Annotated in this window: 59 protein-coding genes, 1 tRNA gene and 1 pseudogene (1 of these 61 running past the window's edge); 28 read left to right on the top strand and 33 right to left on the bottom strand. The window is 61.9% G+C overall.

Annotated elements, in window-relative coordinates; genetic code table 11:
- The 3 genes from AC3WTO_RS25230 to AC3WTO_RS25220 all read left to right on the top strand — a co-directional run.
- Positions 1-385, top strand: the 3' portion of a protein-coding gene (locus tag AC3WTO_RS25230) for a hypothetical protein (protein WP_492463511.1). It extends 86 nt beyond the left edge of the window; 385 of the gene's 471 nt are visible here — the last part of the coding sequence; the start codon falls outside the window, past its left edge; the stop codon is at positions 383-385.
- A 517-nt stretch (positions 386-902) separates the two neighbouring features.
- Positions 903-1,271: a GFA family protein gene (locus AC3WTO_RS25225; RefSeq protein WP_492463709.1), complete on the top strand. Its 369-nt coding sequence runs from the start codon at positions 903-905 to the stop codon at positions 1,269-1,271.
- A gap of 126 nt (positions 1,272-1,397) precedes the next feature.
- Positions 1,398-1,892 (top strand): GNAT family N-acetyltransferase, encoded by a 495-nt coding sequence (locus AC3WTO_RS25220; RefSeq protein ID WP_492463512.1) that lies wholly within the window; start codon positions 1,398-1,400, stop codon positions 1,890-1,892.
- A 42-nt stretch (positions 1,893-1,934) separates the two neighbouring features.
- On the opposite strand, the gene AC3WTO_RS25215 is transcribed toward AC3WTO_RS25220, so the two are convergent.
- Positions 1,935-2,288, bottom strand: coding sequence for a hypothetical protein (locus AC3WTO_RS25215; RefSeq protein ID WP_492463513.1), 354 nt, complete (start codon positions 2,286-2,288; stop codon positions 1,935-1,937).
- Between the two features lie 338 nt (positions 2,289-2,626).
- Positions 2,627-2,953, bottom strand: coding sequence for a DUF982 domain-containing protein (locus AC3WTO_RS25210; RefSeq protein WP_492463514.1), 327 nt, complete (start codon positions 2,951-2,953; stop codon positions 2,627-2,629).
- A gap of 53 nt (positions 2,954-3,006) precedes the next feature.
- On the opposite strand from AC3WTO_RS25210, the gene AC3WTO_RS25205 reads away from it, so the two are divergent.
- Complete coding sequence (locus AC3WTO_RS25205; RefSeq protein WP_492463515.1) at positions 3,007-3,255, top strand: DUF982 domain-containing protein; 249 nt, start codon at positions 3,007-3,009, stop codon at positions 3,253-3,255.
- Between the two features lie 49 nt (positions 3,256-3,304).
- On the opposite strand, the gene AC3WTO_RS25200 is transcribed toward AC3WTO_RS25205, so the two are convergent.
- Positions 3,305-3,556, bottom strand: coding sequence for a hypothetical protein (locus AC3WTO_RS25200; protein WP_492463516.1), 252 nt, complete (start codon positions 3,554-3,556; stop codon positions 3,305-3,307).
- A 252-nt stretch (positions 3,557-3,808) separates the two neighbouring features.
- Here AC3WTO_RS25200 and AC3WTO_RS25195 point away from each other — a divergent pair, with 252 nt between their 5' ends.
- A complete protein-coding gene (locus AC3WTO_RS25195; protein WP_492463517.1) occupies positions 3,809-4,030 on the top strand; it encodes a hypothetical protein in 222 nt (73 codons plus the stop codon).
- A gap of 27 nt (positions 4,031-4,057) precedes the next feature.
- On the opposite strand, the gene AC3WTO_RS25190 is transcribed toward AC3WTO_RS25195, so the two are convergent.
- From AC3WTO_RS25190 to AC3WTO_RS25165, 6 genes are all read right to left on the bottom strand, one after another.
- On the bottom strand, positions 4,058-4,486 hold the full coding sequence (locus AC3WTO_RS25190; protein ID WP_492463518.1) for a hypothetical protein: 429 nt from the start codon (positions 4,484-4,486) through the stop codon (positions 4,058-4,060).
- Between the two features lie 345 nt (positions 4,487-4,831).
- On the bottom strand, positions 4,832-5,128 hold the full coding sequence (locus tag AC3WTO_RS25185) for a hypothetical protein (RefSeq protein ID WP_492463519.1): 297 nt from the start codon (positions 5,126-5,128) through the stop codon (positions 4,832-4,834).
- A 213-nt stretch (positions 5,129-5,341) separates the two neighbouring features.
- Complete coding sequence (locus AC3WTO_RS25180) at positions 5,342-5,617, bottom strand: DUF1488 family protein (protein ID WP_492463520.1); 276 nt, start codon at positions 5,615-5,617, stop codon at positions 5,342-5,344.
- Positions 5,618-5,656: 39 nt separating this feature from the next.
- Positions 5,657-6,175, bottom strand: coding sequence for a hypothetical protein (locus tag AC3WTO_RS25175; RefSeq protein ID WP_492463521.1), 519 nt, complete (start codon positions 6,173-6,175; stop codon positions 5,657-5,659).
- A 20-nt stretch (positions 6,176-6,195) separates the two neighbouring features.
- Positions 6,196-6,543, bottom strand: coding sequence for a hypothetical protein (locus AC3WTO_RS25170; protein WP_492463522.1), 348 nt, complete (start codon positions 6,541-6,543; stop codon positions 6,196-6,198).
- 231 nt (positions 6,544-6,774) lie between these two features.
- On the bottom strand, positions 6,775-7,560 hold the full coding sequence (locus tag AC3WTO_RS25165; RefSeq protein ID WP_492463523.1) for an alpha/beta fold hydrolase: 786 nt from the start codon (positions 7,558-7,560) through the stop codon (positions 6,775-6,777).
- Positions 7,561-7,902: 342 nt separating this feature from the next.
- Between AC3WTO_RS25165 and AC3WTO_RS25160 the strand changes: the two genes are divergently transcribed.
- The 7 genes from AC3WTO_RS25160 (at position 7,903) to AC3WTO_RS25130 (ending at position 14,673) form a co-directional block, all read left to right on the top strand.
- The gene (locus AC3WTO_RS25160) at positions 7,903-8,490 is read left to right on the top strand and encodes a TetR/AcrR family transcriptional regulator (protein ID WP_492463524.1); all 588 of its coding nucleotides are present in this window, start codon (positions 7,903-7,905) and stop codon (positions 8,488-8,490) included.
- A 602-nt stretch (positions 8,491-9,092) separates the two neighbouring features.
- Complete coding sequence (locus tag AC3WTO_RS25155) at positions 9,093-10,283, top strand: amino acid ABC transporter substrate-binding protein (protein ID WP_492463525.1); 1,191 nt, start codon at positions 9,093-9,095, stop codon at positions 10,281-10,283.
- A 7-nt stretch (positions 10,284-10,290) separates the two neighbouring features.
- Positions 10,291-11,169: a branched-chain amino acid ABC transporter permease gene (locus AC3WTO_RS25150; RefSeq protein ID WP_492463526.1), complete on the top strand. Its 879-nt coding sequence runs from the start codon at positions 10,291-10,293 to the stop codon at positions 11,167-11,169.
- The gene (locus AC3WTO_RS25145; protein ID WP_492463527.1) at positions 11,166-12,074 is read left to right on the top strand and encodes a branched-chain amino acid ABC transporter permease; all 909 of its coding nucleotides are present in this window, start codon (positions 11,166-11,168) and stop codon (positions 12,072-12,074) included. Before AC3WTO_RS25150 ends, AC3WTO_RS25145 begins: the two co-directional genes overlap by 4 nt.
- The gene (locus AC3WTO_RS25140) at positions 12,071-12,790 is read left to right on the top strand and encodes an ABC transporter ATP-binding protein (protein WP_492463528.1); all 720 of its coding nucleotides are present in this window, start codon (positions 12,071-12,073) and stop codon (positions 12,788-12,790) included. Before AC3WTO_RS25145 ends, AC3WTO_RS25140 begins: the two co-directional genes overlap by 4 nt.
- Positions 12,787-13,500 carry an ABC transporter ATP-binding protein gene (locus AC3WTO_RS25135; RefSeq protein WP_492463529.1) on the top strand — a complete coding sequence of 238 codons (714 nt, stop codon included), beginning with the start codon at positions 12,787-12,789 and terminating at the stop codon, positions 13,498-13,500. The genes AC3WTO_RS25140 and AC3WTO_RS25135 overlap by 4 nt, the downstream gene beginning before the upstream one ends.
- 39 nt (positions 13,501-13,539) lie before the next feature.
- Positions 13,540-14,673, top strand: coding sequence for an FAD-dependent oxidoreductase (locus tag AC3WTO_RS25130; protein ID WP_492463530.1), 1,134 nt, complete (start codon positions 13,540-13,542; stop codon positions 14,671-14,673).
- A 111-nt stretch (positions 14,674-14,784) separates the two neighbouring features.
- Here AC3WTO_RS25130 and AC3WTO_RS25125 read toward each other — a convergent pair whose 3' ends face one another.
- Complete coding sequence (locus AC3WTO_RS25125) at positions 14,785-15,381, bottom strand: IMPACT family protein (RefSeq protein ID WP_492463531.1); 597 nt, start codon at positions 15,379-15,381, stop codon at positions 14,785-14,787.
- 167 nt (positions 15,382-15,548) lie between these two features.
- Positions 15,549-15,683 (bottom strand): hypothetical protein, encoded by a 135-nt coding sequence (locus AC3WTO_RS25120; protein ID WP_492463532.1) that lies wholly within the window; start codon positions 15,681-15,683, stop codon positions 15,549-15,551.
- A 796-nt stretch (positions 15,684-16,479) separates the two neighbouring features.
- On the opposite strand from AC3WTO_RS25120, the gene AC3WTO_RS25115 reads away from it, so the two are divergent.
- Together AC3WTO_RS25115 and AC3WTO_RS25110 are read left to right on the top strand one after the other, a co-directional pair.
- Positions 16,480-16,986 carry a hypothetical protein gene (locus tag AC3WTO_RS25115; protein ID WP_492463533.1) on the top strand — a complete coding sequence of 169 codons (507 nt, stop codon included), beginning with the start codon at positions 16,480-16,482 and terminating at the stop codon, positions 16,984-16,986.
- A gap of 94 nt (positions 16,987-17,080) precedes the next feature.
- Positions 17,081-18,085: a helix-turn-helix domain-containing protein gene (locus AC3WTO_RS25110; RefSeq protein ID WP_492463534.1), complete on the top strand. Its 1,005-nt coding sequence runs from the start codon at positions 17,081-17,083 to the stop codon at positions 18,083-18,085.
- Positions 18,086-18,199: 114 nt separating this feature from the next.
- On the opposite strand, the gene AC3WTO_RS25105 is transcribed toward AC3WTO_RS25110, so the two are convergent.
- Positions 18,200-19,210, bottom strand: a complete 1,011-nt coding sequence (locus AC3WTO_RS25105) for an alpha/beta hydrolase family protein (protein ID WP_492463535.1) — start codon at positions 19,208-19,210, stop codon at positions 18,200-18,202.
- A gap of 157 nt (positions 19,211-19,367) precedes the next feature.
- Between AC3WTO_RS25105 and AC3WTO_RS25100 the strand changes: the two genes are divergently transcribed.
- Complete coding sequence (locus AC3WTO_RS25100; protein ID WP_492463536.1) at positions 19,368-19,784, top strand: nuclear transport factor 2 family protein; 417 nt, start codon at positions 19,368-19,370, stop codon at positions 19,782-19,784.
- Positions 19,785-20,023: 239 nt separating this feature from the next.
- Positions 20,024-20,506, top strand: coding sequence for a hypothetical protein (locus tag AC3WTO_RS25095; RefSeq protein WP_492463537.1), 483 nt, complete (start codon positions 20,024-20,026; stop codon positions 20,504-20,506).
- A gap of 18 nt (positions 20,507-20,524) precedes the next feature.
- Here the strand turns inward: AC3WTO_RS25095 and AC3WTO_RS25090 are convergent, their stop codons facing one another.
- Entirely contained in the window at positions 20,525-20,953 is a 429-nt protein-coding gene (locus AC3WTO_RS25090) for a group III truncated hemoglobin (protein ID WP_492463539.1), read from the bottom strand.
- A gap of 121 nt (positions 20,954-21,074) precedes the next feature.
- On the opposite strand from AC3WTO_RS25090, the gene AC3WTO_RS25085 reads away from it, so the two are divergent.
- Complete coding sequence (locus tag AC3WTO_RS25085; RefSeq protein ID WP_492463540.1) at positions 21,075-21,299, top strand: alkylphosphonate utilization protein; 225 nt, start codon at positions 21,075-21,077, stop codon at positions 21,297-21,299.
- A gap of 1,301 nt (positions 21,300-22,600) precedes the next feature.
- On the opposite strand, the gene AC3WTO_RS25080 is transcribed toward AC3WTO_RS25085, so the two are convergent.
- Together AC3WTO_RS25080 and AC3WTO_RS25075 are read right to left on the bottom strand one after the other, a co-directional pair.
- The gene (locus AC3WTO_RS25080; RefSeq protein WP_492463541.1) at positions 22,601-22,915 is read right to left on the bottom strand and encodes a hypothetical protein; all 315 of its coding nucleotides are present in this window, start codon (positions 22,913-22,915) and stop codon (positions 22,601-22,603) included.
- Between the two features lie 152 nt (positions 22,916-23,067).
- Positions 23,068-23,841, bottom strand: a complete 774-nt coding sequence (locus AC3WTO_RS25075; protein ID WP_492463542.1) for a hypothetical protein — start codon at positions 23,839-23,841, stop codon at positions 23,068-23,070.
- Between the two features lie 277 nt (positions 23,842-24,118).
- Between AC3WTO_RS25075 and AC3WTO_RS25070 the strand changes: the two genes are divergently transcribed.
- Entirely contained in the window at positions 24,119-24,211 is a 93-nt protein-coding gene (locus AC3WTO_RS25070) for a pyocin activator PrtN family protein (RefSeq protein WP_492463543.1), read from the top strand.
- A gap of 76 nt (positions 24,212-24,287) precedes the next feature.
- Here AC3WTO_RS25070 and AC3WTO_RS25065 read toward each other — a convergent pair.
- Positions 24,288-24,363, bottom strand: a tRNA-Thr gene (locus AC3WTO_RS25065).
- 221 nt (positions 24,364-24,584) lie between these two features.
- Positions 24,585-25,532, bottom strand: coding sequence for an NAD(P)H-dependent flavin oxidoreductase (locus AC3WTO_RS25060; RefSeq protein WP_492463544.1), 948 nt, complete (start codon positions 25,530-25,532; stop codon positions 24,585-24,587).
- A 269-nt stretch (positions 25,533-25,801) separates the two neighbouring features.
- Here AC3WTO_RS25060 and AC3WTO_RS25055 point away from each other — a divergent pair, with 269 nt between their 5' ends.
- Entirely contained in the window at positions 25,802-26,887 is a 1,086-nt protein-coding gene (locus AC3WTO_RS25055; protein ID WP_492463545.1) for a hypothetical protein, read from the top strand.
- A 49-nt stretch (positions 26,888-26,936) separates the two neighbouring features.
- On the opposite strand, the gene AC3WTO_RS25050 is transcribed toward AC3WTO_RS25055, so the two are convergent.
- Positions 26,937-28,532, bottom strand: coding sequence for a cisplatin damage response ATP-dependent DNA ligase (locus AC3WTO_RS25050; protein WP_492463546.1), 1,596 nt, complete (start codon positions 28,530-28,532; stop codon positions 26,937-26,939).
- Between the two features lie 415 nt (positions 28,533-28,947).
- Positions 28,948-29,958, bottom strand: a complete 1,011-nt coding sequence (locus AC3WTO_RS25045) for a ligase-associated DNA damage response exonuclease (protein WP_492463710.1) — start codon at positions 29,956-29,958, stop codon at positions 28,948-28,950.
- A gap of 471 nt (positions 29,959-30,429) precedes the next feature.
- Between AC3WTO_RS25045 and AC3WTO_RS25040 the strand changes: the two genes are divergently transcribed.
- From AC3WTO_RS25040 to AC3WTO_RS25015, 6 genes are all read left to right on the top strand, one after another.
- Positions 30,430-31,455 carry a methyltransferase domain-containing protein gene (locus AC3WTO_RS25040; RefSeq protein WP_492463547.1) on the top strand — a complete coding sequence of 342 codons (1,026 nt, stop codon included), beginning with the start codon at positions 30,430-30,432 and terminating at the stop codon, positions 31,453-31,455.
- A gap of 233 nt (positions 31,456-31,688) precedes the next feature.
- Positions 31,689-32,591, top strand: a complete 903-nt coding sequence (locus AC3WTO_RS25035; RefSeq protein ID WP_492463548.1) for a S66 peptidase family protein — start codon at positions 31,689-31,691, stop codon at positions 32,589-32,591.
- Between the two features lie 214 nt (positions 32,592-32,805).
- The gene (locus AC3WTO_RS25030; protein WP_492463549.1) at positions 32,806-33,294 is read left to right on the top strand and encodes an ABZJ_00895 family protein; all 489 of its coding nucleotides are present in this window, start codon (positions 32,806-32,808) and stop codon (positions 33,292-33,294) included.
- Between the two features lie 408 nt (positions 33,295-33,702).
- A complete protein-coding gene (locus tag AC3WTO_RS25025) occupies positions 33,703-36,276 on the top strand; it encodes a ligase-associated DNA damage response DEXH box helicase (RefSeq protein ID WP_492463550.1) in 2,574 nt (857 codons plus the stop codon).
- The gene (gene pdeM, locus AC3WTO_RS25020) at positions 36,273-36,989 is read left to right on the top strand and encodes a ligase-associated DNA damage response endonuclease PdeM (RefSeq protein WP_492463551.1); all 717 of its coding nucleotides are present in this window, start codon (positions 36,273-36,275) and stop codon (positions 36,987-36,989) included. Before AC3WTO_RS25025 ends, pdeM begins: the two co-directional genes overlap by 4 nt.
- Positions 36,990-37,060: 71 nt before the next feature.
- Positions 37,061-38,848: a hypothetical protein gene (locus tag AC3WTO_RS25015; RefSeq protein ID WP_492463552.1), complete on the top strand. Its 1,788-nt coding sequence runs from the start codon at positions 37,061-37,063 to the stop codon at positions 38,846-38,848.
- Positions 38,849-39,089: 241 nt separating this feature from the next.
- On the opposite strand, the gene AC3WTO_RS25010 is transcribed toward AC3WTO_RS25015, so the two are convergent.
- From AC3WTO_RS25010 to AC3WTO_RS24985, 6 genes and pseudogenes are all read right to left on the bottom strand, one after another.
- A complete protein-coding gene (locus AC3WTO_RS25010) occupies positions 39,090-40,046 on the bottom strand; it encodes an AbiTii domain-containing protein (protein WP_492463553.1) in 957 nt (318 codons plus the stop codon).
- A 230-nt stretch (positions 40,047-40,276) separates the two neighbouring features.
- A complete protein-coding gene (locus AC3WTO_RS25005; RefSeq protein WP_492463554.1) occupies positions 40,277-41,323 on the bottom strand; it encodes a hypothetical protein in 1,047 nt (348 codons plus the stop codon).
- A gap of 145 nt (positions 41,324-41,468) precedes the next feature.
- Positions 41,469-41,681, bottom strand: a pseudogene (locus AC3WTO_RS25000) (SRPBCC family protein); the annotation flags it as partial.
- Between the two features lie 52 nt (positions 41,682-41,733).
- Positions 41,734-42,648 (bottom strand): pPIWI-associating nuclease domain-containing protein, encoded by a 915-nt coding sequence (locus AC3WTO_RS24995; protein WP_492463555.1) that lies wholly within the window; start codon positions 42,646-42,648, stop codon positions 41,734-41,736.
- A 121-nt stretch (positions 42,649-42,769) separates the two neighbouring features.
- Positions 42,770-43,258, bottom strand: a complete 489-nt coding sequence (locus tag AC3WTO_RS24990; RefSeq protein ID WP_326893785.1) for an SRPBCC family protein — start codon at positions 43,256-43,258, stop codon at positions 42,770-42,772.
- Positions 43,255-43,584: an ArsR/SmtB family transcription factor gene (locus AC3WTO_RS24985; RefSeq protein ID WP_492463556.1), complete on the bottom strand. Its 330-nt coding sequence runs from the start codon at positions 43,582-43,584 to the stop codon at positions 43,255-43,257. The genes AC3WTO_RS24990 and AC3WTO_RS24985 overlap by 4 nt, the downstream gene beginning before the upstream one ends.
- A gap of 119 nt (positions 43,585-43,703) precedes the next feature.
- Between AC3WTO_RS24985 and AC3WTO_RS24980 the strand changes: the two genes are divergently transcribed.
- On the top strand, positions 43,704-44,345 hold the full coding sequence (locus AC3WTO_RS24980; RefSeq protein ID WP_492463557.1) for a dihydrofolate reductase family protein: 642 nt from the start codon (positions 43,704-43,706) through the stop codon (positions 44,343-44,345).
- Between the two features lie 396 nt (positions 44,346-44,741).
- Here AC3WTO_RS24980 and AC3WTO_RS24975 read toward each other — a convergent pair whose 3' ends face one another.
- The 3 genes from AC3WTO_RS24975 to AC3WTO_RS24965 all read right to left on the bottom strand — a co-directional run bounded on the left by AC3WTO_RS24975 (position 44,742) and on the right by AC3WTO_RS24965 (position 46,336).
- Positions 44,742-44,897: a hypothetical protein gene (locus tag AC3WTO_RS24975; RefSeq protein WP_492463558.1), complete on the bottom strand. Its 156-nt coding sequence runs from the start codon at positions 44,895-44,897 to the stop codon at positions 44,742-44,744.
- 291 nt (positions 44,898-45,188) lie between these two features.
- Positions 45,189-45,827: a LysE family translocator gene (locus tag AC3WTO_RS24970; RefSeq protein ID WP_492463559.1), complete on the bottom strand. Its 639-nt coding sequence runs from the start codon at positions 45,825-45,827 to the stop codon at positions 45,189-45,191.
- A gap of 158 nt (positions 45,828-45,985) precedes the next feature.
- The gene (locus tag AC3WTO_RS24965; RefSeq protein WP_492463711.1) at positions 45,986-46,336 is read right to left on the bottom strand and encodes a winged helix-turn-helix transcriptional regulator; all 351 of its coding nucleotides are present in this window, start codon (positions 46,334-46,336) and stop codon (positions 45,986-45,988) included.
- A 115-nt stretch (positions 46,337-46,451) separates the two neighbouring features.
- Between AC3WTO_RS24965 and AC3WTO_RS24960 the strand changes: the two genes are divergently transcribed.
- Positions 46,452-47,144, top strand: a complete 693-nt coding sequence (locus AC3WTO_RS24960; protein ID WP_492463560.1) for a glutathione S-transferase family protein — start codon at positions 46,452-46,454, stop codon at positions 47,142-47,144.
- A gap of 596 nt (positions 47,145-47,740) precedes the next feature.
- Here AC3WTO_RS24960 and AC3WTO_RS24955 read toward each other — a convergent pair.
- On the bottom strand, positions 47,741-48,466 hold the full coding sequence (locus AC3WTO_RS24955) for a phosphotransferase enzyme family protein (protein ID WP_492463561.1): 726 nt from the start codon (positions 48,464-48,466) through the stop codon (positions 47,741-47,743).
- Positions 48,467-48,711: 245 nt separating this feature from the next.
- Here AC3WTO_RS24955 and AC3WTO_RS24950 point away from each other — a divergent pair, with 245 nt between their 5' ends.
- Entirely contained in the window at positions 48,712-49,155 is a 444-nt protein-coding gene (locus AC3WTO_RS24950; RefSeq protein ID WP_492463562.1) for a hypothetical protein, read from the top strand.
- Between the two features lie 25 nt (positions 49,156-49,180).
- Here AC3WTO_RS24950 and AC3WTO_RS24945 read toward each other — a convergent pair whose 3' ends face one another.
- From AC3WTO_RS24945 to AC3WTO_RS24930, 4 genes are all read right to left on the bottom strand, one after another.
- Positions 49,181-49,753, bottom strand: coding sequence for a dihydrofolate reductase family protein (locus AC3WTO_RS24945; protein WP_492463563.1), 573 nt, complete (start codon positions 49,751-49,753; stop codon positions 49,181-49,183).
- A gap of 557 nt (positions 49,754-50,310) precedes the next feature.
- Positions 50,311-50,634 carry a GIY-YIG nuclease family protein gene (locus AC3WTO_RS24940; protein WP_492463564.1) on the bottom strand — a complete coding sequence of 108 codons (324 nt, stop codon included), beginning with the start codon at positions 50,632-50,634 and terminating at the stop codon, positions 50,311-50,313.
- A gap of 466 nt (positions 50,635-51,100) precedes the next feature.
- Positions 51,101-52,132, bottom strand: a complete 1,032-nt coding sequence (locus AC3WTO_RS24935) for an RNA polymerase subunit sigma-70 (protein ID WP_492463565.1) — start codon at positions 52,130-52,132, stop codon at positions 51,101-51,103.
- A 322-nt stretch (positions 52,133-52,454) separates the two neighbouring features.
- The gene (locus AC3WTO_RS24930) at positions 52,455-53,513 is read right to left on the bottom strand and encodes an aminopeptidase (RefSeq protein ID WP_492463566.1); all 1,059 of its coding nucleotides are present in this window, start codon (positions 53,511-53,513) and stop codon (positions 52,455-52,457) included.
- Positions 53,514-53,676 lie beyond the last annotated feature (163 nt).

The raw sequence follows: 53,676 nt of genomic DNA, 5'->3' as shown, positions 1-53,676 counted from the left end.
TGGACGTGTCATGCTGTCGTTGCGGCTGAAGCGCGATAATGAGGGTGGTCACCATATCGTGCTCGCGGGCATCGCGCAGGCAAACTACCAATATTTTCCGATGGAACTGTCGGATTTTTCCGCTTTCGCTGGCGCGGTGGACAGCATGAAAGCTTCGATTGCGGACGTGCCCGCGCCCGTCGGGGATTACCTGCCTGCAGGCAGCAGGCGCAATCCGAGGTGGTTGAGGGGCCTTTCCCTTGTCCTGTTTTGCGCGGCGTGCCTGGCATGGGTTTCCGGGATACTCACGGGAGAGCTTCGGGGTATGATGGCGGTTGCAGCCTTCACGCTGCCACTGGGTGTCTTTGGTTTCCTGCGGGCCTTTGGCGGGCCGTTTGAACGTTGAAAGCCTCGCAAGGCAAGGACATCAGGAGGGCCATTGCGACCTCCTACTTTCGTACCGGCGGGCAATTTTCCGGCTGACAACAGCTGAAAGTTGCATTATTGCGCGCGCCATCACGCAAAACTGGGAGGTTAGGACAGCGAGGCTTCGATGGGCCGCCCCCGGTATGAATGCATTCAAGAGCCTGCGGGCACTTGGAAGGTTTGGGACAACGCCCTCAACCGGGCAGCAGAGCTCGATGGGCAGCAACTGGTCAACCGGTCCCTGTTTCGCGCCGAGGCCGCCTGCTCGATCCTGAACCGGATCCATCTCGGCTCCCGCTACTGACGCCTTCCCGGTCGCTTCCTCCTACCGTTCCACCTTTCTCTGGGAACATCCGTTCCGCTCAGCCGTTCGATCCCGAAAGGGAGATCGAGCCATGGCCAAGGTCCGGAACCTGGAGAAGGACAGCGCGATCAACGAGACCGATGCCGCCGGAACGCCGGCGCTGCGCAAGCGTGCGACGCCCGACGAAAGGTCGATGACCACCGGCTCCTGTCTGTGCGGAGCGGTGAGCTTCACGCTCGAAGGCGACCCGATCCGCGTTGGTCTTTGCCATTGCCATGATTGTCGCCGCGCTAGCGGTAGCGCATTCTCGATGTTCCTCGTCTGGGACCGCTCGGCTTTTGCCTGTGCCGGCGCGACGACGGTCTATGAAGGCCGCAGCTTCTGCCCGTCCTGCGGGTCGCGCGTGTTTTCGTTGCGGGCGGAAGAGGCGGAAATCATGGCCGGCGCGCTTGACCGGGCACCGACGGGAATGACGCCGGGTTATGAACTCTGGACCAAGCGCCGCGAACATTGGCTGCGTCCTGTGCGCGCGGCGGAACAGTTCGAGGAAGATCGCGGCTGATAGGGCGGGTCACATGCCGGCGTGACTTCCCGGTATGCCTCGTCGGTGATAGCCATGTCTGGCGGTTGCCCGGCGCGGCCGTCTTCCATCCCCGCTTCGCGCGAAGCATGCCGATAGCAAGTCGAAATGAACGAACCCCGCATTGTCCCCTATGATGACAGCTATAGGGATGCGCTGCTTTCCCTGACCGTCGCAGCGTGGGCTCCTGTCCTGAGCAGGGCGGGTTTGGATCAGCTTCCTGGCTTCGCCTATGATGCCTTCTATCCCGAGGGCTGGCAGGCCAGGCAATTGGCGGATGTGGCCGAACTGCTTGCCAGCGAACCGGAGAGCATCAGTCTGGCCCTTCTGGACGGAAAACTGGCCGGCTTTGTCGGCGTCAGGATCCTGCCGAAGGACAGCATGGGTGAAATCTTCATCATTGCCGTATCGCCCGATCGGCAACGGCAGGGCATCGGCAGGATGCTGCTGGCGCATGCCGAAAGCCTGATCAGGGACGCCGGGATGAAAATGGTGATGCTGGAAACCACCGGGGACGCGGGCCATGCGGCCGCACGCCGAACCTACGAGGCTGCGCGCTATGCGCATTGGCCGATCTCCAGATATTTCAAGAAACTCGAATGATGGCGATGCTGCCGGCCCGGCGGTAGCCAGAACGGTTCGCCGTCACTCCTGGGGCCGCAGCAACAGCGATACCAGGCAGGCCAGCGGTGCCGGCCCGACGACAAACAGCAACTGAAACACCGGATAGTAGAAGTAGCGATCCTGGCTGGCAGCCAGCAGGCCGGCAGCCAGCAGGCCGGCAGCCAGCAGGCCGGCAGCCAGCAGGCCGCCGATCAGTGCCAGGAACACCACGCTCGACCACCAGGCGAAACGCGCCAGCGCATGAGCCGGAGGCGAGCTGCTGAATCTTGCCAGCAGCAACACCAATGTCGCCAGCGGAAACAGCAGCCACAGGCCGTAGCGGACGGCATTCAGTGCGCCGGCGACGGCGAAGAAGAATGCGGTGAAAATCTCCATTGGACCGCTCTGGTTGCCCGGGATTTGTCGGCCTTCCAGGCGACGAAAATCAAGCGACGTCGGCTAGTCCATTTCAGCTATCCGTCGGGTCAACGGATAGCATGCGCAAACTCTGCGCCATCCAGGCCTTGAATAAACCGCAATCGGTCTCCATATAGCGATGGTGCGTCCCCGTCAGAGGTTGATGCGCTTTCCCTTCTGCCTTCGTCCGACCACGGATGTACTGGCGAGTTGATCGTGGAAGGGTATTCTCGAACAGAGACAGCAGAGCCGTTGGGAGATATCCCCAGCGGCTTTTTTGTTTTGTGCGCCAGTCCTTCAGGCGCGCCTCTGTGCGCTCAGTAGAGGGCAATCGAGGGATCGATCCTCATGCCCGCCGTCTTCACCGCAACCAGGAAAGCGGACCGCGCGGCTTCCACGCTTGCCTTGCCGACGCTTGCCCACGCGCATCGGTTCATGGCGTCGGTCCATTGCAGGCTGTCGTTTTCCGCCCAATTGTCAAAAAGAAAATCTGATGCGTCCGAAACATTCGAGACGAGATGGAATTTCGTCGGCAGCCCGGCGTAAATGACAACTGGCGTCTGAAAGGATAGATTTTCCATAAAATACTGTACGCTCGACCCATGAAAACAGAAAGCCGCGATCAGAATTATTTTCCGGGTCATAGGCGTTTGAAAATAATCCTCGCTACTTTCCTTGCAAAATCATAAGAGCGGGAATGGAAAATCCGAAATTCGAAAATGCGGTCACCGTCCGCACCGATCCGGCGGGCGGCAGCATCACGCTTGCCGATGTTGCGGCTTGCACCAGCTTCCTGCTCAGGGAGTGGCCCGGCAAGCGGGGCGACAAACATCGGGCAGCCCTCCAGGCTTGTTCGGACGCAAGCGCCGGCAAAAAATCCGCCGACGCTGCCCGGCGTGCTTTCGTCCAGGCGACGCGGGAAGCCGGGATTCTGATCAATCAGTAGAACGGCCGGTTCGGCGTCCTTCCGGGCGCGTTGCCGTGTCCGGCACGCGCTATCCTGCAAGCCTTACGGTGTCATACAAGGCCGGGATATCGTTCCAGCGGTAGATGCTTCCCGACTGCGTTGTGATCATGCAGTTGGGCCGGTGGCTGTCATGCATGGTCCTGACGGCGAAAATCAGTGCCGTGGAAAGGTGCTCGAAGTGGATGATGTCGGTAAGGCTGAGAGCGACCTTTCCTTTCTTTCCCGGGAATGAAAGTTCGGCCGGCTCGTCCATGTCCAAAGGCCTGACGCTCTCGCCCACGCTCAACTCCCGCGTTGAAACCGGCCTGACCAGATCACCAATCGCACCTGTTCACAAGGCGGGGGCCGGCTTGACTGGATAAGCGCTGGTCACTTCCAAGGCCCCGATCGTCTTCATAAGTGATCGTCCGGCAATCCGAATTGTGCGGACGCGCTGTCTTCATGAGCGCATGGTGTCCCGCTGGCGGCCTTGACCGGGGGCAGCGTCGACTGTGAGCGTCCGTCATGCTTCCGCTTGAGAAAGGAGGGAGCCATGCCTGTGCACACTCCCGCGATTGCCTACCCCGAAGATATGGATCTCCTCAGGAACTTCTACCAAGATATCTGTCGCGAACGTTGCATTCACGAAGGCAGCCGTGCATCGACCGAGGTGGCGAGAGCCTTGATGTATCTGTTTTCGCAAGGTGTGCTGGACGATGCTGGTATGCGCGAAACCATGCGGATCTACTTCGATCGAAAAAGGGTGCTGCACTAGTCGCGTGTCGGACATGCGCATGTCAGCTTACTGCACACGGCTGGATACCGCGGCCTGGCCGCGTGGCGGAATGCCTTCCTCTTCGATCTGGCGCGCCCGGAGTGTGGCCAGGACAAGGGCGATCGCTGCGAAGGTATGGTCCGCGACGACAGGCACGAGGCGAAGCGGGCTATCCTCGACGACATAGGCCCGCCGGCGACCTGCGAAGGGGTGATTGCCCCAATGCCATCCCGGAAGCACCTGTTCCGTCAGTGTGACGGCTGCGTCGAGCGAGGCGGTGTAGGCTGGTGCCGTGCGATATTGCGTGCGAACGACCTCGCCGGTTTTCCGGTGTCTGGAGTAGCAGGCCCACAGCTCTTCCCAGTCGGAAAAATACTTTTCGATCGCGTGGTCCAGCTCCGGGCTGGGACCTTTCAGTTGCTGGCAATTCGCGATCAGGTCCGGCAGATCACTCATGCGGAGCCTCATTGGTTGCCGTGGCGCCCTCATGACTTTCGGCTGCCGGCAATCGCCATCCTGCGCGCAGCGTCGGACTGCATGCGTTCGGCGGCATTCGGGCCTACCAATTTATGCTGCCGAAGAAGATGTAGCCCAGATACCCACCCACGCCGGCCACCAGGATCACCGCGATGCCGGCGAGTATATGGTCGCCTGTTCGTGCTGTTTTTGCTGTCACTTGTGCATCCATCTCGGGTCGGGGGACATGGCAGATTGCCGTGGCGGGCGGATCGTCAGGTCTTGGGAAGCCCGCCTGTCTCGAAAATCGGACTGATGCCGCCCGCGATGAGGCCGTGCCGCCACTCAGTCGTCGTTTCGGGTCTCTTGTGGAACGCGGAAGTTGCTGCTTTCGATATCAACGATACTGCCGCAGTTTCTGCATTCCATCTGCGTGTGTGTTTTCACCCAGCCAATTCTCTTTTTTGTCTCGTGTGTACAGTCAGGGCAGAGAACGCCGATCTCGTTGTCATCAAGGTCAATCATGGCCTTTGCCTTGTCAGCGTTTGCTGGGCTTGCAGTCTCCTGGCCGGACGGTGAAGTCCAGACCATTGCGCGCAGCTGAAAAGCTGCGCTGTTCCTGGTCAGGTAGGTGAATAACATCGATGGTCAGGCGCCTCGCCACCTTCCCTTCATGGGAAGATTTATCATGCGCTTGTTCAAGAAATGAGTCTATGTGTCAAAAATGTTTATTTTTGGCCGTGATTTCCATTTTGGAATTTTGTGAATTCGAAGCAGAATTATTAGCTCCGATGTATAATTATTTTTATAAAAAGTTCACATAGTACATAATCAGATATCCCGAGGTATTATGATTCAGGAAAAATCTTTCTCCGTAAGAACATAGATAGGTTGGCGGCTACGAGAATAAACAAAGCGAGCGACATCCTGAATCGAAGCGCGTGCCGCATCGAATGCTGCGAGGCACGCGGCTTCCGAATTGGTTGTTGCGTTAGCTGCCCGGTTCGATTTGGCCAGAGCTTTAGCCTCGATCAGAAACCGCACTTGCTGCATGCCATCATAGCCGGAAAACCGCACCGAGAACCGGGCTTCATCGAAGCTGCGGCTTTGGTTTGGAAAATCGAGCGCCATTGCGGAATCCTTTGGTGGTGGAGGGCCGGAAATTTTTGCTCAGGCCTGGCCCTTGCGGCGCTTCTCGTTGCGGACGTTGAGAAACGTCATGATCTCGGTGGCGCCCGGGCGGCTCAGGCCTGCCATGGAATGTCCGCAAATGCGGGCAGGGGTGCCTGTGAAGACGTGGTAGATCGTCCACGAACCGTCGGTTTCGATACGCCGTCCATACTGATGATGCACGGATCCTGGGGCGAGGGCCTCGCATTCGTCCTCGACATCGGCGGAGCGTTTCCGCCGATCACCGTGGCGCAGGCTGCAGCCGGCCGCTTCGCCTGCGCTCACGAGCCTTGCATCCGGGAGCATGGGAGACATGCCCTTGATTGCGCCCTCGGTCCCGGCAAACGGCCGGGCTTTTTTCCGGCACTCGCTCAGCAGCGCATCGATCGCTGCCCGCGCGTCGTCCGAAATCTGATTGGTATCGTCCACAAGGGTTCCAGTTTCGTGTCGAGTGACGAGCCAGCGCCGCCAGTGAGGAGGCGCGTCGAAAAGGCCTTGGAAGGCGGCGCGGGCTGCCAAGCCGCGCCTCCTTGTCGAACTCAGTTCAGGGCGATGGCGGAGTTGCATGAGACGGCCAATGCCGAGTTGGGCGCGTTGCCGCCAAGCGGCGTAGCCCAGCCGGCCTTCTCGATGATCGATCGACGGTCATAGCTGTTGGCCGCTTTGAGGGCCGCCAGGACCTCGACCGAATTCGGCGCACTCTTGGACTGGGCGACACAATAAGGTGTCATGGCAGCGACGACAGCATTGGTGGCGGAGTTTTCCGCCATTTTCGTAGCAGTACCGCCAGTGACCCATCCACCTGCGGTGAAGCCGATGATTGCCAGCGCCAAAGCTCCTCCGGCCGCGCCGTAGCCGGCCGGCTTAATCCATTCCCGGGATTGCATGATAGTGTCCGATCTTTGTCAGACGGGTACGCATGATTGCGCACGAGCAAGAGCACTCTATCACACCCGTTGCTGCGACGGGCGATTAATCGGCGCACCGGCTTCGATTGCCGGGTGCTGTCAGCCCTTCTCTCTCGCCCGCCGCGCACGCCCGTCGCCGGGAGCTGCGGCGGCAGGTGCATTCCGGCGCAAGCGACGGCTTCGAATTTTCCCGCCAAGCCTGAAGACGGGCTACCTCAGCCGGAACGCCGCGATCGCCTTCGCCACCGCTTCCGGGTTCTCCAGCGTCGGGAAATGCGTCTGGCCGGGGATGTGGACCGGCTGGAACCAGGGATGGCCGGCGGAATAGTCTTCCTGGAATTTGCGGTATTCGGCCGACAGCGGCTGCGAGTAGATGTGGATGAGTTCGGGCTGCTTCTTCAGCCCCTCCATGCGCTGCAGCGGTGAGCCGTATTGGGTGTAGGCCCTGAGGATCTCGCGGCAGGCGCGCATCCACATCGGGCCGGAAAACCAGGCCATTTCCTTCTTCATGTGGTTGATGACGTCGACATTGTCGGTCGTCGCTTCCCATTCATTGAAGAAGCTGTCGCGGCCTTGTTTGTAGCGCTCGGGATCCTGCCCGTCCTCGAGCTGCTTGATGAAGCCCGGATGCGGCTGCATCAGCCAGTCGATGAGGATGGTGCGTTCCAGGCCCAGTCGCTCGCACAGGCCGATATTGACCCAGCAGCCATGCGACGTCGAAACCAGCATCGGGTTCTTCGGTGCCTTGATTGCGATGAAGGCGGCGATATCGTCGACCAACTCCTCGGTACCGAAATCGCCATGCACGGTCTCGTTGGCGTCATGGCCACGATAGTCGGGCACCAGCACGTGGAACGTCTCGGCCAGCAGCGGCGACAGGTTCTTGAACAGGCGGTTGTCCTGTGCCCAGCCCGACAGCAGGATGATGGTGTCTTTGTCCGGGTCGCCGAATTCCAGATAGGCGATCGGATGGTTGTTGATCTGCACGGTCGGCATCAGGCTTCTCCCATTCCTGCCCGCACATCCTGCGTGCCGGGCTCCAGGCCATCCGCGTTTCTTGTTTTATAACGAATGGCGTTCTTTTATGAAAAGAGTCGAAGCCGGCTTGTGTCAATAGAGAATATCATTCTTTTTTGAGGCAGAGATCCGTCGACCGCGCTGGCCTGTCGATTTGTCGGCTGGCCGTTTGACCGCCGTGGATTCCGCGCTTAAGCGTAGAGCAATTCCAGGAAAAGTGTGTAACGGTTTTCCGTCCGGAATTGCGTAAAAACAAAGAGCTGGAGCGTTTCCGTGAAAACGGAAACGCTCCAGTGCGCAAATCTGTTGAGAGGGGTGCCCTTGGCCCGCGTCAAGAATGAATCGGTTCGGCAGGCGATCCTCACATCGGCGGCGTCGCAGATCGCCATGACCAGCTACATGGACACCACGGTCGCCAAAATCGCCAAGGGCGCCGGCATCGCGCCGTCCAACGTCTATGTCTATTTCGAATCCAAGCTGCAGATCTATTTCACCATCTACACGCCCTGGTTCGAAGCGCAGATGCTGGCGCTGGAGCGCGCCGTGGCGCGGCTGAAGACGCCGGAGCGCAAGATCCAGCGCCTCGTCAGCGGCCTGCTCAACGACATCGCCGACGACAAGACCGGCTACACCTCGGCCCTGATGGAGGGCTTGGCCATCGTCATGCCCAAGGACAAATACAAGCCGGACCTGCTGCATTGGGCCGAGAACAAGATCGTGCAGATCGTCTGCGATGCGCTGGACGGCTACACGCCGCAGGACCCGCGGCTACGCGCCTTCGCCCATCTGCTCATGCTGACCTTCGACGGCGTCGCCATGCGCGTGAAATCGCAGCGCGCCGCCAATGAAAGCACCGCCAACACGGCCGATGTCGAGGACGCGCTGGTGGGGATGCTGGTTGGCAGCTAGACATCGGGCCGCCGGAGCCGGGCTGTTCTCGACCGCTGTGCCTGCGCCGAGGTTCCGGAATGGATCCCCGACACTCTCCGGTTGCTTCGCTCCCTCCGAGGTCGAGGATGACGAGGGTGGGGGGCGTCTAGGCTAATCTGCAACGCTGGTGACGACGCCGACGTTCCTGACTGCATTGGCCTCAGCGTCCTCAGCTGGTGTGATTGCCGGCACAAGCGTCCGCGATCTGGGCGCGGCAATGGAAGCCCGTCATCCTCGACCTCGCAGGGAGCGAAGCGACTGGAGAGTGTCGGGGATCCATTCCGGAACGCCGACGAAAGCGCAGCGGTCCAGAACAGCCCCGCCATCACATGCCTGCACTGATTCCGGTGGTCCGCGCCCGCTTCGTCCCCTCGCGCCGACACGTCCATCCGGCCACCTCAGCGTCGCGAAACACCCCTCTATAAAAGAACGTAATTCGCTATTGACACGTCTGGCGATATCATCCTTCATAAAAGAACGTCATTCGTTCAAGAGTGTGAACACGCACCGGGCAATGACTGGGAACAGCCTCATTGAGGGGCATGGGAAGGCAGCGCACAAGACGCGCCGGAGGAGGACATATGACTTTCACGATAAGCCGCAGGACGTTCCTGGCCGCTGCCGCACTGGCCCCGGTGACGACACGCCTCGCGCTGGCCGCGGACGCCCCGCTGCGCATCGGCTATTCCATGTGCCTGACCGGGCTGTTCGCGCAGGCCGCACCCTCGCAGGTCAACGCCTATGAACTCTGGAAGGATCAGGTCAACGCCGCCGGTGGGCTCGACATCGGCGGTGGCCAGCGCCGCCCTGTCGAGTTCGTCAGCTATGACGATCAGTCCAACCCGGCCAATGCGGTGCGCATCTACGAGAAGCTGATCACGCAGGACAAGGTCGACCTGCTGGCCGCGCCCTGGAGCACGCCGATCCACCTTGCGATCGCGCCGGTGCTGGCCAGGCACAAATTCCCGATGGTTGGCAACACCGCCGCTTCCGTGAAACTGCGCGAAGTGAAGCCCGGCTATATCTGGTTCCCCACAGCCGTCATACCCGACAAGGTCGGCGAGGAGCTCGCCGCTTTCATGGCCAGGGAGAACGTCAAGACGGCGGCCGTTTTCGCCAACGTTCTGCCGCTGGCACAGGAGATCAAGACCTACCTTTTGCCGGCGCTTGAGAAGAACGGCATCAAGCTGGTCGCCAACGAGGACTTCCCGCCAGACATCAAGGACATGACGACGCTGATCAGCGGCGCCAGCCAGTCCAATCCCGATGCCTTCATCGTGCTGAGCTATCCGTCGGACACCTTCCTGTTCGCCACCCAGGCCAAGCAGCTCAACGTCAAGGCGCCGTTCGTGCTGTCGCTGATCGGTCCGACGATCCAGGCCTATCAGCAGGCTTTCGGCACCGGCGCCAACAACATGGTGACGGTCGGCCACTGGTCGCCCAACCAGAGCAAATGGCCGAAGGCCAGACCGTTCTTTGACGCCTATCTCGCCAAATACAAGGAAGCGCCCGACGCACTCGACAGCGTGCTGTCCTTCATGTCGATGGAGATCCTGCAGCAGGCGGTGGCCACGGCCGGCCTCGACAGGGAGAAGCTGCGCGAGACGATCGCATCAGTGACCTTCGACACCATCAATGGGCCGGTCAAGTTCGACGGCGTCCAGAACACCACGACGCCGACCTCCTTCCTGCAGATCCAGGACGGCAGCCTCGAACTGGTCTGGCCGGAGCAGATCAAGACCAGAGACTTCAGGCCGAAGACGGGCTGGTGAGAGGCCCATGTTCCAGCAACTGTTGTTCGCGGCGGTCGTTTCCGGCGCGCTCTATGCGCTTGTCGCGCTTGGCCTGAACCTCGTCTATGGGTCGCTGCGGCTGCTCAACATCGCGCATGGCGACCTGGTCATGATCGGCGCCTACACGGCGTTCTGGTCGTTCACGCTGCTCGGCATCTCGCCGGTCGTGTCGCTGGCCACCACCACGGTGCTGTGCGCGGCGTTCGGCTTCCTGGTCTATGTCGTGCTCCTGAAACGCCAGCTCGGTTCGCCGGCGCTGGCGCAGCGGCTGGAAGCCAATTCGCTGATCATCTTCTATGGCCTGTCGGTGATCCTGCAGAACGGCGCCTCGCTGGCCTTCAGCGCGACGTCGCGCGGCTACCAGTTCCTCGACGGGGTCCATACGTTCGCCGGTGTGTCGGCAACCGGCAGCATGCTGTTGCTGCTCGGCGTCGCCGCTGCCATCACGCTCGGCGCGCTCGCCTTCCTGCGCTTCCACGTCGCCGGCTGGAGCCTGCTTGCCGTCATCGAACGCAAGGATGCCGCCGCCGTGGTCGGCGTCAATGTCGAGCATGTGCAAATGATCTCGATCTGCGCCGGCTTCGCCATTGCCGGCGTTGCCGGCGTGCTGGTCTCGATGACGCAGCAGATCACGCCCTTCATGGGCTTTCCTTTCACCATCGCCGCCTTCGTCGTCGTCATCATGGGCGGGCTCGGCAACATCGCCGCCGGCATTGCTGCGGGCTTCGTGCTCGGTTTCATCGAGACCTTCGGCGTCGCGCTGACCTCGGCTACCTACAGGTCGATCCTCATTTACGGCATCTTCGTCGGCGTGCTTCTGCTGCGCCCGCAGGGCCTGTTCGGCAAGGCGGTGCAGGCACGATGACCGGCAAGTCATTCCTGATCGCCGCCTTCGCCGTGGTGGCCGCCCTGATGGCGCTGGTGCCGCAGCTCGGCTCCGAATACTGGCTGGGCGTGGCCTTCATCGTCGCCATGTGGATCGCTCTCATCCAGAGCTGGTCGCTGCTGTCGGCGACGACGGGCTACATCTCGCTCGGCCATGCCGTGTTCTACGGCATGGGTGCCTATGTGCTGGTCGTCTGCCTGGACTGGATGCCGGTGCCTTATGCGCTGGCGCTGTCGGGCGCGGCCGCCGGCCTGCTGGCACTGGTGGTCGGGTTGCCGGTGCTGCGCGTCAAGGGGCCGTATTTCGTCATCCTGACCTTCGGTTTCGCCGAGCTGGTCAAGAACGTCGTCATGCTCGTCGAAACCCGGCTCGGCCAGTTCAGCCGCATGATCTTCGACGCGCCGTCGCTGGAAGAGCTGTACTACGCCATGCTGGCGCTCGCGGTGATCGCCACAGCGCTCGCCGCCTGGACCGCACAGTCCCGCTTCGGCCGCGGGCTCGCCGCCATCCGCGAAAACGAGGTTGCGGCGGAAGCCATCGGCGTGCCGGTGACGCGGCTGAAGCTGTTCGCCTTCATCGCCTCCGCGATCATTCCTGGCATCGTCGGCGGGCTTCTGGTGTTGCGCACCAGCTATTTTGCCGCCGACCAGGCCTTCGATCCGGCAGTGTCCTTCACCATCGTCACCACAGCCATCGTTGGCGGGCTCGGCCGGGTGTCGGGGCCGCTGCTCGGAACCCTGTTCCTTGTCATCCTGTCGGAGCTTCTGTGGGCGCGTTTCCCGCAGGCCTACATGATGATCCTGGGGGCCTTGCTCATCGTCTTCATCCTGTTCGTTCCGCAGGGTCTTGCCGGCCTTGTGAACAAGGGGCTGAAACGCCGATGACCATCCTCGATGTCAAGAACGTCTGCAAGCAGTTCGGCGGGCTGAAGGCGCTGCAGGATGTCTGCTTCACGGTCGACGAAGGCACCATCTTCGGCCTGATGGGCGCCAACGGCGCCGGCAAGACGACCCTGTTCGGTGTCATCGCCGGCCAGATCCGGCCGAACGGCGGCTCGATCAGTTTCGCCGGCAAGCCTCTGGCCGGGCAGCGGCCCGACCAGATCTGCCGCCTCGGCCTTGGCCGCACGTTCCAGATCGTGCGCCCTTTCGGCAATCTCAGCGTGCTCGACAACGTCATCGTCTCGGCCATGTACGGCGCGGCGCGCACGCACCGGCTGGCGGATGCAACGCTGGCCGGACGGCGGGCGCTGGAGGATGTCGGCCTCGCGCCGCTTGCAGACCAGCTCGCGGCAAGCCTGACCCTGTCCAACCAGAAACGGCTGGAGATCGCGCGTGCGCTGGCGACCGGCGCCAGGCTGGTGCTGCTCGACGAGGTCATGGCCGGCCTGACCGCGACGGAGGTCGCCGAAATGACTGCGACGCTGTTTCGGCTGCGGCAGGAGCGCGGCCTCACCATCCTCATCATCGAGCATGTCATGGGCGCGCTGATGAACCTGTCCGATCGCATTCTGGTGCTCGACCACGGCGTGCCCATCGCCATGGGGCCGCCGCAGCAGATCGTCACCGATGAGAACGTCGTGAAGGTGTATTTCGGATGACGGCGCTGCTCGACATCAAGGGCCTGTCCGCCGGCTACGGTCCGGTGGTGATCCTGCGTGACATCAGCCTCGGCGTCGAGCCGGGTTCGATCACCGCGCTGGTCGGTCCCAACGGCGCCGGCAAGACCACGCTGATGAAGACGATCCTCGGCTTGATCCGGGCCAGCAGCGGCGCGATCGTTTATGACGGCGCCGATATCTCCAGGAGCCCATCGCACAGCCGTGTCGACGGCGGCATTGCCCTGGTGCCGGAGGGGCGAATGGTGTTCGCCGCGCTGACGGTCGAGCAGAATCTCAGGCTCGGTGCGGTCGTGCCGCGTGCCCATGGCGGCGCGCTCGGGCGGCTGGAGGAAATCTACCATCAGTTCCCGAGATTGAAGGAGCGGCGCCGGCAGCTGGCTGGCTCGATGTCCGGCGGCGAACAGCAGATGCTCGCCATCGGCCGCAGTCTGATGGCGAAGCCGCGGCTGATCCTGCTCGACGAGCCGACGCTGGGGCTCGCCCCGATCATGGTCAAGAAGGTGTTCGAGATCATCGGCCAGCTGCGCGCCGACGGCTACACGGTTCTGTTGTCGGAGCAGAATTCGAAGCTCGCGCTCGAGACCGCCGACCATGGCTACATCATCGAAAACGGCATCGTGACGCTGTCGGGACCGGCGCACCAGCTGGTCGACGATCCGGAAGTAAAGCGCCGCTATTTCGGCATGTGACGAGGCACGGCCGCAGGCGTGCGGCAGGAGGAGGAAAAGATGGCAGGCAAACCAACGGCGCTCATCGCCGGCGCGGGCTTCGCGGGACTGACGGCGGCAACCGCGCTGGCGCAGCGCGGCTGGAACGTCACCGTCTTCGAACGGCAGGCCGAGCTCAGGGCATCCGGTGCCGGCATTTATATCTGGGAGAACGGCCTGCGCATCCTCGAGGCGCTGGGTTTGGGCGCGCTGTCGAAGAACGCCTATCGTGGCCACGCCATGGAGCAGCGCGGCCACGACAACGCAGTCCTCGACGATGGCGGCCTGCCGCCGCAGGTGCGGCTGGTCACCCTGCACCGACGCGATCTGCTCGAGGGTCTGAAAGGTGCTGCCGAAAAGGCAGGCGTCGAGATCCGCACCGGCCAGGAGGTGATCGGCGCCGGCGCGCAGGGCGAACTGCTCTTCGCCAACAGGCGCTCGGTACAGGGCGATCTCGTCATCGGCGCCGATGGCGTGTGGTCGCCGATCCGCAAGGCGCTCGGCCTGGAGCTCGGCCACCAGCAGACGACGGAGGGTGCGATCCGCACCATCATCGAAGGCGGCATCGAAGATCTCGGCGCCGGCGGCGCCGACAAATACATCGAATGCTGGTCCGGCATGCGGCGCTTCCTGATCACCCCGCTGGCCGGAGGCCGGATCTATCTGGCGCTGACCTGCCAGGACACGGACGAGAAGGGCAGGGCTTACCCGCTCGACAAGGCGACCTGGCGCGCCTCCTTCCCCGCCTGGTCGCATCTCATCGACCGCATCGGCGATGTGCTGGCCTGGAGCCCCTACAGCATCGTCACCGTGAAATCCTGGTCGGCCGGCCACGCCGCGATCCTGGGCGACGCTGCGCACGCCCAGCCGCCAAATCTCGGCCAGGGCGGCGGCATGGCCATGCAGAGCGCGCTGGCGCTGGCCGCCCACATGCAAGGCCTCACCGACTCACGCGACATTCCCGCCCGACTGGCGGCATGGGAACGCACCGAGCGCCCGCTCGCCGAACACTGCCAGCGCTGGTCCTGCCTCTATGGCGAAGTCTCGACCTTGCCGGACGACGTCCGCGCCCGCGCCGTTCCAAGCGCCATGGCCGACCCCTGGGTGCGCTCCGAACTGCTGCGCGCGGCGCGGAGCCAGCCGACCGGAGCCTAGGGCAGCAGTCCCTGGCAAGACCCGCGACGCCAATCCCGGCTGGCGGAAAGCCGAGGCGCCGGCGCATGTTGTTGCAACCAGTCGGGTAACCTGTCTTGCGCAACAGCGCAGCTAGTCATCAAGTCTGAACGCTGCCCGGCCGCTCGTCAGATCCGCGACCATGCGCGCCATGTCCTCAGCCTCGCCCTTCGGGACCAGGACGGACAGTTCCGCCCCGGTCTCGATGAATGCCTGGCTGCGGATCTGCACGCCAGGTACCGCCTCCAGCCGCGCCCGCAGATGGGCCAGGTCGCCGAACCCGCACCGAACCGACGCCTTGATCGTATCGACGAGCGGCATCTTTTCGGCCTCTCGCAGGCACATGGCCGCGGTGCCGCCATATGCCCTAATCAGGCCGCCGCTGCCGAGCAGCACGCCACCGAACCACCGCGTGACGACGACGGCGACGCGGTCGAGTGCTTGACCGTCGATCGCCTGCAGCATCGGCTTGCCCGCCGTGCCGCTGGGTTCCCCGTCATCGCTGAACCGATAGGCCTGTCCGATCCGCCACGCCCAGCAATTGTGGTTCGCGGTCTGGTCGGAATGCGCCGCGATGAAGTCCTTTGCCGTGGCCTCATCCGGCACAGGGCCGGCGACGGCAATGAAACGGCTCTTCTTGATCTCCTGCCGTGACGTGACGGTCGCGACCAAAGTGCTGAGGTTGCTCATGCCGCCATGTAGCGGCGCTTGCTGCTGCGCTTCAAGGCCGATGGCCGTGCAGGCCTAGACGGCACTTTCGGATTGTCTGCTTGCTGCTCAATCCGAAGACTGAGTTTCACACTTGGCGTGGAAGTCACGCCGACCATACTGAGGAAAAGTTCAATTGGGCGTCGCAGTCAATCGCTATCGTGAATGAAGTAGACGATCTGCTCTTCGAACCGGTCAATCGTGATCTCATGATTGACCAGTTTGACGAACTCCTCGGCCACAGCTTCATGATCCCAGTTTAGGACGTAGCCGTTGAGCGCCATGAACATCATTCCGCACGTCCATGCTGTACGCTTGTTCCCTTGCTCGAAGGCATGCGCCGGGCAATGCCGAGCATCAGGATTACGGCAAGACGCAGAACATCATTGTCACCGTATACACGAAGTGATTTTTCGGCCGACCAAATGCCGATTCCAGTTTTCCCATGTCCAGAATGGCATGGGATTCGCCGGTTTCAGCTACTTCATCTTGGTTTACGAGAATGGCCTGCTCAACTGGGAACCAATAAGGCTCACTTGGCAAGTTCGGCTCGGATCTTCGGGTAGCGCCCCATTGTTTCTTTGCGCAACGCATCCAAGTCCGCAGGCCCCTTTGGAGGACGCGGAGGGAATTGGACGTTAGCGTCCTTTACGGCAGGTGCAGCGAAACGCATCTTATAGGTCCGAGTTAGCCCATCCGAAGGATCATGGGCTCGCTTAATCATGGTATAGTCTCAAAGGTGTTACAAGAGCCTTCACACCAAACGCGGGTGTCAAGCCGTTGTTCCTTCCGTCTGCTCTTGGTGCTTCGGCATATCGAAACGACACGCTCCGCCCCGAGATCAGCAATGACCGAGCGGGCTTGGCTTCGGCATCTGGAAGTTCTTCAAACGAGTTCTGTCTCCGACGACTCGATCGCTGTCCTGACGGCCAAGATCGAGCGGATCCGCTTGAGCGGCCTGCCGCAGGAGCGCGACAGCGACCCTGAGCGATCCTGGCGACAAGCTGTTCGAAGCGTTCGCGGGGTGATAGGCGTTTGAGCCATACAACAGGATCGGTTTCGGGCCAGCGGAGGAAGCAAATGCTGAATGACATCGCGAAACGTTCGGCCGGCAACTTCGCCATCTTTGCCGCGTGCGCCTTCGTTCTGTGGTTCTGGGCAGCATTGATCAACTGGATAGCGAAGTCGTTGCGGCTTTCCGCGCCGGATCATCTGCTGAACGTGGCGACGTCCATTGCGCAATCTTCCACACTCCAGGCCATAATCAGCATCTGGCTGCTGACGGCAGCGATTGTCATCGCGTTTCCCGGCCTTTGGCGCCCGTTCTCGGCAACGACCGTGCTCATGCTCGATGTTGGCTATGGTGTGCTCGGCGCTCTCACCGGATTCGGACTGGCTATCGGCTTGTTTGGCGGTGGCTGGCGGGTTTTTATGTGGTCCGTTGTCTACAGCGCCATCATTGCCGCCGGTTACTTTGTTGTTCGCCAATGGCTACCGCTGTCGGAGGTTCAAAGCTACGGCCGCGGCAGGTGGATGTTGGCATTGGTCCTGTTCCTCGCCTCGCCAATCGTTTTGTTGTGGGGCTAAGCCGCACGGAACGCATTCCAGATTTCGTCGGGGTTTGCATCCCGGAAAGCTCCAACACCCGCGCCGCTTTTGCGTTGCGCTTTCGGATCAAGCGATGCCGGCAATTCCATTGCCTTTCGTAACCGCCTTGCTGCTGGTCGTGCTGCTTGCGCGCATGTCCGGGCAAGGTGCGCGCGCGCCGCTGACGCTGTTCGTCGCGCTGTGTGCGGTGCAGGCGGTCGTGCTCGGCCTGCGCTGGAACTACGATTGGCCGGCGGCGCATCTGGTCCAGCCCATCCTCGCGGCCGCCTTGCCGCCGCTGGCCTGGCTGGGGTTTGCCGAACTGCGCCGGCCTGACATCCGGCGCTGGCCGCATGCCATCCCGGTGGTGGTCGTCGCTGCGCTGGTTGCGGCCTGGTCCGACCCGATCGATCTCGTCTTGATCGTCGCCTTTTGCGGCTATGGCGCAGCGCTTCTATGGACGGCGCGGCAGGGGGCGGACGGCTTGCACAGCGCCCGTTTCGGTGATGCAGCGGCGGCCAGCCGCGCCATGCTGGCGGTGGGTGCCCTGTTCATCTTCGGCGCGCTGGTCGAGGTCGCCATCGCCCTCGACAGCGATGCCGGCGCGGCGCGCATCGTCGGCTTCGCCAACATCGTCCTGCTGGTCGTCATCGGCTATGCGGCGGCCGTCGCCGGTCGCAGCCGCGTGCCGGCCGAATCCGTGGCGGACGATCAGCCCCGGCGTGCCGCCGATGGCGCGCCGCAAGACGATGCCCAGGTGCTGGCCACCATCGACAGGCTGATGCGCGAGCGCAAGCTCTACCGCGATCCCAACCTCACGCTCGACCGGCTGTCGCGCCGCGCCGGCATTCCCGCCCGGCACATCTCGGCGGCGGTCAACCGCGTGCATGGCCGCAACGTCTCGCAGGTCGTCAACGAATACCGGGTCGAGGAAGCGCGGCGGCTGCTTGCCGAAACCGCCGCGCCGGTGACCGAGATCATGTTCGAAGCCGGTTTCCAGACCAAGTCCAACTTCAACCGCGAGTTCCTGCGCGTCACCGGCCAGAACCCGAGCGACTACCGCCGCTCGCTCCGGCAGGGGCAGACCAACGGTCATTGAACGACCGTTGGAGCGCGCGCCAATCGACTGTGTTCTTGGGCGCCGCGCCCGTTGGCGCGAAGCCAAGCGGCCCGGATGGGCCGCGCCGGCGATTGAGGCGTTCCAAGAATGACATCAGTCTCTCGCCTGAAACACCTTGGCCAGGAAGTCCCGGATTTCGGCGCTCGCCTTGCGGTGGACGGTTTCGCGGTCGCCATGGTCGTCGCAGATGGTGGCGTTGGGTCCGCTCAGGTGTCGGGCAGCACCCGCGACGCAGACCGGCAGGAAGCTGTAGTGCACAGCATCGGCGATCTCGACATAACGCGTCGTCGCCGCCGGCAGCAGGCCGGCCATGTGGTGCGATTCCAGTGCCGCCGGCAGGTCGCGAACCGGCGTCCCGGCCGCGATCACCAGCATCGGGATCCGCACGCCGGCCAGGCTTTCCGGAGAGAAGCCGCGCGTGGCGGCGGCATCGAGCGTCACGGAGGCCCTGATGCGCGGATCCCGCAGCGACTGCCGCAGTGCCTGCCGCGACGTCTCGTCCTGGCCGACGCCGAGTTCGGCATAACCCGTGCAGGCGGCGAGTTCCTGGTGCGCGCGGCAATCCGTCTCGAAAGCCTCGGGGTTGAAACGGCCGCCGGCCAGTTCGGTGATCGTCCAGCCGCCGAGCGAATGGCCGATGGCGGCAATGCGGCCAGCGTCGATGGCGCCCGCCCAGACCGGATCGGTGGTCATCCTGTCGAGCAGCGCCGAGACGTCGCGCGGCCGTTCCCACAAGCGTGCGCCGATGGCGGGGTCCATGTTGGACGAAGTCGTGCCGGGATGGTTGGCGGCGACCACGACATAACCTTGCCGCACCAGGTCGGCCGCCAGCCAGTCCTGGTTCGTCCAGTTGCCGCCATAGCCATGCGAGAGCACCACCAGCGGGTGGCGTCCCGGCGCGATGGCGGCATCGGGCAGGGCCGGCTGCAGGATGAAACTGTCATCCTCGCCCTGGACGACCGGCGTGCCGGTTGCATCGGACGGGTACCAGACGGCGACGTCGAGGGTGCGCTCCTGCGACACTTCGAAATGCCGGAAGCCGATGGAAGCCTGCGCCGGAAAGGCGGTCAGGCAGGCCAGGAATGCGATTTTCAGACAGTGCATTGGGAAAGCTCCATGATTGAACGCGACGGTTCTGCGGTCATGGAGCGCCGCGCTGCGACCTGGATCGCGATCAAGGTCCTCAGCGGGAAACGGGTGGCGACAAGCTGGCCCGGCCGTCACACATCCTGCGCAAAACGATGATGGAGCCCGCCTGAAAATGAGCTGTGATTGCACCGATGCCATGCCGCTGCTCGAGCGCATGTTCGAAGTCGAGCTGGGATTTGTGAACTCGGACACCAGGGATATTGCCAGCCTCGCCAGGGCTTTCCACGCCGATGTCGTCGTCCATGAACCCGCCTCCCTGCCTTATGCCGGCGACTGGAAGGGCCTGGAAGGCATAGCCGGCCTGCTCGCTCGTATGAGCGAAGTCTGGAGCGACATGGCGGTCGCGGACATGACGGCTGCCCGTGTCGAGGACACCGTCTTCATGTCCTGCACGCTGAAACTCACCGCGCGCGCCACCGGCGCCGTCATCCAGCAGCCTTTCGCCGAAGTGCTGCGTTTCAGGGACGGACTGCTGCTCGACGGCACGCCCTTCTACCATGACACGGCAGCCATCGCCGCGGCCGTCTGACCGGTACCGGCGGGTTATCGCGCAGCGCGCTTCACCGCCGCGGATCCCTGTTCCTGTTCCGAGCGCGTCTTTTGGGTTCGGTCGGTCGCAATCGAGCCGTCAACAGTCGCGGCGACGGGCAGTTTGGCAGCTGCTGTCGCCAGACTTGGCCATCGCCGGAATCGCCGATTGCCGCTCCCGGAGCCCGCCGATATGGTCCGCGCGGGCGGTTTGATTGTCGATCATGGAGCGTGGATCGAATGTCTTTCTGCAGCAGAATTCTTGCCGTATTGGCCGCTGTCTCCGTGATGGCTGTCGTGCCGATGGTCGGGTCCATGGCGCAGTCCAATGACGGCGTCAGCGCCCGGATCGGCGACAAGGACTGGTCGGCATCGGAAGCCGGCCTGATCGGCATGGAGCTCGGCAAGGTGTTCCTGGTTCAGACGACGCCTTCGGTGCAGCCCGGCGATACCCACCTCTCTTTCCTGAAGCTGCAGTTCGATGCCAAGTCGCTGCAGGAACAGGCGCTGACACGCGACTGCGGCTTTGACAGCCCCTGCATCGAGTTTCTCCGCGGCGATGACCAGTTCCGCATCGACGGCGCGTCCAACCAGCCGGCGGTGCTGAAGATCACCAGGGCCGATGACGGCGCCGTCGAGGGCACTTTCTCCGCCGACCTGGAATCGAAGGGCGGCAAGACAACGATCCGCGACGGCCGGTTCAAGGTGACGCTGAAACCCTGAGGCCGATGGTCTGCCGGGTCACATGCGCGAATGACGCGGGCGGCGGATTTCGCCGCGCTGCGTGCCGATCGCCATTTCGAAACTGTCGGCGATCCGGCGTGCCCGGATGATGAAGGCGTTTGCCGCACCCGGCGAGCAAAGCTCCTGCGCGGTGGCTTCGAACAGCGCCAGCCAGCGGTCGAAATGTTCGTTTTCGAGCGGCAGCGTCAGATGCGGCCGCATCGGGCGGCCATTGTATCGGCCGCTGCGCAAGGTCACCGACGACCAGAAGGCAGTGATGTTGGCGATATGCTCGTCCCAGTCATGCACCGCTTCGGCAAAGATCGGGCCGATCAGCGCATCCGCCCGGGCGCGCTCGTAGAAGGTGCGCACAAGACGGGCGATCAGCGCCTCGTCTATATCCGGGTGCGCGATGCCGGGGTCGGTCAGGGGATTGTCGCTGCTCATGCCCTGCAGTCTAGCCCCGCGGGCGTTTGCCCGCATTTTGCATATTGTCACAGCGGGTTGGAGCAGCTTGGCTTGCCCTGTCTGACTGTGTAGTGCGGGGGCGCAATCTGGAGATGGCGGTATGAGCGACGATGTGGTGGTGCGCGACAGCAATGGCGCTCAGCTGAATGACGGCGATTCCGTCACGCTGATCAAGGACCTGAATGTCAAGGGGACGTCCGAAACCATCAAGCGCGGCACGCTGGTCAAGAACATCCGCCTGAACGGCAATCCCGGCGAGATCGAAGCCAACACCAAACAGGTCAAGGGCCTGGTGCTGAGGACCGAGTTCGTCAAGAAGGCCTAGGCTGCGAAAGTGGCGGCCGCATCACGCTCTTTTACGAAAACAGATGCAAGATCAGCCCGGCGACGAGCGCCAGGAGCAACCCAAGAGCCATCCCACCTGCAACTATCAGCACGATCGCAAGCAGAAGCTTGAAGCGCACCTACTAGTATTTCTGGTACGTCCTTCGATCGGGTTCCCCTACCCAGGCTTCGGCGTCGAATTCACGCACGGGGCGTTTGTCAGGTGGCGACACAGGATTTTTGTGACCCATCAAAGTTGCCTGGGAGCGCGAACTTGTAGACTGCAATGCTCTGTGACGCGCTCAACGCGTCTCAGCTGTTTTGTTGGCTCGTATTCGCCCGCTTCATGAATGGGCCGGTGAGAACGTTCGATAGGAGTTGAGCGGAAATTCTAGATGGACTGTGTGCGCCACATAGAGCCCCGTACGGCGCTTTTGGTCAGAATAGCGCCTCCCCACAGTCCCGCCTTTATCAGCCGCCAGAGGCCATTCCCGGGCGAAACAGGCTCATCCTCTAGTTGTTGCACTTGATCGCTCGCCGATTCACCATTATTCAGGAGTCTGGGAATCGCTCTGCGTGTCCTTCCGTGTTGTTCGGCCCGTCATTGATGGAGGGGTAACGAGCTTCGGCGGACGAGCCGTCGGAGGGGTGGCAAACCCTCGTTGCCTGAAAAGGAAGGAGGAGGCCATGCGCATTGCATGCCCAATCCACCGACCGGTATCAGTCATTGAATACTGGCGGTTCCGACTGGGGCAGTGGGAACACGTTGTTTCCCACTGTAGAAAATGGCCTGGCACGGCCATCTAACCCCGAGTCGTTAGCACTACTTAGCCCCGCATTTGCGGGGCTCTTTTTTTGTGGAATTCATCCCACTTGAGTTTCGTAAGCCAATTTTTAGGGGTTGGTCAAGGGAGTGTCGTGTGTCGACTCCACGGAAAATGCGAAATTCGCATTTCTTGCACTCCATAAACTATTGATTTAAAAGCATATTTGCCGAGTCAGAATCGCATATATCAATTATTTGATGAGAGTCAACGACAGAAATCGAATCTTTTGGGCATAACACAACCGGTTTTCCACAGCCCTGTGGATTGTCTGTGCACGAATCACGTGTTGGCGCCGCGCAACTCCTCCCCCCTTTCTATTTCCCCTCCTGTCGCGCCATGCGTGCGGCCTTGAGGGCCACTTGCGCGCGGTCCAGACTTCCAATCGACGGGTAATGTGTCAGTGAAGCAATGTAACCGCGCCAGAGCGTCTCACCTTCTGCTGGTAACAACGCTGCGCTTCCGCCACGGGCTGATGTCAGTTCGCAGCCTTCTGATTGAATCGCTCAACGGTCTCATTGAATTGCTCGACCGCCTGTCTTTGCTCGCTTGCAAGACAGTCACCATAGCCATTTATCTTGCGGCGATATTCCTCCATCTCGCTCCGGCAGGAGGAGAAATCATGATCGCCCGCAAATTCGAACCCGCTTGATGCGCATGCGGGTGGCTCGGGTCGCCTCACTTCATCGTTTGCGAGCAAGGGCCTATAGTCGCTGCATTCAAAATCAAGTCTAGAAGCTGTCGCCGACTGCACGCAGCCCAACAGGAACAACCCAGTCAGCAATTTGATCATCTATCGCCCCCCATCCCGAGGGAATGTAACCACATTCCGGTAGCGCTGTAGTGAGGCTGTAGCGCGTCGCGCAGTTTTGAATTTTTGATGCCCGGTTTTAGAGCAACGACGCCTGTCGCAAACAAAACGTTCAAGGCGCTCTCAAAGGCTGTTCAAGACCTGATTGACAGATCCTCAAGGAGGTCGCTTTCCGATAGGTGCGTGGCAAGGTGCTTCATGAACGACGCCGCACTATCAAAGATGGCAACACACCGCTCTTCATCATAACTCTGCTTTGGATGCATCGCGTGGTTGCGCCACGCGTTCTTAACCCCGCGAAGATACGTCGCCGCCTCAGCAGCCCATTGCTCTGCATCGGCTCCGTGAGTTCGTCTACCAATTTCACGGGTCTTCGTCTCAATCTGATTGAGCGTCTGGTTCCAGTTTGCGTCCGCTGGAATGCCGTAGTGCTGAGCCAAAACAGCAAGACCAGCCTCCAACACCCTCATGAGGTGCATCACACTGGCCGTCCACCGCCCAACGGCCCTACATTTGGCGGCCTCCCCGATGTCAAAGGATGCGGAGGGGAAGGCATCTTCCACCGCCTGACCAAAATGCGCCTCGTCCGAAAAGTACAAAGCATGCTTCGGCGGCAGGGTGAACAAGCTCAAACCTTGCATTTCATCACCGAACACCTGAAGGAGCTGCGTGACTAAGCTGACGACTTGATCCAGTCGATGTGCGTCGTGCCCGATCGGTGCGGCCAAAAGCTGTAGGCCTTCCTTGAAAGCTCTTTCAGCAGCTGCCTTTGAAGCACCAAAACCGAGCTCGGACGCCGCTTGCTCAAGAATCTGGCAGCTTCTCAGGAATTGTGCCCTAGAATCCAGCGATAGATCGGGAGGGGCGATCCCAAGGCGATCTGCGTTCCGCAGCAACTGAACCCACATCTTCCACTCCGACCTACAGCCAGAAATGAGACTTAAGGCGTTTATAGTGTTCGAGGAAAGTCGCAGCATATCCCAAGGCCCGCAGTCTGAAACGGTCACATATGGGCATGATCTTTGATCGATTCGCTAGCGATGTTTGTCCTAGTCCAATCTGCGCTGCTACGGCCTGTTGGCGGCGTTAATCTGGGCGGATCTGGTTGCGCTGGGCGCTGAGCTTCATGTCCGGTATATTGCGGATGGGAAATATTGGGATCGATATGGCACGCGAGGGTACTGAATGAACACCGCGTTCCTACTCATGGCGCAATACGGCGCAACGGCGGTGATCCCGATCGAGACGGTTTGCCGTGACCATCCAGCGGAACAATGAAGGTGGACTAAAGGGTGGACCGGTGATTATCGAAAATCAGTAATATTTTGAATTTACTGTGCTTCTGATTGGGAAGTGGTGCCGCTTGCGTGACTCGAACACGCGACCCCATCATTACGAATGATGTGCTCTACCGACTGAGCTAAAGCGGCCCGACGGGCTGGAAACCCGCGAAGATGGCTGCGTGATAGCCGCAAGCCTCGGCAAATTCAAGATGGGTCGTCGCTGAATTTATGGGAAAGGCTTCGCCGGTGCGATAGCGCGGTGACTGTTTCCTTCTCTCCTTGTCGGCTGGCATGCGCACACATCTTTTTGACGCGAGGGCGGCGCCGACGATCGGTATCCGGACTAAATGTGCGCGCTTTGTGTCGCCCTATGCCGCCAGCCTTGTCTTCGCCACCTCGTATTCGCGCACCAGCCGCTCGACCAGTTCGGCCGCCGGCATGATCCTGTCGACGGCGCCGATGCCCTGGCCGCAGCCCCAGATCTCCTTCCACGCCTTGGCGCTGCCGAAATCCATCTTGGTCGGATCGGAGACCGGCAGGTTGTCGGGGTCGAGGCCCTGGGCGCGGATCGAGCCTTTCAGGTAGTTGCCGTGCACGCCGGTGAACAGGTTGGAATAGACGATGTCGGCCGCCTTGGACTCGACGATCATCTCCTTGTAGCCGTCGGAGGCGCGCGCCTCTTCGGTGGCGATGAAGGGGGAGCCGATATAGGCCATGTCGGCGCCCATCGCCTGCGCCGCCAGCACCGCGCCGCCATGGGCGATGGCGCCCGACAGAAGCAGCGGCCCGTCGAACCATTGCCGGATTTCCTGCACCAGCGCGAAGGGCGACAGCGTCCCGGCATGGCCACCGGCGCCGGCTGCCACGGCGATCAGCCCGTCGGCGCCCTTTTCGATCGCCTTCCTGGCATGGCGGTCATGGATGATGTCGTGCAGCACGATGCCGCCGTAGGAATGCACGGCATGGTTCACTTCCTCGACCGCACCCAGCGAGGTGATCACCACCGGCACCTTGTATTTCACGCAGAGCTTGAGATCGTGCTCGAGCCGGCCGTTGCTCTTGTGCACGATCTGGTTGACCGCGAAGGGCGCCGAAGGCCGTTCGGGATTGGCGGCGTCGTGGCGGGCGAGTTCCTCGGTGATCTCGGCCAGCCAGTCGTCGAGCTGCGCTTCGGGTCGTGCATTCAGCGCCGGAAACGCACCGACGATGCCGGCCTTGCACTGCGCCAGCACCAGCGGCGGATGCGAGATGATGAACAGCGGCGAGCCGACCACCGGGATGCGGACATTCTTGGTGAGGATCTCTGGCAGCGCCACGTTGCGCCTCCCTTGGCATTGACGTTTCCGTAAACGTCAATTTCATAGCGCAAGGCTGACGCCTCTGCAATCGCTCGAAAACTGGCGCCGATTTTTTGTCGGGATGGTGTTCACCCCAGAAATGTTGCTTCCCTAAAGCCACGGTCGGCGGCAAAAATGCGAATAATAGGCACCGCTTAGAGGCAAATGGCAGCAGCCGACCGTTGATTGATCGTGTTCCGACGGCTAACCATCAGCAAAATGTGACCGCCGCCCGGAAGGAAATCGATTTGGACCCGATCGAAAAGGCGATCCGCAACGCCTTCGAAAAAGGCAACCCCGACGATCGCGCATTCCGCGAGCGGGTCTACCGTTCGGCTTTTGCCGCGCTCGACCGCGCCTTGCTGGCCAATCCCAACGTTACCGTCGAGGTGGCGATGAAGCGCCGCAAGTCGATGCAGGCCAAGATCGCCGAGATCGAATCGGAATTCCTGCCGGCGGTGCCGGGCGTGGCGCCCGAGGTCGATATCGGCGCGCCGTCGGCCGCAGCACCGAACCAGACCGGCGGTCGTGTCGAGCCGTCGCTTGGAACGGCACCCGGAGCGGATGCACCGCGCTCGCGTGTGCTGCCGGTGGTGCCCGACATCATTCCCGAAGGCGCCTTGCCGCCCTCGGCGGCGGAGATCGCCCTTGCCGGCAGCCCGCAGGTGACGCCGGAGCGCGACAAGCGTCGCATCGGCCGCCGCCTGCCGCTGACGGCGATGTTCTTCGGCGTGACGTTGCTGGCGCTCGCCGGCATTGGCGTTTGGTGGGCGATGCAGTCCAACGCCTTCAAGACCAGCGAGCAGCTCGGCCAGCCGCCCGCGCCGACGCCGACCGTGTCTGACGAGGACTATGAGCCAGAGGGTAAGCCGAAGCTTTCCAGCGAGACCCAGAACCGCAACTGGATCAGCGTGTTCTCGCCGGCCAACCCGGCGCAGGTCGCCACCCCTTCGGATGCGAAGGCCGAAGTGATGAAGGACGATTCCGGCGCCTTCATCCGCGTCACCTCGGGTGCCTCGGGTTCTGCGGTTTCCTTCGATGTCGGCCAGGGCGTGCTGGAACAGATCGCCGGCAAGCATGCCGTGTTCGACATCATCGCCCGCGCCCAGGACGGCAAGGAAACGCAGATGTCGGTCGACTGCAATTTCGGCGAACTGGGCGACTGCGGCCGCAAGCGCTACGCCGTCGGCAACCAGCGCAACGAATATCTGTTCGACGTGCAGATGCCCGCCAAGCGCCCCGGCTCCGCCGGCACCATCGCCATCAACTCCGACTTCGACAAGCAGGGCAAGTCTGTCGACATCTACGAGATCCGGGTGTCGGTGACGGAGTAGGGGGGCTTATCTCCCCCCTTGCGGGGGAGATAGAAGTCGCGCCGTCCCCTCAATCCAGCAATGCCTGCAGCGTCTCGATCCGATCCGCTTCGGCCGACGGCTTGTCCCAGCGCAGGCGGGAGATGCGGGGGAAGCGCATGGCGACGCCGGATTTGTGTCGGGTCGAGCGGTTGAGGCCTTCGAAGGCGACTTCCAGCACCAGGCCGGCGCTGCGGTCGGCGCGCACCGAGCGCACCGGGCCGAAGCGTTCGATGGTGTTGTCGCGCACATATTTGTCGATCTGCTTCAGCTCCTCGTCGGTGAAACCGAAATAGGCCTTGCCGACCGGCACCAGCTCTTCGGCTCCTTCAGGGCCCGACCAGACCCCGAAAGTGTAATCGGAATAGAAGGAGGAGCGCTTGCCGTGGCCGCGCTGGGCATACATCAGCACCGCGTCCACCGTGTGCGGGTCGCGTTTCCACTTGAACCACGGGCCTTTCGGCCGGCCGGCGACGTAAGCCGAATCCCAGCGCTTCAGCATGACGCCTTCGATGATCGGATGCGGCGGGTTGCTGCGGCTGGTCTCCAGTTCCGCCCAGCTCTCGAACGCCACGAAGGGCGACAGGTCGAAACGGGAAGGGTCGAGCGTCTTGAGGAAGTCTTCCAGCCGGGCGCGCCGTTCGCGGAACGGCAAGGCGCGCAGGTCTTCGCCGCCCAACTGCAACAGGTCGTAGCAGCGCATGAAGGCGGGGTACTGCGCCTGGATCTTCGGCGACACGCTCTTGCGGTTCAGCCGCTGCTGCAGGTCGGAGAAGCTGCCGGTGGCGCCAGGCGAACCAACCAGCAGTTCGCCGTCCAGCACGGCATCGAAGTCGATGGCGTCGGTGAGGTCGGGGAAGGCGCCGGCGACGTCCTCGCCAGTGCGCGAATAGAGCCGGCGGATGCCGCCTTCCGATGCCGCCTGCACGCGGATGCCGTCCCACTTCCATTCGGCGGCGTAGTCGGCAGGCTCCAGCTTCTCGAAATCCTTGTCCTCGACCGGATGCGCCAGCATGACCGGCCGAAACAGCGCCTTGGCGGCGCGCTCGGGCTTGGCTGCCTTGCCTTCCAGCCAGGCGAACAGCTCGCTGTAGGGCGGCGTCAGCCCATGCCACAGCTCCTCGATCTCGCTGACGTCGACCGGGCCGAGATCGGCCACCGCCTGCTTGGCGAGCCTCGCCGACACGCCGATGCGCAGGCCGCCGGTGACCAGCTTGATGATGGCAAAGCGCGCCGAGATGCCGGCGCTGTCGAGCAGGCGCGCCAGCACGTGTCGCGCATCGGAGCGGCTGGCCGCCTGCAGCCTTGCGACCACCTCGCCCAGCGTCGGCACATGGTTGGCGCGCATAGCCGGGTCGGCCGGCCAGACCAGCGAGACGGTCTCGGCAAGGTCGCCGACATAGTCGTAGGAATAGCCGAACAGCACCGGATCCATGCGCTCGGTGACCAGCGCGCGCAGCATGGCCGGTTTCACCGCCGCGATGGAAAGATCGCCGGTGATCGCCGCCAGCGCATAGCCGCGGTCGGGGTCCTCGACGCTGCGGAAATAGTCGGTCAGCAGTTTCAGCTTGCCGTTGCGCGAAGGCGTCAGCACCAGCCGGTCGAGCAGTTCGGCGAAGCGGTTCATGGGTGGAGGTCCTGCCTATGGCCGCATCCTCGATTGGCCAGGGATGTCGCATGCGATGTTCTGCACCGCCTTGGCGACATCACCGTTCCGGAATGGATACCCGACACTCTTCGGTCGCTCCGCTCCCTCACGCGGTCGAGGATGACGGTTGGTATGGGGCGTCTGCGCCGATCTCCAACGTTGACGATGACACCGGGTCCGGCGCTGACCAGGGCGCTAACGATTGCGGTTTGGACGAGGCATGGAAAGCTCGTCATCCTCGACCTCGCAAGCGACCGCAGGGAGCGGCGAGTGTCGGGGATCCATTCCGGAACGGTGAACAAGGCCAGGCTGACCGCTCTTGAACCATTGCCGATGGAGCTGCGGGGCTGCCGTTGGCTGGATGAAAAAAGGGCACCCGCGGTCATGCCGCCCATCATTGCCCCTCATCCTCGTAACCGATGAGATGCAGCGGCTTGGCGGCGAGGCCTTCGAGCTCGCACCAGCGCACCAGCGCTTCCTCGCGGCCATGCGTGACCCAGACCTCGTTTGCGCCGGTCTCCTTGATGGTCGCCGCCAGTTCGTCCCAGTCGCCATGGTCGGAGATGATCAGCGGCAGTTCGACGCCGCCCTGTTTGGCGCGCTGGCGGATGCGCATCCAGCCCGAGGCGAAGGAGGAGACCGGGTCGGGGAACCGGCGCGCCCAGCGGTCGGCAAAGGTCGATGGCGGGCCGATGACGATGGCGCCGGAAAAGTCCGCCTTCGTGCCGCTCTCCACCGTCGCCGGTTCGAGCTGGCCGAGATCGATGCCCTGGCCTTGATAATAGTCGGAGATCTTGGCCATGGCGCCATGGATGTAGATCGGCTTGTCGTAGCCGGCGTCGCGCAGCAGCCGCATCACGCGCTGTGCCTTGCCCAGCGCATAGGCGCCGACCAGATGCGAGCGCTCGGGAAATTGCTCGACCGAACGCAGCAGCTTGCCGATCTCGTCCTCGGCGGGCGGGTGGCGGAACACCGGCAGCGCAAACGTCGCTTCGGTGATGAAGACATCGCACGGCACCACCTCGAAGGCGGCGCAGGTCGGATCGGCCTGGCGCTTGTAGTCGCCGGAAGCGACGATGGTCAGCCCATTGTGTTTCACCGCGATCTGCGCCGAGCCCAGCACATGGCCGGCCGGATGGAAGGAGACGGTCACCCCGTTCAGGTCGATCGTCTCGCCGAGCCGCGCGGCCTGCGTGCTGCCGGCGAAATTCGCGCCATAACGCAGCGCCATGATGTCGAGCGTCTCGCGCGTCGCCAGCACCGAGCGGTGGCCGGAGCGGGCATGGTCGGAATGGCCATGCGTGATCAGCGCGCGGTCGACCGCGCTGACCGGATCGATGAAGAAATCGCCGGGCGGGCAATAGAGGCCCTGGGGGCGGGAACAGAGCAGATCGCTTGGGCGCATGGTTTTAGGATAGGTCATCGGCCGCCGGATAAAAGATGCTCCTGACAAGGCTGCTGCCAGATTTGTCAGCAGGCCGCGCCCTTATCTCCCCCCGTGTGGGGGAGAAAGGATTTTCACGATCTTAGCGAGCACGCCCAAAGGGCGGCGCAGTCTAAGTCGTAGAAAATCCAAGAGAGGGGATATTCAGCTGAGGGGCTTGCAGGTGGGAATCCCTCTATTCTCAAGCAGGGTACCTTGAAAAGCAAATTGCCAACGTCACGGCTGCAAAATCCCCTCTCTTGCGATTTCTAGCACTTAGACTGTGCCGCCCTGCAGGCGTGCTCGCTAAGATGCTGAAATCGCTTTCTCCCCCACAAGGGGGGAGATAGAGGCGCGCCGAGGCTCGATCTCCTCCTCCCCACAAGGGGAGAAGGCAAGAGGGACTTGCGCGGAACGGGGTGGAACGGCTAAGCGACGCGCCGGAGATTTCTCATGAAACCGCTACCCGCTTCGTCGGGCGACCTGCTTGCCGACCGCCGCGCCGACTACGCGGAGGCGCTGTTCGCCTCGCAGGATTATGCCGATGCCGCCGAGCTGATGCTGGGCGCGGTGGAGCTTGCGCCCGACTGGGCGCTGGGCTGGTTCCGGCTCGGCGAAATGCAGGAGGCGGCCGGCGATCTCGATGCTGCCGCGCTCTCCTGGACGATGGCGCTGAAGCTCGATCCCGCCGACCGGCCGGGTTCTGCGCTCAAACTGGCGCTGATCGGCAAGACGCCACCGGCTTCGGCGCCGCCAAGCGCCTTCGTCGAGGCGCTGTTCGACCAGTATGCACCGAATTTCGACACCTCGCTGGTGGAGAAGCTGGACTACCGCGTGCCGGAATATCTCGACGCGGCGATCCGCGCGGTGGCCCGCACACGGCCCTCGGCAGAGCAGAACACAGGCGCCGCTCTCCAGCAGGGAAAGATTGAGGCAAAGCAACCGGAGGCGAAGCCCGCCGGCGACAGTTCGGGCGGTAATCACCGCTTCCGCCTCGCCCTCGATCTCGGCTGCGGCACCGGCCTGATGGGCGAAAGGCTGCGTCCCATCGTCGAGCGCCTCGAAGGTTTCGACATCTCGGCCGAGATGTTGCGCAAGGCTGAACGCAAGGGCGTCTATGATCATCTTGGCAAGGCCGATCTGCAGCAGTTCACCTATGCCGGCGCCGCACCCGATCTCGTCACCGCCGCCGATGTCTTCATGTATGTCGGCGCGCTGGAAACCATCGTCGCCACCGTCGCCGGCCTGCTTAGCACCGACGGCCTGTTCGCCTTCTCGGTCGAAAAGCTCGACGCACCCGGCGGCTTCGCCCTGCAGCCGTCGCGCCGCTACGCCCATTCCGAGACCTATGTGCGCGCCGTGCTTGCCGCCAACGGCTTTTCGTTGCTGTCGCTCGAACAGCGCGTCATCCGCCAGGACCGCCGCGAACCGGTCGCGGGATTGATCGTGGTGGCGGGGAAGCAAGGGCAGGGATGGTGACTAGAGCGTTTCCGTTTTTCACGGAAACGCGGAAATGCTCTAAGTTTTTGTTTTCTTTTCATTTTTGTAACACCAAGTGATTCCACTTGGCTAAAAAATGCTCTAGGCGAGCGGGGAATTCCGTCATCCTCGCAGGGAACACAGTTCTCGAAAGGTGTCGACTCTCCTAGGCTGCGGCAACAATGCCCGCGAGGGATGCCGATTTGTCCTCTGGTTTGAAATCCCACGCCCTCATGCGCCCACGCGTGCTCCGCGCCGGCGATGTGGTGCGTCTCGTTTCTCCCGCCAGCACACCGGACGAGCAGGACGTCGGTCAGGCGGTGGCCGTGCTCGAGCGCAACGGCCTGCGGGTCGAACTCGGCAGGCACGTCTTCGATCACTATGGTTATCTCGCCGGCCGCGACGAGGACCGGCTCGGCGATCTCAACGAGGCGCTTCGCGACGGCTCGGTGCGGGCCATCGTTGCGACGCGCGGCGGCAAGGGCGCCTACCGCATTGCCGACGGGCTCGACTTCGCCGCTTTGCAGGCTGATCCCAAACCGCTGGTCGGATTCAGCGAGATCACCATCCTGCATCTCGCAATGTGGGGCGGTGCGGGCGTTCCCGGCATTCATGGCGCCTGCTGGGACGCCGCGCAGTTTGGCGACCGCGCCGAACAATCCTTCCTGCGTGCGCTTCTGTCCACGGGGACGGTGAGCATCCATTCCGAACCGCATGAGCCGACATCGGTCCTGACCACCGGCGGCCGCGCCGAAGGCATCCTGCTCGGCGGTAACCTGGACATGATCGCCACGGCGGCGGGCTGGACGTTGCCAAGCCTGAAGGGCGCCATCCTGCTCATCGAGGATGTGAACAAGGGGCTGGGGCATGTCGACCGAAACCTGACCCGGTTGCTGAAATCCGGCGCGCTCGACGGCGTCGCCGGGGTCGCAGTCGGTCAGTTCACCGGCTTTGCCAGTTCCAAGGGAGTGACGGTGGTGGAACTGCTGCGTGAACGCCTGGCGCACCTCGCGGTACCGATCCTGGGCGGCCTGCCCTTCGGGCATGGCGACAGCCCCGTCGCTGTGCCGGTCGGAACGGAAGCCGTGCTCGACGCGTCCGGCGGAACGCTTTCCGTCGCGGCGGCGATGCAGTGAAGTGCGCCCCTCCGTAAAGGGATAAAGCGCCACCTGCTTGTGGCATGTCGTTGCATCGATAGAGCGTTTCCGTTTTCACGGAAACGCGGAAACGCTCTAAGTTTTTGTTTTCGACGCATTTTGGTAACGCCAAGTGATTCCACTTGGCTACAAAATGCTCTAGGAGCCGGTTTTGGAAAGCACAGATTTCAGCACCGGATTTTCAGGAACGAGCATGACCATTTCCAGCGACACCGCCACACCTGTCGGCATGTTGAAATATGCGCTGCTGTTCGGGCTGATGATCGTGTTCTGCCAGGTCGCCGTGGTCGTGCTGACCTCGGTCCTGCGGTTCGAGACGCCGGCGGCGATGGGCATCATCGTCATCATGGCGAGCCTTGCTTTCGTCATGCAGAAATTCGCGACCGATACCAGGCGCGCGCCGCTGTCGTCGGAACGGCTCAGCCTCGCCACGCTCGGCGCCATCGCCGCGGTCGCGGTGACGGCGGCGCTGCAGGCGCTGTCTGCCCTGCTGCTCGACCTGGCAGGCGAACAGGACGCGCTGAAGGAGGTCATTCGCGAACTGACCGTCGGCAGCGCCTCGCCAATGCTGACGTCCCTGATGCTGGCCGCACTGATCTTCGCGCTGACCTTCGTCATCATCTTCGCTTCCGCCGGCTTCCTCGCCCGCAGCGCCCTCAAGCGGCTGGAGCGAGCGAAGTAGGGTTCGGTGAAGGCTGGGCGCCTCTATCTCCCCCTTTGCGGGGGAGAAAGCGATTTCAGCATCTTAGCGAGCATGCCCGCAGGGCAGCACAGCTAAGTGCTGGAAATCGCAAGAGAGGGGATATTCAGCCGTAACGCTGACAAGCACTGCTTTCGAAGCAATCCTACGTGGATGGGATCGGCTCTCACACGACGACAGTCGCGAGAGGTCTCAGCTGAAAATCCCCTCTCTTGGATTTTCTACGACTTAGTCTGCGCTGCCCTGTCGGGCGTGCTCGTCTAAGATCGTGAAAATCCTTTCTCTCCCGCAAGGGGGGGAGAGAGAAGCGCCGCGCCCGCCACCCCAACCGATCCCCTTTTGTTCCATATTTCGCTTGGCCTTCGCGCGCACCCGCGCTAGGTCTTGCCGGTGACCGCCAAACCGCGCCCCGTTGCCGACGACCTGCTGCCCGAACCCTTCACCCGATGGTTCGCGGCCAAGGGCTGGGCGCCGCGCGCGCATCAGCTGGAACTGCTTGGCCAGGCGCGTGCCGGCCGCTCGATGCTGTTGATCGCGCCGACCGGCGCCGGCAAGACGCTGGCCGGCTTCCTGCCGTCGCTGACCGAGCTTGCCGGCCGGCCGCGGCGGCGGCCGGGCGAACGGCCGCGCGGCGTGCACACGCTCTACATCTCGCCTTTGAAGGCGCTGGCCGTCGACATCGAGCGCAACCTCGGCAAGCCGGTCGAGGAGATCGGCCTGCCCATCTCCATCGAAACCCGCACCGGCGACACGCCCGCCCACAAGCGCCAGCGCCAGAAGCTGGCGCCGCCCGACATCCTGCTCACCACGCCCGAACAGCTGGCGCTGCTGATCGCCTCCAACGGCGCCGACCGCTTCTTCGAGGACCTGCGCTACATCGTGCTCGACGAGCTGCATTCGCTGGTCACTTCCAAGCGCGGCCACCTGCTGGCGCTCGGGCTGGCGCGCCTGCGCGCCTTCGTGCCGGACCTCACCGCGATCGGCCTCTCCGCCACCGTCGCCGACCCCGACGAACTGCGCCGCTGGCTGGTGCCGCAGGGGGCGGGGGCTGGGCGGCAGGGGGGCATGGACCGGGAGGGTGACGCCACCAGCCACAACCTTCCTTCCACGCCCCCCATGGCCGGCCTCATCACCGTCGCCGGCGGTGCCAAGCCCGACATCTCCATCCTCGATTCCCGCGAGCGTGTGCCCTGGTCCGGCCATTCGGCGCGTTACGCCATCCCCGAGATCTACGAGGCGATCCGCCGCCACAGGATGACGCTGCTGTTCGTCAACACGCGCAGCCAGGCCGAGCTTTTGTTCCAGGAACTGTGGCGCGCCAATGAGGATGCGCTGCCCATCGCCCTGCATCACGGCTCGCTCGAAGTCGGCCAGCGCCGCCGCGTCGAACAGGCCATGGCCGACAACGCGCTGCGTGCCATCGTCGCCACCTCGACGCTCGACCTCGGCATCGACTGGGGCGATGTCGACCTCGTCGTGCATGTCGGCGCGCCGAAGGGGGCGAGCCGCCTTGCACAGCGCATCGGCCGCGCCAACCACCGCATGGACGAGCCCTCCAAGGCGATCCTCATCCCGGCCAACCGCTTCGAGGTGCTGGAATGCCGCGCAGCACTGGACGCCAACTATCTCGGCGCGCAGGACACGCCGCCGCTGCTGGCCGGCACGCTGGACGTGCTGGCCCAGCACGTGCTGGGCTCGGCCTGCGCCGCCCCCTTCGACGCCGACCTGCTTTATGCCGAGATCCGCTCCGCCGCGCCCTATGCCGAGCTCGCCCGCGACACCTTCGACCGCGTCGTCGATTTCGTCGCCACCGGCGGCTATGCGCTTCGGAGCTACGAACGCTACGCCCGCATCCGCCGCACCAAGGAAGGGCTGTGGCGTGTCACCCATCCGCGCATCGCCCAGCAATATCGCTTGAATGTCGGCACCATCGTCGAGATGCCGGAGCTCAATGTGCGCTATGTGCGCCAGGGCCGCGGCATGGCCGGGCGCGGCGGCCCGGTGCTCGGCAAGATCGAGGAGTATTTCGCCGAGACCTTGCGGCCGGGTGACAACTTCTTGTTTGCCGGCAAGATATTGCACTTCGAAGGCATCCGCGAAAGCGAATGCATCGTCTCCAACGGCACCGGCGCCAACATCATCGTGCCGAGCTATGCCGGCGGCAAGTTCCCGCTCTCCACCTATCTGGCCGAGCAGGTGCGCGCCATGCTGGCCGACCCCAAGCGCTGGCAGAACCTGCCGGAACAGGTCGCCGAATGGCTGGCCATGCAGAAGCTGCGTTCGGTGCTGCCGAAGAAGGGCGACATGCTGGTCGAGACCTTTCCCAAGGGCAACCGCCACTACATGGTCTGCTACCCTTTCGAGGGCCGCCTCGCGCACCAGACGCTCGGCATGCTGCTCACCCGCCGGCTGGAGCGCGCCAATGCCCGCCCGCTCGGCTTCGTCGCCACCGATTATTCGCTGGCTGTCTGGGCGTTGGACGACATGGGCGCGCTGTTCAAGGCAAAGAGCCCGTCGCTGGCCGAACTCTTCGACGAGGACATGCTGGGCGACGATCTCGACGCCTGGCTGAACGACAGCTGGATGCTGAAGCGCACCTTCCGCAACTGCGCGGTCATCGCCGGCCTGATCGAGAGGCGTTTCCCCGGCCAGGAAAAGAGCGGCCGCCAGGTCACCGTCTCGGCCGACCTGATCTACGACGTGCTGCGCAGCCACGAGCCCGACCACATCCTTTTGCAGGCCACCCGCACCGATGCCTCCGCCGGCCTGCTCGATGTCAGCAGGCTGAGCCAGCTGCTCTCGCGCATCCGCGGTCGAATCGTGCATAAGGTGCTGGACCGCATTTCGCCGCTGGCCGTGCCGGTGATGCTGGAGATCGGCAAGGAGCCGGTGAATGGCGGTGCCAATGAATCGCTGCTGATGGAAGCGGCCGATCTGGTCGAAGAGGCAATGGGACCCCGATGAATTTTTCGGCGGCAAGAGCAGCAACCGCCATCGGCGCTGAGGCGGTGACCGTCGCCGGCGAGCGCGCGCTGTGCGATCCGCGCGGCACGCTGTTCTTCCCCGACCTATCCTTGCTCGCCGTCTCCGACCTGCATCTCGAAAAAGGCTCGTCCTTCGCCCGCCGCGGCGCGCTGATCCCGCCTTACGACACCGTCGCCACGCTGGCCCGCCTCGAAGCGGTGATCGCCGACTATCAGCCCAGGATCGTCGTCAGCCTCGGCGACTCCTTCCATGACGGCAAGGGCGCCGAGCGCCTGCATCCCGATTTCCGCCAGCGGCTCGAAGGGCTGATGACCGGGCGCGACTGGTTCTGGATCGCCGGCAACCATGACCCGGAAGCCCCGGCCGACCTGCCCGGCGAAACCGTGCTGGAACTCGCCGTCGGCTCAGTCCTCTTCCGCCACGAACCCTCCAAACAGCGCGTCGAAGGCGAGATCGCCGGCCACCTACACCCCTGCGCCCGCATCGTCCAGCGCGGCCGCTCCGTCCGCCGCCGCTGCTTCGCCGGCGACGGCGGTCGCCTCATCATGCCCGCCTTCGGCGCCTACACCGGCTCGCTGAATGTGCTCGACCGGGCGTATAGTGGGTTGTTCAAGCGGGAGACGCTGATGGCGTACATGCTGGGGACGGAAAGGGTGTTTGCGATCTCGGGGGCGATGCTGCGGCCGGGGTGAGGGGAGACGGTACGGAACCTGCATTGTAAGCTAACTAGCGGGCAACCAGAATGCCACCATCATGTCCTCAAATGCAGTCAACTGTCGTCATTGCTGATGATCCATTTCTGGCCGCCCGCCTATCGTGTGCGCTGTCGCAACAAAAGACTTACCTTGCCGTCCTCGATGGGCCACGCATGACCCGACCGGATCATGCATCTGAGGTGACGGTACGGAACAATGCCGTCGCTCGTGTTCAACCTAAGCAGACGCTTCTTGCAGGTCTGCACGCGGCTGGCCACGAAGCTATGTTGGCTGCGTTACCCCACAACCACGCAAGAGTAGTTACGGATGACGATGTTGCGGGTTTATTTGTTGATCGCAAAGTCGGCGAGAGTCCGCCGCTACAATGGGGCAAAGAGGCCATTGGACTAGGGGTGCTTCGTGCACTCTATGAGCGCCGAATGATTGAGTTCGGCGATCATCCGTCGCCAGCCAATCCTATCAAGCCTCGTTCGGATCATCTCGTTATCTGCGAAGAAGGCCAGATGCTTTCCGGAGTAATTGCAGCGAACTATGCCTATTCGATGGGAGCAGGCCTACATCTGATCGAAAAGACAGACGAGGCGGAATGCAAAGAGCTTCTGGCGGCTTACTACGGGATTTACGAGCCGGGTATCGATCAAGTGGCTGTGCGTGAGTGTCTTCAAAAACGGCTGCGCGCTCTTTGCGGTAGTTTAGATCTACCACCTGGCGGTTCACTTACTTTCGTAACAAGATGGCTTCCCTTCGGAGTTGCTTTTCCAGAATTGCCGTCAACGCATCTGTTTGCGTACCCGAACCTTGGGATTTCAATAGTCAATGGCTTCGCTGCCGAGCAGCGAGGGGGGCGCGGTACAAACGTTGCTGTCCTAGTCGATCCGGGAAAAGTACGAGCTCCAGAGATGGAAGTCGCAGCTGACCGCTTGCACGCGCTTGGCATGTTCGTCCGCAGCTACAGCGGCAAGCTTGCGACGGTCCGAAATGTCAGTGAAATGATCGATCTCTTCCCATACGATCTCCTGATCTTTGCGACTCATTGCGGTGACGCAGATGGTTGGCGTTGGACCTATCAATATGAAGATAGTGAAGGCATCCAACGGACCCTTGTCGTTGATATCGCGATCAGTGTGGCCGATACCGACGATCCTGAGATTGTCGAGTTGAAGGAGTATATCCGGTTCGTTTCACTTGATGGTGTGGATTGGAACGACCGCATTGCCAAGAACAATCTCTATGTCGGTTCGGCAATCACAGATTATGTAAATCGAAAACACAGTGATCGTGATTGGGAGCCCGTCCATAAGGAGGCAATACCGCGCATTCTGGGGTCGGCCGCAATGGCGATGGCAGACGACAATTACCTCGCAATGCCGCGTTCACTCGCCTGCGAGGGTGCTCCCATTGTTATCAACAACGCCTGCGTATCTTGGCATGAACTCGCCGGTCGTTTCATGTTCAGCAATGCGCGCGCGTACATTGGTACACTCATGCCGGTGGCCGATCTCGAAGCGGAAGCGATTGTCGCGCGATTGTTTGAGAAGTACTTTGGTAAGCCTTTGGGCCATGCGATTTGGGCCGCACAGAACGCGGCTTATGGTACAGAGAGCAACCGCCGTCCCTATGTCGTTACAGGTGTATATCCTCAGTCGCTCAAGACAACCCGCCAAGATGTGCCGCGTTATATCCTTAATAGGCTTGTTGAAGCGGCCAAGCATTGGCAAGATCGATTGAAGCATGTCGGGAACGATATCAGCTTCGAAAAGCGCATCCGCGCCATGGTCACCTACTATGAACGTGAGATATCTGATTTCCGGAAGCGTTGGTTATTAAGAGGTTGAAGTATTACGGATAGCACGACACAAATTCAGTGTCATTGAGAAATAAAATTTCGATGAGGAATATCCTGAGAGGCTATGAGTACAGCCATGGCTTTGAGGCGAAAACTGTATTGTGACCTGCCCCGAGCGGGACCGTCTAAATCACAGCGATTTGGAGGGCACTGAAGGTGTCTGTCATTGCTTTGCCGGCATGGCCGCCGCGAGAATATTGGGATATCTCAGCGCAACAAGCGTGTCGGGATTATTCTATGCCGATGTCGCTATTCTGGGGCTCCCCAAGGTGCAAAACCTCGCCCAGGAAAAGATAGACGTTTAAGAAAAGTGCATATGCCTCTTCCGACGATACGTCGGTGTGAACGCCTGTGGAAACGCGGTCAAACAGGTTACTGAGATTTTGGCGCAGGCGTGACCTGCGCGATGTACTTGCGGTACGTATCGCTATGTATGCGTTGATCCTGTTCTGATGTTTGCTTGCATCCAGTTTGAGCTGATTACCTCCAATCTCGAATGTATCGTCGGATGGTGGAAAGATAGCGTCGGCGAACGCTTCGAGGATTCGGCGGCATGTGGTCAATGCTTGGCTTACGGCTTCTTCATGTCCTTCTTTCAGTCTTGCCACGACCGATGGTATTTTAGTCAGAACGTCGCCCGCTTTCTCGGCAATTAGCCCATCGATGTCTCGTTTGTATCCATCGAATGTACTCTCCGCCACTTCTGCAAATTGACGTTCATAGTAAACATTGGTAACGAAATTGTGGAGTAATCCGAGAACTCTTGAGCGTACGCCGGATAAGATCCTGATCGTGTTACTTATGATTGCATGATTTTGTGAAGTTATTCTAACTACGCCGACGGCGCTGTCTCCTCCGATGCTCGTTAATTTGATGGATTCAATTTCGGCTTTTTTCGCTTCAATTGTCGCTTCATGTTGGCCTAGGGGCCCCCAATAACCTTTTTTCTCGGCGTGGTTGGTCCAGCGTCCCGTCAGGGACATGTAGCGTAGCGAGGTGTCGTCGCCGCTCACGTAGCCGCGCATTTCATAACCGAGCCACTGCCGTATTTCATCGGAGCCAGCCAATCTTGCTAGCCGATTGGCTTTGAGGATTAATTTATCAGCAGGTAGCCGGTCCAGTTCGATGTCATCGAGCAGTTCTTTGCTGAGGGCGAGAATATGTTCGGCTTCTGTTTGCGAGGGCATAATGTCAGCTTCTCAAGATTGTTAGCAATAAGAAGGGCTGGTCTCGTCCGAAAGAGTATTCGACGGGAAGTTGGACTAGAGGATTTCTTTCGAAGCGGAAACTCCTCACTGGAATCGACAGTGCAAAATGCAAAATGGTATACTTAATCAGAGGTGGGTCGCGAGCGCGACATCATTGATTTCTATCGCGTTGTCGGGAGATTAATCTGCCGGAATCGGCGCATGCGTATTCAGGCAAAGTTCGAGAACCGTATCTCACGCTCCAGACATGTATAGATCGGCGGTGCCCAGTTATAACCGTAGGGGTATCGGCTGGTGTTCGCGCTATCGATCTGTTTTCTGATGTTGTGGTGGCTTTCGGCCGGTAATATGGCGCAAAGCTGCCGCTCTATTTCGTGTGCTGTTTCCATAGGCACTTCAATATCGACGTGATGATAGATGGAGCCCAGTCGTTGGCCTGTACGTAGAACGTTACTTTCCGAAACTGGGAGCGTTGCGAGGTTGCCAAGCCGCGTGGAGATTCGCTTGCACCATACCTCTAATGCTGCCCAGCTATCTTTGGAGTGCTTCGACCGATCGCCAACGATCCCCGAAATGTCGGTCAAACTTGACAAGACTGCTTTCGCGTCATCTGGGGGAAGAAGTTGCTGAGAGCGCTGCTCGACAATACGGATAATGACTGAGAGATCTTCAGGATCCGAATTCGCGATCAACCCGAACTCACCCAAGGTTAGTAGAACATATTGCCATAGATAGGGCCCGTAGTATCCCAGTTCGAGTGCCGCCAAGAGGCGGTCCCGATCAACAGCTCCGGCGGTGGGAAGGTGTATTGTCGGATAGTGCGCTCTAAAAACGTTTGGGTTCAGAGCGAGGCCGCCGATAATGTCCTCCCAGAAAAGAAGTGCCACAGCGAACTTTCCAGCAGCGACTCTGGCGTCCGAGTAAATTCGGACCTGTTGCTGAAGTTTTGCGTCGTGATCATTTGTCGTTGCTACATAAAGTGTGGTCAAGTAAGGTATAAATTCTTCAGCATTTCCCGTTTCTTCTTGAATTGTATTCATGGTTAGGGTTGCAGAGTAACGTTTGCACTGTATTCCGGCCCGTCTGCCAATATCGTCGGGACCGAAGATATCAACCCCCTGTTGCGATTGTCCCGCTCGACCGTTCTTCTGGAGCGAAGGAGATTTCCATCGCAAGCGCTGTGCATCGAGTACTATCGCCTCGAAATCCTGCCAGTTTTTCGGTTTAGGTATGTCAAGTGAGAAGATCGAGGGCATGACAAGAACTTATGATGAGGTGGAGTAAAAAAGACGCAGAAACGGTAAGGTCGGATATATATGAGGCGCAAGCGAGAGATAATATGCCAGAAAGATGTTATGTATGGTCTCTTGGATTGTTCAGATCGAGCGGCTTAATTCGGTGGCGCAGCGTCAGTATCGTCTTGCCGTGGCCCTGCTCGTCGAAGTTCACCGTCACGTGAAAGGAGTCGGGGTCGTTCGGGGAGCCATGGTCCATCACGATGCGCTCGTTTGATTCCAGGATAGGCATCAGTTTGGGGAAGCGCTGCTCCTTGCCTTCGAATGTGTCCACTATGTCGAAGCGCCAGATGCCGTCCTGAACCGGGCTTGCCTCATGATTGTTGCCGTTACCCTGCAGCGCAGTCTCTGACATCAACAAATTTCTTCGTCTAAGCGTCTTCTTCGTCAAAGTCTCCGTTGTCGTAAAAACCGCTGTTATCAACGGACACTTCCACAGTTCCTGGTACTATCTCGTCAGGTTCATCGACTTTGGCGTCTAGTCGCGCGGTATATGGATAGGAGTCGTTCATCACCGCTCCTTCATCTCTCTTCAAATCGGAACTCGATCCATATTGTAGTTCGACGTGGACGGTACCAGACACCGCCAACTTGATAACCGCCTCATCTATTTCCCTTACCTCAATGTCATCTATCCCATGTCCCTCGAATGTCGTATGCGTCGAGAGTTCATCGAGTTCCGGTATCGTCTCCGATAGGAATTTTTCGAGGATTGCTTGGTCAATCTCGTTCTCAAGTTGTCGGTAGACTTCGTTCTGGCAGCTTCGAGCTGCATCGAAAAGTTTCAGTACTCCATGCAAAGATTCATCCAGAAGTACTCTTATCTTTTCGTCATCGATCAGGATCGTGTGTTCTCGGACATGAGTTGCTTTGTTCAACCTATCAATTGCTTCGACTAGTGGGCCAGCCACTTCTTCATGGTCGAGATGAAGCGTATTGGCAACATAGTCGACAGAGAGCCCCCCTTGTACGATGAAAGTAATTCGTTGACGACGCGTGGGACCTTTTGTGTCCGGCGCCTGCTTATACCAACAACATTTTTGAACTTTTTCGTCTGGGGCCATTGCGTGCAAGATATGTCCGACAAGCTCTCTGAGGGCTGCGGCGCACATGTTGCCGCGAATAGGGTTGTTACCTTCCCCCGCCTGGATTGCACCTTCAAGCACCGTTGCCATGAAGCCGTCCTCAGGCCTCATCGCTTTCAGAACCTCTGACCTTTCTCGGAGCTTCGCCCACGTCGGAGCGTTATAGACATGAGCAGCGAGAAATTTTGTCTTCTTATCCATGGATCGCGCCTACCATTTTTGCTGTGAGCCTCATGCTAGGAGGACCTATTTCTGCCAATGCGTCTTGAAATGGCTCGGGGCTTCGTCTTCGCCAGTGCCTTAACTGCCTTAGTATCCCGTCTCACCCCTCCAGCCACCCCGCCAGCTTCTCCAGCGTCTGCAGCCCATACTCCACCGCGCCGAAGCCGATGACGATCTGGCGCCGTTCGCGGCTGGGGTGAAGCTGGCGCAGCGTCAGGATCGTCTTGCCGTCGCTCTGCTCGTCGAAGGTCACCGTCACGCGGAAGCGGTCAGGGTCGTTCGGGTCGGCCGAGCCGTGGTCCATCACGATGCGCTCGTTCGGCACGATCTCCAGGAAGCGCATCAGGTTGGGGAAGCGCTGCTCCTTGCCCTCGAACGTGCCCACCATGTCGAAGCGCCAGATGCCGCCCTCGCTTATGTCGGCCTCATGACTCTCGATGCTCAGGCCGGTCGGGCCGAACCAGGCGGCCAGCGCCTCGGGCTTCGTCCAGGCGGCAAACACTTTTGCACGCGGATGGTTCAGCACCTTCACCAGCACGATCTCGCGATCGAGCGACCAGCTCTGCAGCGGGCTGACCTCGTCTTTCATGGGTTTTCCCTATCCAGATAAACATCCAGCCGCTCCAGCCGCATCGCCCAGCTGCGGCGCTCGGCTTCCATCCAGTTGGCGGCCTCGTCGAAGCGCGCCTGCACCAGCCGGCACCAGCGGCTGCGCCCGCGCTTTTCCGAGGTGATCAGCCCGCACTCCTCCAGCACCTTCAGATGCTGGGCGAAGGAAGGCAGCGCCATGTCGAACGGCTCGGCCAGCACGCTCACCGGCACCTCGCCCTCGGCCAGCCGCGACACCACCGCGCGCCGCGTCGGGTCGCTGAGCGCATGGAAGGCAAGGTCGAGCGGGGTCGAATGATAGGGCATGTCCATCCGTAAGATGGTCGGCGATGGCGGTCAATGACAAAAAGGCACTTGCCTTACTATCTGTGTTCGAACATAAAGGCATCTACCTTAGTATCAAATCCGTGCAAAAGGAGAACCCATTGGCAGTTCGTGTCGACCTCAACATCTCGCTCGACGGTTTCGCGACCACGACGGACCAGACGCCCGAAAACCCGTTCGGCGAGGACTGGTCACGTCTGGTCGGCGCCTATGTCGCGACGCGCACGTTCCGCGAACTGCTGTTCAAGGACACCAGCGGCGCTGGCACCACCGGTGTCGACGACCGCTATGCCAGGGCCTATTTCGACAATATCGGCGCCGAGATCATGGGCGCCGGCATGTTCGGCCTGCACAACTTCCCCAACGATCCGGACTGGAAGGGCTGGTGGGGCGACGAGCCGCCGTTCCGCTGCCCGGTCTTCGTGCTGACTCACGCCAAGCGCTCCTCGATCGAGATGGCCGGTGGCACGATTTTCCACTTCATCGACACCACGCCGGCCGAGGCGCTGAGCAAGGCCGTCGCGGTGGCCGGCGGCAAGGATGTGCGCATCGGCGGTGGTCCCAGCACGGTGCGGCAGTTCCTGAAAGCCGGCCTCGTCGACCGCCTCCACGTCGCCATCGTGCCCATCCTTCTCGGCCGCGGCATCCGCCTGTGGGACGATCTGCGCGGGCTGGAAGCCGGCTACACGGTGGAATCGGAAACGGCGGAGAGCGGGGTGGTTCATTTGACGTTTGGGCGGTAGAGCGGCGGCAGGGCGCGGCGTGCCTTATCTCCCCCCCCTCGCGGGGGAGAAAGCGATTTCAGCACCTTAGCGAGCATGCCCGAAGGGCAGCGGAGCTAAGTGCTAGAAGTCGCAAGAGAGGGGATATTCAGCCGCTGCGCTGACAATGAGCGCGTTGTATTCCCTCACAGAAGAAGCTCTTCTTTCAAGCCTCTCAGCTGAATATCCCCTCTCTTGGATTTTCTACGACTTAGCTGTGCCGCCCTGCGGGCGTGCTCGCTAAGGTCATGAAAATACTTTCTCCCCCGCAAGGGGGGAGATAGCAGCGCGCGCTCCTGCAAGGGAGATAGAAGTGATGTGGCGATGCCTGCGCTGACAACCGGATGAGCTCTCAGTTCGCACTTGGGGTGCCGACACTCACATGCCGTTGATCAGCATCAGCAGCGCCAGCAGCAACACGCCGTTGCAGACCACGACGATGCTGTCGAAAATTCTGACCTGCGGGACACCGATCAGAGCCACCCCCGTGCCGAGCAGTCCGCAGATCAATGCTATCTGTAGCAGCTCAATCATGTCGCCTCCGACGCGAAGCATAGCATGTGGCGTGCCCGGTCGCTACGAGGTGCGTCCTTCGAGGCTCGCCCGGCAAGGGATCGGGCCGTGCTTTCAGTCGACGTGCGGGCGAGCGCCTCAGGATGAGGACCGCTGTGCCTGAGCTCTTCATATTGAAACGCTGCAGGATAGAGAGAGAGTTCGCGCCAACGATCCTCATCCTGAGGTGCTCGCGAAGCGAGCCTCGAAGGACGCACCTAAAGCCAGCGCCGACGTTGGTGTCGCCATCAACGCCAGACACCCCCGCAGCCCCTACAAAGACGCCCGCGCGCTGTCGCTGATCAGCTTGACGCCGAGCGCCCCGACCACCAGGCCGGCACAGCGGTCGATCCAGGCCTTGGAGCGCAGGTAGACGGCCCGCGGCCGGCGCGAGGAGAAGCCCAGCGCCACGATGGTGTACCACAGGGTCTCGTTGACGAAGAGCAGCGGCGGCAGGGCGAACAGCATCCAGGTCGGCGTCGGCGAAGGCAGAAGCGCCGCGAACATCGAGGCGTAGAAGATCGCCGTCTTCGGGTTGGACAGCTGCACGAACAGGCCGCGCAGCAGCGACTTCCACAGAGTGACCGTCCGTCCGTCCGTGGTCTCGGCAACCGCCAGCGGCTCGGGCGCGGCGCGCCAGATGTTGATGCCGAGCCAGACCAGATAGGCGCCGCCGGCGAGCCGCAGCACAAGGTTCAGCCACTCGACCTGCAACAGGATGGCGGTCAGCCCGGCCATCGCGATGCAGGCGAACAGGAAGCCGCCGAGCCCCATGCCGATCGCCGCCATCACGCCGTCGGCGCGCGAGCCGGAAATGGCGATGCGCGACACCACGACGAAGCTTGGCCCCGGACTGATGGCGCCGAGCAGGAAGACGCCGAGGATGGAGAACAGGATCGCAAGGTCATGCACGGCACTTCCTCCTTGTCGCCCCGCAGCGGGTCGTTCGTCGATAGTGGGGCGTCTCACCGGCCTCCGCAATGGGGCAGTTGGAATGGTGGTTGTTCCATCGACGTACGCTGCCAGCCGCCGGGGTCTTCACCGATCGATCGGCATGTCTTCGACCGGCCTTAGGCCGCGTGCTGTGTGTCCTGTTGCGGATCAGAGCGTGCCTGCAGCAGATCCTCCTGCCAGTTTCCGAGCCGTTCGAGAATTGGCAGCAATCGCCGCCCGGCGTCAGTCAGCGCGTACTCCACCTGCGGCGGCACTGTCGCTGCCACCGAACGCGACAGGACGCCGGCAGCTTCAAGCGCTTTCAGATCGCGGGAGAGCATCTGTTGCGAAAGCCCGGGGTTGGCGCGCTGAAGCGCATTGAACCGCATGGGGCCATCGCCGAGCCAGTAGATGATCAGGCATCTCCATCGACCTGAAAGGAGTAGAAAGACCTGTTCGAGGGGACATTGCGTGACATTTTCTTTCATGGCGTCCACCGGTCCGGAGCTAACATTTTTATGACCAGCGCAGATTATTTTGCGTTCTTGCGCTTCTTCGCTGCAATACCGAATTTCGGCGGGTCAAATTCACAGGAACATAACAATGACCCCCATCCTTTTCTATGGCGTTGAATATGGTTCGTCTTTCGGCTCGATCGTGGCGCTGGAGAAACTCGGCCAGCCCTACCGGCTGTGCCGCATTGAAATGCCGCAAGAATCCCAGAGCGCCGCATACAGGGCCGTGAACCCGGTCGGCGAGCTTCCCGCTCTGGCCACCGCCAGCGGCGATGTGCTGACTGAAAGCGTCGCCATTCTGCAGCATATCGCCGAACGCGGACGCGAAAAGGCGCTCGGCCATGCCAGTGATGCCGAGCGGGATCGCTTTCTGCAGGTGCTGGCCTTCCTGAACAGCCGCTATTTCTCGGCATTCAACCCGCTGTGGTTTTCGGTCGAGTTCGGTGACGGCGACCAGCAGAAAGCGGCGTTGCGTTCCGAAGGCGAGGCCCTGGTGGCAATGGCGACCAGGAAGCTTGAGGCTGTGCTGGGCAGCCGCGACTGGCTGATGGGCGACCGGATATCGCTGGCCGATGCCTATTATGCCGGCGTGGCCAGGTGGAACGACATCCATAAGGTGGTGGACTGGGCAGATTATCCGCGCGCCAAGGCTCTGTTCGACCGTGTCGAAGCCGACGAAGCCGTCCGGTTTGCCCATGCCGTCGAGGACGGCGAAGCGGTCACCAGCGCCGCGTTCAAGGGGCATGTCACCCTGGAGGAGGCCAGGGCCGAGCTTGCATGAAACTCGTTCCGGCATGGCTATGCGCCTCATCGCCCTGCCGGACCGGCCTTGCGCTGTCGCTCCGGGGCGTTCATTGCGCGCTTCGCGGGACACGGGGAGAAGCGGACTGGCCGCTACCTCGGCGCTCGTTCTGTAACGCTGGCGATCGGCGAAATTGGTGTGCGAGCGCATTTCTTCCGGCAGGCAATGCCAGCCGATACGGATTGAAAGCGCGACCGCCGCGCCATCCTTTCGGCGTTCCGGAATGGATCCCCGACACTCTCCACTCCCTGCGGTCGCTCCGAGGTCGAGGATGACGGACTGCATTTTGCCGTTATCGCGAATTGTCACGGTTGGACCCAAGCTGGAGTTCTTACAGGAAAAGAGTGTCCTGTTTTCCGTTCGGAAAAAGCCCAAGCGTTGGAGCGTTCCGCCGTTCCGTGAAAACGGAAACGCTCTGTTGATTGGCTGCGGCGAAAAGGGAACTCCGTCATCCTCGACCTCGCAGGGAGCGAAGCGACCGCAGAGTGTCGGGGATCCATTCCGGAACGCAGAAAGGATGGTCCCCGGCTTGGTGATTGCGCTCAGGAGAGGGCAGGTGGCACCGGCGTCGGCCTCTACACCGCACGAACCTCGGCCAGCCGCCTTTTCGAATAGTCGTCGTCCCAGCACACCGCGGCTTCCCAGGCCGCGGATGCTTGCGCGGCAATGTCATAGGCCGCTGCTTCCAGCCCGGCGGCATTGTGCGGCAGCGCCAGGTCGAGCTCGGGCACGTCGGCATGCGACTCGTCCCAGTCGATCAGCGCGACCCGCTCCGCGGTAATGCGGATGTTGCGCGGGTTGGGGTCGCCGTGAACGACCGCGGTCTGGCGCCCGGCGAGCCGCGCCCAGGCTGCCCGGCAGCGCGCCACGCCTTCGGGCGGCATGGCGGTCAGGTCGATCTTCGTGCCGGTGGTGGCGGAAAGCAGGTCGGCCGATGAGCGCCAGCCCGGACGCTGTGGCCAGCCCGATGTCAGCCGGTGCAGGTGCCGCAGCGTCTCGGCGACGCGGCGCCAGTCGGCCTCGGTTTCGGGCGCACCGCCTTCGACATAGCGCATCACCATCAGGCCATGCGCGAACAGCCTGCCGTCCTTTGTCGGGATCGGCACCGGGACGGTCAGGCCATGGCGGTCGAGATGCTGCAGCAACCCGGCTTCCCAGGCGAGATCGACGTCGCTGCGCGAGCCCAGGCGGGCGACCGCAAGCGCACCGTTGACGCGCACGCTCCACACATCATTGGCGACACCGCCGGAGAGCGCTTCGATGCGGGTGGTGCCCCACAGCTCCAACGTTTCCCATCCCACTGGCGATGTCCTTCACTCATTGCGCGCGCCTTGAGTAGAGCAGGGGTGGGCGTCGGGCAACGTGGTTGGCGATCCGGTGTTTCAGTCGCTGGCCGTTTGCGCCCTTCGTGCCCATGTGATTGCCTCTCAGCAGATCCATGACGTCGACGGGTTGGAAACTTGGCATTGACGCTGGACGCAAGGCGACGAAAACTCAGCCGTGTCTCGTGGCAGATGGTGTCAGGCTCAGGAAGGGAGATCGGTAAATGAACAAGGCCAGCGTGCGCAGCAGGTTGAGTGAACTGGCCTCGGCCGAACTGGACGGCGCCAGGGCCGCCTATGCCGAGCATCTTCGGGCCAGCAAGCCGCTCGAGGATGAAGCGACCGACGCTGACGATCAGGCCCAGGCCTGGACGCAGGCGGAACTCGCTGAAGACCTCGAGAAAATGGTGCGCACCGCCGAAGCCAAGGTCGCGGCGCTGGAAACGCTCGACTTCGGGCCGAAACAGCTCGTCGAGCCAGGCGCGATCGTGACCGTCGATGGCCGCCACTTCGTCATCGGCATCTCCATGGATCATTTCACCTGCGACGGGATCGAGCTGACCGGCCTGTCCCCGCGCGCGCCGTTCTATCAGGCGATCGACGGCTTGGAGACATCCGACACCGCCGAGTTCAATGGCCGCTCGGTGAGGGTTGACGACATCCGCTGAACGCCGGATCGCTCAGCGGTCCACCTCAGCGACAATCATAGTGCAGGGCAGCGATGTCCGAGCCGGGCAGCTTGCGCTGACCAAGCAGCCTGAACGGCGCGGTCACGCCGGGTTCGAAAGTGGGCACGCCGCCGCCCAGCACGACATTGCCGACCAGAAGATGGACCTCGTCGACCAGGCCATGCCGCAGCAGGTCGTTGAACAGCACGTGGCTGCCGAAGATCAGCAGGTCGGCGCCGGCCTGCGCCTTGAGTTGGGCAATGCGCTGATGCGCGCCAGACCTGCCCACCACTTCGGCATCGGCCCAGGGCGACGTTGCCGCCACCACCAGCCGGTCGCTGACGATCAGCTTGCGGCAAGCATCGCAGCGCTCGGCGATCTCACGCTGCACCGGGTCGCTGCCGCGGTCGATGTTCGGCCAATAGCCCTCGAACATCGGGAAGGTGACGGCGCCGAACAGCAACGTGCCCGCGCTGCGCATCAGGTCGAGGTTGTGCACGCTGAACGCCGACCCCATCGGCAACCCGTCGAGCCGCCCGCCCGGGCAGGCGCAATAATTGTCGAGGGAACTCAGAATGCTGACGACGAGCTTGGCCATGGCAGATGTCCTTGTGCGGAACGATGCAGTCCCGGACCATCCGGGCCTGTCATTCGCTTGGAGACATCGCGACGTCGAAACTCATCGCTGCGCGGTGAAAAAAGTTCGAGCGGTTCCACAAAGAGCGGATAATTGCTCACCCCTGCCGGAATCGGCTTCGCCTATCAGCTTCTCTCACGATTGTTCGCGGTCCGATTCTCAATCGTTCCGCCCGTGTCCTCGTGACAATGGTGAATGCGCCGTCCAACTCGACAATGCCCGGGGGAGGGAGCAATTGTCAGGATAAGGACCGTCGGATGGCGGCCGCGAATTCCGCAGCGTCTCCGAAATTTGGGGCTCCTGTACAACCATCCTCATCCTTGTTTGGACCGAGGACATCGCGAACAGTTTTCGCTGTGAACTGCACAACGCCCCTCATCCTGAGGTGCTCGCGAAGCGAGCCTCGAAGGACGCACCTAGAGCGTTTCCGTTTTTCACGGAAACGCGGAAACGCTCTAAGTTTTGTTTTCGCCGCATTTTTGTAACGCCAAGTGATTCTACTTGGCTACGTAATGCACCTAAAAATCCATATCCCGTCGCTTTGGAACCAGATGCCCTCTACGCGAAAGCTCAGGTAGGTTGTCATAGGCTAGGGCTATGAGCGCCTCCTTCTTCCTGCGGGACCAGCCCTTGATCTGCCGTTCCCGCGCAATGGCGTCCGTAATTCGATCGTAGGCTTCAGCAAAGACGAGCGTGACCGGACGTCTTCTGGCTGTATAGCTGTCGATCGGCAGATTGTTGTGTTCCCAGACGCGCGCTTCGATGTCTTGCTTGGTCGAGCCGACATAGTAGGAACCGTCCATGCAGCGCAGAATGTAAACCACCATCTCGAATTGGCTCATGGCAACCCCGAACCGCTGGATACGCCTAATCTATCTTGAACCCGGCTGGAGAATGAAGAACCGCTTTTGGTGCGTCCTTCGAGGCTCGCCCGGCAAGGGACCGGGCTGTGCCTTCAGTCGACGTGCGGGCGAGCACCTCAGGATGAGGACCGTTGGGTGAAACGGCGCTCAATATCTGAGACGTTCCAGAATTTTTGCCCGAAAGGCACGACGCCTCAGGATGAGGGGCGTTGGGTGAAACGGCGCTCAATATCTGAGACGTTCCAGAATTTTTGCCCGAAAGGCACGATGCCCCTAATCCTGAGGTGCTCGCGAAGCGAGCCTCGAAGGACGCACATCTGTTCGCGATCTCCCCCGGTCCAAACAAGGATGAGGACTGTTGTGCAAAGGTCGTTTATTTTGAAGCGGGGGGGGGGAATGGCCCGCACCTCCCTCATCCTGAGTAGTTACAAAAGCCAAAACGCGCCTAGTCGAACTCCTCGCGCGTGCCGAACCGGCGGCAGACCACGGGATCGATAAAACTGTCGATGGCGGCGATGCGGCCGTTGGCGAAGCTCAGCAGCACGATGCCGCCCGGACGGAAGCGGTCGTCGCCAGCTTGTTTGATATAGCAGGCGAAACCGGGCTGGCCGTTGCCGCGCAGCGGCTCCAGCCGCCACGGCGTCTCGAACACGCGCTCGCCGAAGAATTTTGCGACGAAGGCGCGGCCGCTGAACCAGGCGGGAAGCGGCGGCATGGTGAAGCGAACGTCGTTGGCCAGCAGCTCGACCATGGCGCTGAGGTCGCGGCTTTCCCAGGCCGAGACGAAGGCCTGCAGCAACGGTTCGAGCGCTTGCGGGTCGACGGGCTTCTTCTCGCCGATGTCGGTCTTCGTCCGCATCGTCTGTCGCGAACGCTGCAGCGCGCTGTTGGCCGCGGCCACGCTGGTTCCCAGCATGTCGGCGGTCTCGGCGGCCGAATAGCCAAGCACCTCGCGCAGCAGCAGCACGGCGCGTTGCAGGCCGGGCAGGTGCTGCAGCATGGCGACGAAGGCGAGCCCGATATGTTCGCGGCGCAGCAGGATCGTGCCCGGGTCTTCGTTGTCGGTGCCTTCAGACAGCAGCTCGCCATCCGGCATCGGCTCCAGCCATACCGGGCCCGTCACCGGTTCGCCGAGTTTCGCCGTGGTCAGCAACGGCGCGGCGCGATCGCGCGAGGTGAGACGGCGGGGCCGTTTCTCGACGATGCGCAGGCAGACGCGGGTGGCGATGCTGGTCAGCCAGGTGGCGAGCGAACTGCGCCCTTCGAACGAACCCAGCCCGCGCCATGCCGCAAGCAGCGTCTCCTGCAAGGCATCGTCGGCATCGAAGGGGGAGCCGAGCATGCGGTAGCAATGCGCGTGCAGCCGCTTGCGGTAAGGCTTCACCAGTTGGTCGAATGCCGATGCGTCCCCCGCGCCAGCTAGCTGGAGCCACGCACTTTCGGCCGGGTTGTCGGGTGTTCCCGTCTGTCGTGACATGGCGAAAACCGTAGGTTGGGAGCTGCTCGCTGGGCGGCACCTTAGTCGGCGCGTTTGCTACCGGGAAGCGCTGCCCTTGCCTTCAGGGCATCGCTTATGAGCTCCCCTTCTCCGTCTCGGCTCTGCCGAGCCACCTCTCTCATTCATGGGGGAGAGCAACCCAAGCTGGAGAAGCGCCGCCGCATCAACTGCGGTTCCTCGCCCTGCCGAAGGCGGGGAGAGGTGGCTCGGGCACGGCGGCTTTGCCGCCGCCTTGCGCGAGACGGAGAGGGGCTTACGCCATATGCGGTTGTTCGCGCCCGCCGACCTCCCGTCGCTCGGATCAACGGCACGCCTTCGCCGCTGCGAGCGCCCCGGCACGGGCAGGCTGCGGCAGGTTCCCGATCTTCTGGACGGCGGCGTAGAATTTCGGGTAATCGCCGGAGCACAGCTCGAACAGGCGCAGGAATGCCGGAACCTGTTCGCCATAGACGGCGGTGGCGGCGAGCTTGGCGTTGTTGATCGGCGCGGCGAACCAGGCGTCATAGCCCCGGTATCCCGCCCAGCGCCGGTCGCGCATCTGCCGGTAGCGCGCCCGCAGCGTCTCGATCGTCGCTGCCTTGGCAGCCGTCTTCTGCTCGATGCTTCGCGAGCTCTGATAGACCTGCTGCAGCTCCTCGCGGGTGGTCGCGAGCAGGCGCAGGAAATCGGCGCGGCGCCTGCGGTCGGCCTCGTAGCGGCGAAGCTCGGCCAGGTTGCCGCTGGCACGCAGCCATTTGCGCACCCCGCTGGTTTCGACGGCCACCGCGAAGGCTTCGTTGAAGGCGGAATCGCCGTTCACATAGACGCGCTGATGCGCCAGTTCGTGGAAGATCAGGCTGGCAAGAAACGTGTCGTTCTGGCCGAGCATGGTCGACAGCAGCGGGTCGCTCGACCAGCCGAGCGTCGAATAGGCGGTGACGCCGGTGACGTGGACGTCGAAGCCTTCCTTGTGCAGTGCGACGGCATTTTCGGCCGCTTCCTTGCGGTCGAAATAGCCGCGATACGGCACGCAGCCGAACACCGGAAAGCACCAGGTTCGTGGCGTCAGCGAGAATTGCGGCGCGGCGAAAACCGCCCAGGCCACCGCCTCGCGGCCTATGTCGGCATAGCTGCGGTAGCTGCTGTTGTCGGGCAGCGCCAGCGCGTCCGTGGCGTATTGCCGGATGGCGCTTGCCGACATCAGCCTGGCGCGCAGCGCTTGCGGCGTCGCCGGATCCTGGATCAGCCTGCCGACATTCTTCCGCGCCGCCATGATCTCGACATGGCCTTCCAGTGACTTGGCATAATAAGAAATGCTGGTGCAGCCGGCCATGCCGGAGGCCATGATCGCCGCTGCGATCAACTGAAAAACGCGCTTCACAGGCTGCCCCGCCCCATTCCGATCGCCCGGTCTCAACAGGCGCGGCGGTTTTCGTCAAGGCCCGGAGATATGGCAGATCGAGTTTTCGCGCATCGTTGCGCGGAAGCGGTCACCTGCCAAAACACCGAGCTTGAACAACGCCGCCCACCGACAATGCTGCCAG

This window comes from Mesorhizobium sp. EU05-FHT14A09 (genome assembly GCF_058790995.1).
This window is presented reverse-complemented; position numbering and strand designations above follow the sequence as displayed.

What these genes read in the sequence shown, in the direction of transcription:
- AC3WTO_RS25225 (WP_492463709.1), top strand. Translation starts at nt 903, where the DNA reads ATGACCACCGGCTCCTGTCTGTGCGGAGCGGTGAGCTTCACGCTCGAA.
- AC3WTO_RS25220 (WP_492463512.1), top strand. Translation starts at nt 1,398, where the DNA reads ATGAACGAACCCCGCATTGTCCCCTATGATGACAGCTATAGGGATGCG.
- AC3WTO_RS25215 (WP_492463513.1), bottom strand. Translation starts at nt 2,288, where the DNA reads ATGGAGATTTTCACCGCATTCTTCTTCGCCGTCGCCGGCGCACTGAAT.
- AC3WTO_RS25210 (WP_492463514.1), bottom strand. Translation starts at nt 2,953, where the DNA reads ATGACCCGGAAAATAATTCTGATCGCGGCTTTCTGTTTTCATGGGTCG.
- AC3WTO_RS25205 (WP_492463515.1), top strand. Translation starts at nt 3,007, where the DNA reads ATGGAAAATCCGAAATTCGAAAATGCGGTCACCGTCCGCACCGATCCG.
- AC3WTO_RS25195 (WP_492463517.1), top strand. Translation starts at nt 3,809, where the DNA reads ATGCCTGTGCACACTCCCGCGATTGCCTACCCCGAAGATATGGATCTC.
- AC3WTO_RS25190 (WP_492463518.1), bottom strand. Translation starts at nt 4,486, where the DNA reads ATGAGTGATCTGCCGGACCTGATCGCGAATTGCCAGCAACTGAAAGGT.
- AC3WTO_RS25185 (WP_492463519.1), bottom strand. Translation starts at nt 5,128, where the DNA reads ATGTTATTCACCTACCTGACCAGGAACAGCGCAGCTTTTCAGCTGCGC.
- AC3WTO_RS25180 (WP_492463520.1), bottom strand. Translation starts at nt 5,617, where the DNA reads ATGGCGCTCGATTTTCCAAACCAAAGCCGCAGCTTCGATGAAGCCCGG.
- AC3WTO_RS25170 (WP_492463522.1), bottom strand. Translation starts at nt 6,543, where the DNA reads ATGCAATCCCGGGAATGGATTAAGCCGGCCGGCTACGGCGCGGCCGGA.
- AC3WTO_RS25165 (WP_492463523.1), bottom strand. Translation starts at nt 7,560, where the DNA reads ATGCCGACCGTGCAGATCAACAACCATCCGATCGCCTATCTGGAATTC.
- AC3WTO_RS25155 (WP_492463525.1), top strand. Translation starts at nt 9,093, where the DNA reads ATGACTTTCACGATAAGCCGCAGGACGTTCCTGGCCGCTGCCGCACTG.
- AC3WTO_RS25150 (WP_492463526.1), top strand. Translation starts at nt 10,291, where the DNA reads ATGTTCCAGCAACTGTTGTTCGCGGCGGTCGTTTCCGGCGCGCTCTAT.
- AC3WTO_RS25145 (WP_492463527.1), top strand. Translation starts at nt 11,166, where the DNA reads ATGACCGGCAAGTCATTCCTGATCGCCGCCTTCGCCGTGGTGGCCGCC.
- AC3WTO_RS25140 (WP_492463528.1), top strand. Translation starts at nt 12,071, where the DNA reads ATGACCATCCTCGATGTCAAGAACGTCTGCAAGCAGTTCGGCGGGCTG.
- AC3WTO_RS25135 (WP_492463529.1), top strand. Translation starts at nt 12,787, where the DNA reads ATGACGGCGCTGCTCGACATCAAGGGCCTGTCCGCCGGCTACGGTCCG.
- AC3WTO_RS25130 (WP_492463530.1), top strand. Translation starts at nt 13,540, where the DNA reads ATGGCAGGCAAACCAACGGCGCTCATCGCCGGCGCGGGCTTCGCGGGA.
- AC3WTO_RS25125 (WP_492463531.1), bottom strand. Translation starts at nt 15,381, where the DNA reads ATGAGCAACCTCAGCACTTTGGTCGCGACCGTCACGTCACGGCAGGAG.
- AC3WTO_RS25120 (WP_492463532.1), bottom strand. Translation starts at nt 15,683, where the DNA reads ATGGCGCTCAACGGCTACGTCCTAAACTGGGATCATGAAGCTGTGGCC.
- AC3WTO_RS25115 (WP_492463533.1), top strand. Translation starts at nt 16,480, where the DNA reads ATGCTGAATGACATCGCGAAACGTTCGGCCGGCAACTTCGCCATCTTT.
- AC3WTO_RS25110 (WP_492463534.1), top strand. Translation starts at nt 17,081, where the DNA reads ATGCCGGCAATTCCATTGCCTTTCGTAACCGCCTTGCTGCTGGTCGTG.
- AC3WTO_RS25105 (WP_492463535.1), bottom strand. Translation starts at nt 19,210, where the DNA reads ATGCACTGTCTGAAAATCGCATTCCTGGCCTGCCTGACCGCCTTTCCG.
- AC3WTO_RS25100 (WP_492463536.1), top strand. Translation starts at nt 19,368, where the DNA reads ATGAGCTGTGATTGCACCGATGCCATGCCGCTGCTCGAGCGCATGTTC.
- AC3WTO_RS25095 (WP_492463537.1), top strand. Translation starts at nt 20,024, where the DNA reads ATGTCTTTCTGCAGCAGAATTCTTGCCGTATTGGCCGCTGTCTCCGTG.
- AC3WTO_RS25090 (WP_492463539.1), bottom strand. Translation starts at nt 20,953, where the DNA reads ATGAGCAGCGACAATCCCCTGACCGACCCCGGCATCGCGCACCCGGAT.
- AC3WTO_RS25085 (WP_492463540.1), top strand. Translation starts at nt 21,075, where the DNA reads ATGAGCGACGATGTGGTGGTGCGCGACAGCAATGGCGCTCAGCTGAAT.
- AC3WTO_RS25080 (WP_492463541.1), bottom strand. Translation starts at nt 22,915, where the DNA reads ATGATCAAATTGCTGACTGGGTTGTTCCTGTTGGGCTGCGTGCAGTCG.
- AC3WTO_RS25075 (WP_492463542.1), bottom strand. Translation starts at nt 23,841, where the DNA reads ATGTGGGTTCAGTTGCTGCGGAACGCAGATCGCCTTGGGATCGCCCCT.
- AC3WTO_RS25070 (WP_492463543.1), top strand. Translation starts at nt 24,119, where the DNA reads ATGAACACCGCGTTCCTACTCATGGCGCAATACGGCGCAACGGCGGTG.
- AC3WTO_RS25050 (WP_492463546.1), bottom strand. Translation starts at nt 28,532, where the DNA reads ATGAACCGCTTCGCCGAACTGCTCGACCGGCTGGTGCTGACGCCTTCG.
- AC3WTO_RS25045 (WP_492463710.1), bottom strand. Translation starts at nt 29,958, where the DNA reads ATGCGCCCAAGCGATCTGCTCTGTTCCCGCCCCCAGGGCCTCTATTGC.
- AC3WTO_RS25040 (WP_492463547.1), top strand. Translation starts at nt 30,430, where the DNA reads ATGAAACCGCTACCCGCTTCGTCGGGCGACCTGCTTGCCGACCGCCGC.
- AC3WTO_RS25035 (WP_492463548.1), top strand. Translation starts at nt 31,689, where the DNA reads ATGCGCCCACGCGTGCTCCGCGCCGGCGATGTGGTGCGTCTCGTTTCT.
- AC3WTO_RS25030 (WP_492463549.1), top strand. Translation starts at nt 32,806, where the DNA reads ATGACCATTTCCAGCGACACCGCCACACCTGTCGGCATGTTGAAATAT.
- pdeM (WP_492463551.1), top strand. Translation starts at nt 36,273, where the DNA reads ATGAATTTTTCGGCGGCAAGAGCAGCAACCGCCATCGGCGCTGAGGCG.
- AC3WTO_RS25015 (WP_492463552.1), top strand. Translation starts at nt 37,061, where the DNA reads ATGCAGTCAACTGTCGTCATTGCTGATGATCCATTTCTGGCCGCCCGC.
- AC3WTO_RS25010 (WP_492463553.1), bottom strand. Translation starts at nt 40,046, where the DNA reads ATGCCCTCGCAAACAGAAGCCGAACATATTCTCGCCCTCAGCAAAGAA.
- AC3WTO_RS25005 (WP_492463554.1), bottom strand. Translation starts at nt 41,323, where the DNA reads ATGCCCTCGATCTTCTCACTTGACATACCTAAACCGAAAAACTGGCAG.
- AC3WTO_RS24995 (WP_492463555.1), bottom strand. Translation starts at nt 42,648, where the DNA reads ATGGATAAGAAGACAAAATTTCTCGCTGCTCATGTCTATAACGCTCCG.
- AC3WTO_RS24990 (WP_326893785.1), bottom strand. Translation starts at nt 43,258, where the DNA reads ATGAAAGACGAGGTCAGCCCGCTGCAGAGCTGGTCGCTCGATCGCGAG.
- AC3WTO_RS24985 (WP_492463556.1), bottom strand. Translation starts at nt 43,584, where the DNA reads ATGCCCTATCATTCGACCCCGCTCGACCTTGCCTTCCATGCGCTCAGC.
- AC3WTO_RS24975 (WP_492463558.1), bottom strand. Translation starts at nt 44,897, where the DNA reads ATGATTGAGCTGCTACAGATAGCATTGATCTGCGGACTGCTCGGCACG.
- AC3WTO_RS24965 (WP_492463711.1), bottom strand. Translation starts at nt 46,336, where the DNA reads ATGAAAGAAAATGTCACGCAATGTCCCCTCGAACAGGTCTTTCTACTC.
- AC3WTO_RS24960 (WP_492463560.1), top strand. Translation starts at nt 46,452, where the DNA reads ATGACCCCCATCCTTTTCTATGGCGTTGAATATGGTTCGTCTTTCGGC.
- AC3WTO_RS24950 (WP_492463562.1), top strand. Translation starts at nt 48,712, where the DNA reads ATGAACAAGGCCAGCGTGCGCAGCAGGTTGAGTGAACTGGCCTCGGCC.
- AC3WTO_RS24945 (WP_492463563.1), bottom strand. Translation starts at nt 49,753, where the DNA reads ATGGCCAAGCTCGTCGTCAGCATTCTGAGTTCCCTCGACAATTATTGC.
- AC3WTO_RS24940 (WP_492463564.1), bottom strand. Translation starts at nt 50,634, where the DNA reads ATGAGCCAATTCGAGATGGTGGTTTACATTCTGCGCTGCATGGACGGT.
- AC3WTO_RS24935 (WP_492463565.1), bottom strand. Translation starts at nt 52,132, where the DNA reads ATGTCACGACAGACGGGAACACCCGACAACCCGGCCGAAAGTGCGTGG.